General features: G+C 48.4%; 41 protein-coding genes (1 of these 41 running past the window's edge). 17 read left to right on the top strand and 24 right to left on the bottom strand.

Going from position 1 to position 57671, the window contains the following annotated elements:
- Both LZG72_RS18115 and LZG72_RS18120 read left to right on the top strand, forming a co-directional pair.
- Positions 1 to 403, top strand: partial view of an alpha/beta hydrolase gene (locus LZG72_RS18115; protein WP_233875686.1) — the 3' portion only. Its footprint begins 578 nt before the window's first position; only the last 403 of its 981 coding nucleotides appear in the window; its start codon lies beyond the left edge, outside the window; it ends in the stop codon at positions 401 to 403.
- Positions 404 to 678: 275 nt separating this feature from the next.
- Positions 679 to 1983 (top strand): Gfo/Idh/MocA family protein, encoded by a 1305-nt coding sequence (locus tag LZG72_RS18120; protein WP_233875688.1) that lies wholly within the window; start codon positions 679 to 681, stop codon positions 1981 to 1983.
- 98 nt (positions 1984 to 2081) lie between these two features.
- Here LZG72_RS18120 and LZG72_RS18125 read toward each other — a convergent pair whose 3' ends face one another.
- Together LZG72_RS18125 and LZG72_RS18130 are read right to left on the bottom strand one after the other, a co-directional pair.
- Positions 2082 to 2942: a phosphoenolpyruvate hydrolase family protein gene (locus tag LZG72_RS18125; RefSeq protein ID WP_233875690.1), complete on the bottom strand. Its 861-nt coding sequence runs from the start codon at positions 2940 to 2942 to the stop codon at positions 2082 to 2084.
- Between the two features lie 4 nt (positions 2943 to 2946).
- On the bottom strand, positions 2947 to 4188 hold the full coding sequence (locus LZG72_RS18130; protein WP_233875692.1) for a Tm-1-like ATP-binding domain-containing protein: 1242 nt from the start codon (positions 4186 to 4188) through the stop codon (positions 2947 to 2949).
- Between the two features lie 277 nt (positions 4189 to 4465).
- On the opposite strand from LZG72_RS18130, the gene LZG72_RS18135 reads away from it, so the two are divergent.
- Positions 4466 to 5005, top strand: coding sequence for a DUF2911 domain-containing protein (locus LZG72_RS18135; protein ID WP_233875694.1), 540 nt, complete (start codon positions 4466 to 4468; stop codon positions 5003 to 5005).
- Between the two features lie 323 nt (positions 5006 to 5328).
- On the opposite strand, the gene LZG72_RS18140 is transcribed toward LZG72_RS18135, so the two are convergent.
- Positions 5329 to 5505 carry a DUF3606 domain-containing protein gene (locus LZG72_RS18140; RefSeq protein ID WP_233875696.1) on the bottom strand — a complete coding sequence of 59 codons (177 nt, stop codon included), beginning with the start codon at positions 5503 to 5505 and terminating at the stop codon, positions 5329 to 5331.
- A gap of 97 nt (positions 5506 to 5602) precedes the next feature.
- Positions 5603 to 5842 (bottom strand): hypothetical protein, encoded by a 240-nt coding sequence (locus LZG72_RS18145; protein WP_233875699.1) that lies wholly within the window; start codon positions 5840 to 5842, stop codon positions 5603 to 5605.
- A 279-nt stretch (positions 5843 to 6121) separates the two neighbouring features.
- Between LZG72_RS18145 and LZG72_RS18150 the strand changes: the two genes are divergently transcribed.
- The 4 genes from LZG72_RS18150 (at position 6122) to LZG72_RS18165 (ending at position 11191) form a co-directional block, all read left to right on the top strand.
- The gene (locus LZG72_RS18150) at positions 6122 to 8572 is read left to right on the top strand and encodes an ABC transporter permease (protein WP_233875701.1); all 2451 of its coding nucleotides are present in this window, start codon (positions 6122 to 6124) and stop codon (positions 8570 to 8572) included.
- Positions 8573 to 8772: 200 nt separating this feature from the next.
- Positions 8773 to 10017, top strand: a complete 1245-nt coding sequence (locus LZG72_RS18155; protein WP_233875703.1) for a PQQ-dependent sugar dehydrogenase — start codon at positions 8773 to 8775, stop codon at positions 10015 to 10017.
- A gap of 119 nt (positions 10018 to 10136) precedes the next feature.
- Complete coding sequence (locus tag LZG72_RS18160) at positions 10137 to 10808, top strand: DUF3575 domain-containing protein (protein ID WP_233875705.1); 672 nt, start codon at positions 10137 to 10139, stop codon at positions 10806 to 10808.
- A gap of 20 nt (positions 10809 to 10828) precedes the next feature.
- On the top strand, positions 10829 to 11191 hold the full coding sequence (locus LZG72_RS18165; protein WP_233875707.1) for a glyoxalase: 363 nt from the start codon (positions 10829 to 10831) through the stop codon (positions 11189 to 11191).
- 133 nt (positions 11192 to 11324) lie between these two features.
- Here the strand turns inward: LZG72_RS18165 and LZG72_RS18170 are convergent, their stop codons facing one another.
- Complete coding sequence (locus tag LZG72_RS18170; RefSeq protein ID WP_233875709.1) at positions 11325 to 12413, bottom strand: Gfo/Idh/MocA family protein; 1089 nt, start codon at positions 12411 to 12413, stop codon at positions 11325 to 11327.
- Positions 12414 to 12622: 209 nt separating this feature from the next.
- Between LZG72_RS18170 and LZG72_RS29290 the strand changes: the two genes are divergently transcribed.
- Complete coding sequence (locus LZG72_RS29290) at positions 12623 to 13276, top strand: response regulator transcription factor (protein WP_304488638.1); 654 nt, start codon at positions 12623 to 12625, stop codon at positions 13274 to 13276.
- Here the strand turns inward: LZG72_RS29290 and LZG72_RS18180 are convergent.
- The 6 genes from LZG72_RS18180 to LZG72_RS18205 form a co-directional block, all read right to left on the bottom strand.
- On the bottom strand, positions 13273 to 13794 hold the full coding sequence (locus LZG72_RS18180) for a TlpA disulfide reductase family protein (protein WP_233875711.1): 522 nt from the start codon (positions 13792 to 13794) through the stop codon (positions 13273 to 13275). The genes LZG72_RS29290 and LZG72_RS18180 overlap by 4 nt on opposite strands.
- Positions 13795 to 13805: 11 nt before the next feature.
- The gene (locus LZG72_RS18185; protein WP_233875714.1) at positions 13806 to 14243 is read right to left on the bottom strand and encodes a rhodanese-like domain-containing protein; all 438 of its coding nucleotides are present in this window, start codon (positions 14241 to 14243) and stop codon (positions 13806 to 13808) included.
- Between the two features lie 46 nt (positions 14244 to 14289).
- Positions 14290 to 14997 carry a DUF1345 domain-containing protein gene (locus LZG72_RS18190; protein ID WP_233875716.1) on the bottom strand — a complete coding sequence of 236 codons (708 nt, stop codon included), beginning with the start codon at positions 14995 to 14997 and terminating at the stop codon, positions 14290 to 14292.
- 64 nt (positions 14998 to 15061) lie between these two features.
- Entirely contained in the window at positions 15062 to 16243 is a 1182-nt protein-coding gene (locus tag LZG72_RS18195) for an efflux RND transporter periplasmic adaptor subunit (RefSeq protein WP_233875718.1), read from the bottom strand.
- A gap of 48 nt (positions 16244 to 16291) precedes the next feature.
- Complete coding sequence (locus LZG72_RS18200; protein WP_233875720.1) at positions 16292 to 20677, bottom strand: CusA/CzcA family heavy metal efflux RND transporter; 4386 nt, start codon at positions 20675 to 20677, stop codon at positions 16292 to 16294.
- 91 nt (positions 20678 to 20768) lie between these two features.
- The gene (locus tag LZG72_RS18205) at positions 20769 to 21089 is read right to left on the bottom strand and encodes a DUF6660 family protein (RefSeq protein WP_233875722.1); all 321 of its coding nucleotides are present in this window, start codon (positions 21087 to 21089) and stop codon (positions 20769 to 20771) included.
- Between the two features lie 151 nt (positions 21090 to 21240).
- Between LZG72_RS18205 and LZG72_RS18210 the strand changes: the two genes are divergently transcribed.
- The 3 genes from LZG72_RS18210 (at position 21241) to msrA (ending at position 25446) form a co-directional block, all read left to right on the top strand.
- A complete protein-coding gene (locus LZG72_RS18210) occupies positions 21241 to 23640 on the top strand; it encodes an ABC transporter permease (RefSeq protein WP_233875724.1) in 2400 nt (799 codons plus the stop codon).
- Positions 23641 to 23711: 71 nt separating this feature from the next.
- On the top strand, positions 23712 to 24902 hold the full coding sequence (nhaA, locus tag LZG72_RS18215; RefSeq protein ID WP_233875726.1) for a Na+/H+ antiporter NhaA: 1191 nt from the start codon (positions 23712 to 23714) through the stop codon (positions 24900 to 24902).
- 52 nt (positions 24903 to 24954) lie between these two features.
- The gene (gene msrA / locus LZG72_RS18220; RefSeq protein ID WP_233875728.1) at positions 24955 to 25446 is read left to right on the top strand and encodes a peptide-methionine (S)-S-oxide reductase MsrA; all 492 of its coding nucleotides are present in this window, start codon (positions 24955 to 24957) and stop codon (positions 25444 to 25446) included.
- Between the two features lie 7 nt (positions 25447 to 25453).
- Here msrA and LZG72_RS18225 read toward each other — a convergent pair whose 3' ends face one another.
- On the bottom strand, positions 25454 to 27592 hold the full coding sequence (locus tag LZG72_RS18225; RefSeq protein WP_233875731.1) for a tetratricopeptide repeat protein: 2139 nt from the start codon (positions 27590 to 27592) through the stop codon (positions 25454 to 25456).
- A gap of 207 nt (positions 27593 to 27799) precedes the next feature.
- On the opposite strand from LZG72_RS18225, the gene LZG72_RS18230 reads away from it, so the two are divergent.
- Together LZG72_RS18230 and LZG72_RS18235 are read left to right on the top strand one after the other, a co-directional pair.
- Positions 27800 to 27952 carry a hypothetical protein gene (locus LZG72_RS18230; RefSeq protein WP_233875733.1) on the top strand — a complete coding sequence of 51 codons (153 nt, stop codon included), beginning with the start codon at positions 27800 to 27802 and terminating at the stop codon, positions 27950 to 27952.
- A 2-nt stretch (positions 27953 to 27954) separates the two neighbouring features.
- Positions 27955 to 29343 (top strand): caspase family protein, encoded by a 1389-nt coding sequence (locus LZG72_RS18235; protein WP_233875735.1) that lies wholly within the window; start codon positions 27955 to 27957, stop codon positions 29341 to 29343.
- Positions 29344 to 29348: 5 nt separating this feature from the next.
- On the opposite strand, the gene LZG72_RS18240 is transcribed toward LZG72_RS18235, so the two are convergent.
- Positions 29349 to 33179, bottom strand: coding sequence for a caspase family protein (locus LZG72_RS18240; protein WP_233875737.1), 3831 nt, complete (start codon positions 33177 to 33179; stop codon positions 29349 to 29351).
- 93 nt (positions 33180 to 33272) lie between these two features.
- On the opposite strand from LZG72_RS18240, the gene LZG72_RS18245 reads away from it, so the two are divergent.
- Positions 33273 to 33674: a hypothetical protein gene (locus LZG72_RS18245; protein ID WP_233875739.1), complete on the top strand. Its 402-nt coding sequence runs from the start codon at positions 33273 to 33275 to the stop codon at positions 33672 to 33674.
- Between the two features lie 71 nt (positions 33675 to 33745).
- Entirely contained in the window at positions 33746 to 35422 is a 1677-nt protein-coding gene (locus LZG72_RS18250; RefSeq protein WP_233875741.1) for an amidohydrolase family protein, read from the top strand.
- Positions 35423 to 35514: 92 nt separating this feature from the next.
- Here the strand turns inward: LZG72_RS18250 and LZG72_RS18255 are convergent, their stop codons facing one another.
- Together LZG72_RS18255 and LZG72_RS18260 are read right to left on the bottom strand one after the other, a co-directional pair.
- The gene (locus LZG72_RS18255) at positions 35515 to 35910 is read right to left on the bottom strand and encodes a response regulator (protein WP_233875743.1); all 396 of its coding nucleotides are present in this window, start codon (positions 35908 to 35910) and stop codon (positions 35515 to 35517) included.
- Entirely contained in the window at positions 35897 to 37816 is a 1920-nt protein-coding gene (locus tag LZG72_RS18260) for a PAS domain S-box protein (RefSeq protein WP_233875745.1), read from the bottom strand. The genes LZG72_RS18255 and LZG72_RS18260 overlap by 14 nt, the downstream gene beginning before the upstream one ends.
- Before the next feature lie 684 nt (positions 37817 to 38500).
- Between LZG72_RS18260 and LZG72_RS18265 the strand changes: the two genes are divergently transcribed.
- Both LZG72_RS18265 and LZG72_RS18270 read left to right on the top strand, forming a co-directional pair.
- A complete protein-coding gene (locus tag LZG72_RS18265) occupies positions 38501 to 41968 on the top strand; it encodes a SusC/RagA family TonB-linked outer membrane protein (protein WP_233875747.1) in 3468 nt (1155 codons plus the stop codon).
- Between the two features lie 22 nt (positions 41969 to 41990).
- On the top strand, positions 41991 to 43592 hold the full coding sequence (locus tag LZG72_RS18270) for a RagB/SusD family nutrient uptake outer membrane protein (protein ID WP_233875749.1): 1602 nt from the start codon (positions 41991 to 41993) through the stop codon (positions 43590 to 43592).
- Positions 43593 to 43691: 99 nt separating this feature from the next.
- Here the strand turns inward: LZG72_RS18270 and LZG72_RS18275 are convergent, their stop codons facing one another.
- The 9 genes from LZG72_RS18275 to LZG72_RS18315 all read right to left on the bottom strand — a co-directional run bounded on the left by LZG72_RS18275 (position 43692) and on the right by LZG72_RS18315 (position 57354).
- Complete coding sequence (locus tag LZG72_RS18275; RefSeq protein ID WP_233875751.1) at positions 43692 to 44588, bottom strand: SMP-30/gluconolactonase/LRE family protein; 897 nt, start codon at positions 44586 to 44588, stop codon at positions 43692 to 43694.
- Between the two features lie 38 nt (positions 44589 to 44626).
- A complete protein-coding gene (locus tag LZG72_RS18280) occupies positions 44627 to 46198 on the bottom strand; it encodes an SLC5 family protein (protein ID WP_233875753.1) in 1572 nt (523 codons plus the stop codon).
- The gene (locus LZG72_RS18285) at positions 46195 to 47586 is read right to left on the bottom strand and encodes a hypothetical protein (protein ID WP_233875755.1); all 1392 of its coding nucleotides are present in this window, start codon (positions 47584 to 47586) and stop codon (positions 46195 to 46197) included. Before LZG72_RS18285 ends, LZG72_RS18280 begins: the two co-directional genes overlap by 4 nt.
- Positions 47587 to 47605: 19 nt before the next feature.
- On the bottom strand, positions 47606 to 48373 hold the full coding sequence (locus tag LZG72_RS18290; RefSeq protein WP_233875756.1) for an SDR family NAD(P)-dependent oxidoreductase: 768 nt from the start codon (positions 48371 to 48373) through the stop codon (positions 47606 to 47608).
- Between the two features lie 43 nt (positions 48374 to 48416).
- Positions 48417 to 49595 carry a galactonate dehydratase gene (gene dgoD, locus LZG72_RS18295; protein WP_233875758.1) on the bottom strand — a complete coding sequence of 393 codons (1179 nt, stop codon included), beginning with the start codon at positions 49593 to 49595 and terminating at the stop codon, positions 48417 to 48419.
- A 29-nt stretch (positions 49596 to 49624) separates the two neighbouring features.
- Positions 49625 to 50971, bottom strand: coding sequence for an aspartate aminotransferase family protein (locus LZG72_RS18300; RefSeq protein WP_233875761.1), 1347 nt, complete (start codon positions 50969 to 50971; stop codon positions 49625 to 49627).
- Between the two features lie 63 nt (positions 50972 to 51034).
- The gene (locus LZG72_RS18305; protein ID WP_233875763.1) at positions 51035 to 52318 is read right to left on the bottom strand and encodes a Gfo/Idh/MocA family protein; all 1284 of its coding nucleotides are present in this window, start codon (positions 52316 to 52318) and stop codon (positions 51035 to 51037) included.
- A gap of 48 nt (positions 52319 to 52366) precedes the next feature.
- Positions 52367 to 54148 carry a RagB/SusD family nutrient uptake outer membrane protein gene (locus tag LZG72_RS18310; protein WP_233875765.1) on the bottom strand — a complete coding sequence of 594 codons (1782 nt, stop codon included), beginning with the start codon at positions 54146 to 54148 and terminating at the stop codon, positions 52367 to 52369.
- Between the two features lie 23 nt (positions 54149 to 54171).
- On the bottom strand, positions 54172 to 57354 hold the full coding sequence (locus LZG72_RS18315; RefSeq protein WP_233875767.1) for a TonB-dependent receptor: 3183 nt from the start codon (positions 57352 to 57354) through the stop codon (positions 54172 to 54174).
- Positions 57355 to 57671 lie beyond the last annotated feature (317 nt).

The following is a 57671-nucleotide window of genomic DNA, read 5'->3' on the forward strand; positions in this document are numbered from 1 at the left end:
AATCAAACTGCAGATCCTGAACTGCCCATCGACCGATAATCCGCGCAACGCAGACCAATATCCGTCTTACCAGCGATATGCGTCCGGATACTTTTTAACAAAAAAGTTTTGTCAGTATTACATGCAGCTTTATGCTCCAGACGTCGACATCCGGAACCCTGATGTGGCGCCGATACAGCGGGAGGATCTCCATGGACTGCCGCCGGCGGTGATCATTACTGCGGAGTTCGACCCGCTCCGGGACGAAGGTTTTGCGTATTCCAACCGTTTACAAAAAGCAGGGGTAACGGTTCATTACAGGTGTTTTCCGGGTCAAATCCATAACCTGCTAGGTCTGCTTCCGGAGGCTGATGAGCTCCAACAAGCCGACAATATTGTGATCGGAGCAATGAAAAAGATTTGATAAATCATTTAACCATACGCCATTTCCGGCTTTCCGAAGTTTCGCGTTTGCAACCCATCACGAAAAATGCCACTATCAGGATAACAATGAAGACATTTGAATTCAGTAAAAAATGTGGATAGATTTGGTTTAGGGGCGACATAAAGGCTCAGGGGATTTGGAATGCACAATTTAATGCTTTTATGGGTGAGACCGTGCAAGTAAACAGGTAGCATTAAATGCCTTTTTATTTATAATATTCCACAATCCAACCGGCCACCTTTTCGCTTATCCTCATGACCACTTCCAGGAGAAAATTCATTAGCTCGGCTTCGGCGATTGTTGCAGGTGCGAGCCTTTCGTCGGCTTTACCAAATCCTTTATCTGCATTTCCAAAGCTCTTTTCACCTGCTGACAAAATACGCGTAGCCGGTATCGGGATCAACGGAATGGGCTGGGCCGACCTGAATGCCGTTCTCAAAAATCCGGGTGTGGAATGCGTGGCCTTATGCGATGCGGACAAGAATGTGCTCGACAAACGCGCGGCAGAACTGGCAGCAAAAGGTACCAAAGTAAAAACTTATGGTGATTACCGTAAGCTACTGGAAGACAAAGACATTGATGCGGTAGTAATCGGCTCTCCCGATCACTGGCATTGCCTGATGATGGTCGAGGCATGCCAGGCTGGGAAGGATGTATATGTGGAAAAACCGATCGGAAACTCCATTGCCGAATGCCGCGCGATGGTCGCTGCACAGGAGAAATACAACCGTGTGGTGCAGGTAGGTCAATGGCAGCGCAGCCAGAAACATTTCCGGGACGCAGTCGAATTTGTGCATTCGGGGAAGCTTGGGAAGATTGGTATGGTCAAGGTTTGGGGGTATTTCAATTACGGCACGCCGCTCACCAACCTGCCCGACACTGCTGCGCCTGCTGGCGTCGACTATGGAATGTGGCTCGGCCCAGCGCCAAAACGACCGTTTAATGCAAACCGTTTTCACGGTAAGTTCCGCTGGTATTGGGACTATGCCGGTGGTATCATGACCGACTGGGGCGTGCATTTGCTCGATTATGCATTACTCGGCATGAAGGCAGGCGCACCAAAAAGTGTGATGGCAACCGGAACGCAGGCATTTAATTTTGGCGTCGACGCGCCGGATACCATGACCACTGTTTTTGATTTTGGCAATTACAATATTCAGTGGGAACACGTGATCGGGTACGGTGCGGGAGTATATGGACGTGAACACGGCATTGCATTTCTGGGCGAAAACGGAACGCTCCTGCTCGACCGGAAAAGCTGGGAAGTAGTGCCACAAGGCAAGAAAATGGAGGCTGTCGCGGTGCAAAACGCATCCGATAATGGTCTGGACCTGCATGCTAAAAACTTCATTGAAGTAATCCGTTCGAGAAAACTGGAAGATCTGAATGCGCCGATCCAGGCAGGTGCAACAGTGGCTATATTGTCTCAAATGGGCAACATCGCTTACCGTACCGGGAAAAAGATCAACTGGAATCCCGAAAAAGGAAAATTCGACGACGCTGGCGCAAACAAACTGATCGAAAAAGAATACCACAACGGTTACAAAATGCCGACCTGATGATTTTAAAAAAGAAGGCTTGCCAGGTTTTATAAACCTGGCAAGTCTCTCACATCTCACATCTCACACCTCACATCTCACATCTCACATATCACATATCACCGCAAAGTCAACGCCTTAAAATCCCTCGTCAGATTGGTGAGCGACTCTTCTACTCCCATTCTTTCCAGCGACGATGCCCCTACAAAACCGTGCACATTTGTTTTTTCAAGTATAACCCGCACATCCTCAGGTGTATTTACCGGGCCTCCGTGAGCAAGGAAGAAAATGTCGGGGTTCACTTCTTTGCCCGCATCCATAATTTTCTGTGTCGTTTCAACGGCGTGATCCATGGTTACCGAGGCATTAACAACTCCTATTGAACCGCCCACCGTAGTTCCCACGTGCGCAATGATCGCATCGGCGCCTGCTTCCGCCATTTGCCTCGCTTCGTCGGGTGTTGCCACGTAAACGATGGAGAAAAGATCCATTTTACTTGCCAGCCGGATCATTTCCACTTCTTTTGCAAAACCCATCCCAGTTTCTTCCAGTACCTGCCTGAAATGTCCGTCGACAATGGAATGCGTCGGGAAATTATTCACTCCGGAAAAACCCATTTCTTTTACTTTCAGCAAATGGTGCCACATTCTGCGACGCGGGTCCGAACCATGAACCCCACAGATGACGGGTACCTCTTCCACCACCGGCAACACTTCAAACTCCCCGATCTCCATTGCCACCGCATTGGCATCCCCATACGCCATCAGTCCCGCCGTGGATCCATGCCCCGCCATTCTGAACCTGCCGGAGTTGTAAATGATGATCAGATCGGCACCGCCTTTCTCGATGAATTTGGCACTGATCCCGGTACCGGCACCGGCTGCGATAATGGCCTTTTTCTGGTCAACAGTTGCACGAAGACGCGCGCGCACTTCCTCTTTCGTATAAGGATTTCCCTTACCTGTCCACGGATTTGGCATTGTTTTAAGATTTATGAGTATTGATAATCAATTCAAGTAACTTATTCACCAGTAAATCTGCAAAAGCCGCATCGTTGATGTGCATTTCACATTCCATAACCGTCACATGTTCGCCTGCATGTTTTTTTATTGATTCAAAAAGAGCATCATCGCTTTCCGGGTCATAAAATATACTTCCGACCTGATCCACCTGCGAAATGCCATTTTTGGGCAAAATAATGGAAACCGGGCCGCCGGATGCATTTACTTTTTCGGCCAGCTCCTTTCCAAGGATTTCATTTTCTACGGCATTGGTCCGCATTAATGTCACATCCGGCGCCCAGCTGTATAATTTTCTGTTTTTATAATGCTGCGGAACAGTATCGAGATGCCCGAAATTCACCATATCCAGGCAACCGGGAACGATAACCTGTGGAATACCTTTTTCCGAGGCGGCGGTAAGCCTGTCCGGCCCCGCGCTGCAAATGCCATCACAAAGATGATCCGCGAGTTCCGTGGTCGTAATGTCCAGTACCGCTTCAAAACAGCCTTCTGAAATGAGGGCTTCCATGGCTTTTCCACCGACGCCGTTCGCATGAAATGCGAGTACTTCATACCCGCGTTTTTTCAACAATTCCGTGCATTGGTCGACGCAGGGAGTGGTGTTCCCAAACATACTGATCGCGATATTTCCCCGTGGCGACAATCCGGAAAGTGCTGCGGAACCCGCCATCGCGCCGATAGCACCGGCAGCCTGTTTGATCAAAACCTTCAAAATACTGTTCAATCCCGCCACATCCACGACCGAGGGCATCAAAGTAATGTCTTTGTGGCCAATCTGCCTCGTCAGATCTTTGGTAGCAAGTGTAGAAAGACAAAGTTTTGGAATGCCGAGCGGGATTTCCTGCATGGCAGACAATGCGATGTAGGTCCCGCCGCCGCCGCCCATCCCGATCGCTCCTTTGACAAGACCATCGTTCACCAGCTTTCCCACGATTTTCGCCGCGCCGACGCCCATCACATCCATCGCATGTCCACGGTCCCTTTTCTCTCTCAGATCTGTAATGCGGTATCCGACTTCCTGCGCCACCTGGTCAGATTCGAAATCCACCGGAAAATCTTCTGTGGTGCCTAAAACGCCGGTATTAATAGTGATTACCTCTTCCCCCAGTGCCAAAATACAGCTTCGGAGGTAAGCAAATGCTTCACTTTTGGTATCAAAACAACCCATAACCAGGATGGATTTCTTATCGGGACCGTAACTCATTTTCCGACCGCTTTGATCCTGTACAAAACACCAGTTGATTTTTCGAGATATGCCGCATCGGAGAACCATTCGTTTTGCATATCACTCATTAAAAGAGCTTTACCGGTCATGATGAAGTTGAGTTTTTTCAGCGACTATATCCGGTTGTGAAGATCGCTTTTTTTCTTTAACCTGCTGCAACCTGATCCGTATAAGTAACTAATCCAGAGACCTGATGGGTATCCGGATCGGGTTGTAGGCTTTTGCATTTGATTGATTCAGTTAACTAAATAATCACATGAAAAAGAAAGTAATTTTTAACGGACTAATGCTCACACTCGTGGGTCTGTTCATGACCACATTCGCTTTCGCCCAGGCTGACAAGGCCAGCCGCCCAAGTCCTCCGCAAACCGCTTCCGGAAAAGTGGGAGGTGCAACGGTAACGATCAATTATTCAAGCCCTTCTGTAAAAGGAAGAAAGATTTTTGGCGACCTGGTACCTTATGACAAAGTATGGAGAGCAGGCGCAAACGAAGCGACGATATTCGAGACCGACAAGGATATTACGGTGGGCGGCAAGAAATTACCCGCTGGCAAATACAGCCTTTACGCCATTCCGGGTGCCAACGAATGGTCTTTTGTTTTCAATTCCGAGACCGGCCAGTGGGGTATAAAACGTGGTGGCGACACCTCGAAAGACGCGTCGAAAGATGTTCTTACCGTAACCGCAAAACCGGCTAAAAGTGCATCGTTAAATGAAAAGCTGGCCTACGAAGTAACATCAACCGGTTTTGTGCTGCGTTGGGAAAACACCGAGGTGCCCGTTTCCATCAAATAATCGCGATCTCATTTTTATTTAAAACAACAGAAGCTGCCTCGAACGGGCAGCTTCTGTTGTTTTACACTCACATTCTGGCAATTACTCTACCCGGAGCACGTGTGGAATGTCGTGCATGTGTACGGTTTTTGTAATTCCCAAATAGTGCCGCTCCTCGCGGTATTCGGTTTTCGGAGTTGAAAGCATGCCGGATGAATGGTTTGTTCATCACAAAGCTAATGCCTCAAAAAAGTACTCCCGGGGTGTGATTGCGACAAAAGAGGTGGGAAATCGGGCCAGTGGCCGCCAGACCAAACTGCACCCGATCTCTCACCCGGTATTTCCTACTTCTTCAAATGTTTTTTAACAGCTTCCACCGAAGGTCCGGCGGCTTTTACCGCCTCTTCCAGCTCTTGCCTGGTAACACCCAGCGTATCAGTCCAGTAAGATACTTCATAGTCTTCGCTCAGGTTGATCCGGCTGCTATCTGCCGGCCCTTTTTTGGTTTTGTCGTCAGCCATGATTGCAATGTTTGATTGTATCGCATAACTATAAAAAACCGTACCGGTTTGCGTATTTCGAATGATTGGGTTCCCGATTACACAACGCACCGGGCGTTCATCTACCGAACCACCCTGCCTCTTTTGCCAGGAACACAAGTTCGGCGATGACAACCACGGAGGTCACCGCAATCACCGCGATTTTAATCTTGCTTTTCTTTGTGACGGGTTCTTTCTTCTGAACTTCCGTTTTCGTCTCAACGACCACAGGTCTCCGCATCAACGGGGCGTCTGTGCCGATTTTGGCCTTATGAAGTTCAAATAGCTCCCTACGCTTCTGCTCCAGATTCGAATCCATAAAATCAATATTATTTTAGTCCTGAAATAAATGACCAAACTTCCTGAAAAACGTCAATAGTTTACTCAAAATTTTGGTCCGATCCCACAAGCACATCATTTATTTTTTCCTGTCCGGGCTGCGGCATTTCCAAAAACAGAACGGTCACCACTATGCGTAATGGCCATTTTTGGTCGTTTGTCGATGAACGAGGTTGTATGCCGACAGCATTTATTTTTCGAGAATTATCGGCGCATTATTGTACTGACAAAGGATTGGTAAACCGCAACTCTGACCACCATGTTCAGGAACTATTTCAAAATCGCTCAGAGGAACTTGCTGCGACACAAAAGTTTCTCTTTTATCAACATCCTGGGGCTGACCGTCGGGTTGACCTGCTGTTTTCTGATCCTGGTTTTTGTTCGCCATGAGCTGAGTTACGATACTTTTCATGCCAAATACGATCGGATTTACCGGCTCAATTACATGCCCAAATTCGCCGGGTACTCTCAGTTTATCGGCTTGACCCCGGCAGTCGCGTCGCCATTGCTGCCTGATTATTTCTCAGAGATCGAAACGTCGGCCAGGGTTTACCGGAGCAATGCGACCATCGAAGTCCCTACCGATTCCAATACGCGGCCGGTCAAGTTTGATGAAGACCATTTTTACTTCGCCGATTCCAGTCTGATGGATATTTTCTCGTTTCAGTTTTTAGAAGGCAATGTGCGGACTGCATTGAAAGACAAATATTCAGTAGTGATCACAGAGAAGATCTCGGGCAAATATTTCGGGGGACAAAACGCCCTGGGCCGGACTTTGATTTATGAGGGAAAACATCCGTTGAAAGTCACGGGCGTAATCAAAGAACTGCCCGACAACTCCCACATCCGCATCGATTTACTCTCGGACTACCAAACCATGTTTGCGACAGAAAGTGAGCTCGTGCGTACCAATCTGCCGCAAAACTGGGTGATCACGCATTCTTCGACCTATGTACTGCTGCGTCCGGGCAGATCCCCGGCGACGGTTAACGCACGATTGCCGAAGTTTTTGGCGACACACGCCGACAAGGAACTGGCAAAGGATATCGAATACACGTTACAGCCGCTGACCGACATTCACCTGAATGCAGAAGTGGAATCCAATCAGGAAGTTTCGGGAAGCATGACGTACATTTATGTTTTCCTGGGCATCGGGTTTATGACGTTACTGATCGCCTGCATCAACTTCGTAAACCTGTCCACGGCGCGTTCCCTGAAACGGGCGCGGGAAGTAGGCATTCGCAAAGCATTAGGTAGCGAAAAAAGTCAGATCGTCGCACAGTTTTTGGGAGAATCTTTGCTGCTGAGCGGCATTGCATTGTTTTTTGCCTTGGTGTTAATCAGCCTGTTACTTCCGGCACTAAATCATCTCACCGACAAGAATCTCACATTTACGTACCTGTTTTCCAGTCCATTATTCCTCTTTGCATTTGTCGGGATCGCGGTTGTCGCCGGGCTTCTTTCGGGAAGTTATCCTGCATTTTTCGTTTCGCGTTTCCAGCCGATCGCCACTTTGAAAGGAAGCTTTGTGAGTGGAAAAGCAAAAGGCGGCACGCTCAGACATGTTTTGTTGGGTTTTCAGTTTGTCACATCCATTGTGCTGATTATCGGCGCATTCGTCGCATTCCGACAGTTGAACTACCTCATGGAGCAACCTATGGGTTTTGACAAAGACTTCATGATTACTGCGAATGCGCGGAACGAGAAGATTACGAATGTTTTTGCGCCGAGAAACGACAGTGCCTATTTCCGTTTAAAGACATTTAAAGAAACCATACTTCAAAATCCCTCGGTTACGGAAGTGACGTTCTCCACAGAAAGAATGGGCGCGGGGCTTGTTCAGCGAAATGTGGTACCGGAGGGAAAAACGCAGGAAAGCAATCTTTTCATAGGTACGCTCGGGACTGATTTCAATTTTGTTAAAACCTATAACCTGAAACTCGCTGCCGGCCGCGACCTTTCCGACCGTTTTTCAACGGATAAAAATGCCGGTTTTCTGATCAACGAAACAGGTGTAAAACAACTGGGCTGGAAATCGGCCGGGGAAGCCATTAATAAGTCACTGGTGATGGAAGGAAAACAAGGCCGGATCGTGGGCGTATTAAAGGATTTCCACAATCAATCGCTTCAGAACCCGATCCAGGGAATGCTCATGCACATCGACCAGCCGCTGCTGACACAGATCTCCATTAAACTCTCGCCCCGGAACATGGAAAAAACATTATCCTATGTCGGCGGAGAATGGGACAAACAGTTTCCGGAAAAAGGATTTGACTATGCATTTCTGGATCAGAGCATCGCGAATGCATACGAAAGGGAACAGCGGCTTAGTAAACTCATCGGCTACTTCGCCGGATTGGCAATCCTGATCTCCTGTCTGGGATTATACGGCCTCGTATCCATCGTGACCCAGCACCGGATCAAGGAAATCGGCATCCGGAAAGTGCTGGGCGCCACCGTACCGAATATCGTGCAGCTGCTGGCGCGGGACTTTGTGATTTTGGTGATCATCGCATTCATTATCGCCAGCCCCGTTTCCTGGTACGTCCTGAATAAGTGGCTGGAAAACTTTGCATTTAAAACCAACATTGCGTGGTGGATCTTTGGAGTCGCGGGGATACTTACGATTGTGATTACGTTCGCGACGGTGAGTTTTCAGAGTATCAAGGCTGCATTAACCAATCCTGTGAAGTCTCTGCATTCAGAGTAATGTCCGGAGCAAGCGGCAGGAAACGTGGCCGAACAGAACTTATGTGATTAACTTTTTAGAGGTGACCTGGCTTCCGGGTTACCTCTTTTTACAAATAACCCGCCAAGAACAAGTAACACACTATCTTTGCCGTTATCAAAACTGTACAGAAACGCTCATCGCGGATCTGGCTTATTATACACCTCTTAACTTAGAAACCAATGACAAAAAGTATTCTGTTAATTCTTGCCGGCGCTATTTTTGCCTTCTCATCCTGCCAACAAAAAACAGCGGATAATGCCGAAGGTTCAGACAAGGACAGCACTGCCGCCGCCGCCGGCGCACCCGTTGAAACTCAAAAAGCCAATTCCGCTTACAAACCTGCATTTGAGGGCCAGACGAGGATCAGTGGCATTAAATCTACTACAGCATATGAGGGTAAGGTTTTATCCAGCGAATTGAAAAACCCGTGGGGAATCACCAGCTTGCCCGATGGCCGCCTGATCATCACTGAAAAAGCAGGTACCATGCGCATTGCGACTACCGCCGGCGTTTTGAGCGCACCGATTACCGGCATTCCGGCCGTGAATGCGGAGGGACAAGGTGGTTTACTGGGAATACGCGTCGATCCTGATTTTGAGAATAACAGAATGGTATACTGGGTTTTTGCGGAAGCCCGCCCGGGCGGTAACCTCACTGCAGTAGCCAAAGGAAAACTTTCGGCCGACGAAAAGAAAATCGAAGGCGCGACGGTCATTTACCGCGCTACCCCTGCGTTCCCGAGCAATTTGCATTACGGCGGACGCATACTTTTTGACAAAAAAGGTGACCTGGTCATCAGTACCGGCGAACGTTCGGATACCGTTTCAAGACCGCAGGCACAGCATTTAAATTCCAGCCTCGGAAAAGTGATCCGCATTACCAAAGATGGAAAACCGGTTTCGGGCAATCCATTTGAAGGAAAAGCAGGTGCCAAGCCGGAACTGTATTCGTACGGACACCGCAATGTGCAGGGCCTTGCATTTCACCCGGTTACGGGCGATTTGTGGGAAGTGGAATTTGGCCCGAGAGGCGGCGACGAGCTGAACCGCATTGAGGCAGGCAAAAACTACGGCTGGCCTACCATCACGTATGGGATCGAATACAGCGGCAAAAAAATCGGAGACTCCATCCAGGTAAAAGAAGGAATGGAGCAACCTGTATACTATTGGGACCCGGTAGTTTCTCCGAGCGGCATAACCTTTTACAGCAGCGACAGCATCCCTGAATGGAAAAATAACTTGTTCATCGGTGGATTGAGCAGCATGCACATCGCCAGACTTGTCATCGAAAACAACAAAGTCGTGGGCGAAGAAAGACTTCTTTCCGGTGAAGGTCAGCGTTTCCGTGACGTAACCGAAGGCAAAGACGGCGCACTCTATGCAGTAACAGACCAGGGTCGGTTATATCGGGTTTATAAAAAGTAGTGGCAAGCGTGTGGCTTGGGTCGAAATGGTTCGAAGGTTGCATTAAGATATTGTAACCGATTGCCGACAGTTTGGTACATGTGAATTTCTTTTACTAAATTTCCCATCTAAACTACGCTATGAAAACCATTTCGATCCTGTTGTCCGCACTTGCATTTCTGGCATCCGTCAACGGTTTTGCGCAGGGACGAAAATATCTTAACGATGCCAATCTGGACGTGCATATCATGCCGATCGCACTGGTATTCCCCGATCCGTCGCTGCGGATTGGTGCTGAGTACATGACGAGTGGAAGGTGGAGTTTCGGGCTGAGCCTGGGCGCCGGCACGAGCGCATTATCGTACAATACGCCATTTAGCCCCGGAAACTCTAAAAGATACAACATGATGGAGATCCGTCCCGAGGTTAAATTCTATTGGTTGAAAAGGAACGAAATGGGGTGGTATGCTGCGGCGGAAGGATTTGTTTCCAATGCAAACCGGCAGCTCGGAAAAAACTCTCATTATCTTTCGGACAGCACGCAGATGCATTTCGAAAGTGCCCATTTCAGCAAAAAGAAAACGGGTATGGTGGGAAAAATAGGAGTGAAATTTTTGATACCAAAACGCCTGACGATCGATATGTATACCGGCTTAGGACTGGCCAGGACAAACGTGACGTATTCAAAAATTGAAAACCCGACGGAGGAATTTTACGATCCGTTTTTTGAAGTCGAGAATTTCTACCCCGGCAAAAAATTCACACCGGTCGTTTCACTTGGAATAAAGTTTGGCATGCTGGTTTGGCAATAACACATCAACATCACTATCAAATGGAACATAAAGCTGCATCGATCCGACCTTTTATCGGATCTAAAGATTTTGAGGTATCGAGACGTTTCTACCGCGATCTCGGTTTCGAGGAAACAATACTTGACCCAAAATTATCTGTATTCAAAATCAGGCAGCTAGCATTCTACTTGCAGGATTATTATGCAAAAGAATGGATCGAAAATACCATGATCTTCCTGGAAGTGGACGATGCGGACCGCTACTATAATGAGCTGCTGGCTTTAAACCTGGCTGAAAAATACGAAGGCGTAAAACTCACACCCACGCGCACCGATTCCTGGGGCAAAGAATGTTTCCTGCACGACCCAGCCGGGATCCTCTGGCATTTCGGCGCGTTTTCTTAAGAGATCCCCACCAGCGAATGATTCGCTTTCCTGAAACTCGCGGGCGACGTTCCTACCTTTAAGGTAATAAATAAAAAGCCCCCGTTAAACCAGACGCTTATTGGGGGCAAATGCATTCGACGCTTTTTGCTTATCAGATCTTAACACTCTTACCGGAAGCGACCGACTTATAGATCGCCTCCACGACCCGGATGTCGCGAAGTCCTTCTTCTCCCGGCGCGATCAGGTCTGTATTATTCATGATAGCGAGGCAATCTTCGTCCATTTGCTTCGCCTGCTGGCTTTTGATCGGGAAGTTGATTACCGTACCATCCGACATGCTGCCTTTGTTCCCATTGTAACCCGACTGCGGCTCCATTTTCACCCAGCCTTTTTCATAATTGATCTGCAGATAATTCATGTTGATGCCAAAACTTGTTTGACATGCCGCTCGCGCGCCACTCGGGAAATCGAGCATAAACATCATCGTCTCTTCCACTTCCTTATAAATTTCCGGACGAGTAGTGGAAGCCTGTGCAATGACGCTGACCGGCTCCTCGCCGGTTGCCAGCCGCGCACCCTGCAATGCGTACACGCCCATATCTCCCATTACGCCGCCGCCAAGTTTCTTATTTTGTTTCCAATGCGTAGTCCGGTTATCCACATATCCGGCGGCGCTGTTTACCATTTTCACTTTCCCGAACTTCTGTTCTTTCGCCACTTTCATATATGCCTGAATATTCGGATCGTGCTGGCAGCGGTAGCCGATCGCCAGTTTCACTTTATTGCTTTTGCAGGCGCTGATCATCGCCTCACAATCCGCAACTGAAGGAGCCATCGGCTTTTCACAAAATACATGTTTCCCGGCTTTGGCGGCACGCACAACAAACTCGCGGTGCATGGAGGGCGGCAGTACCACGTACACAATGTCGATATCCGGATTGTTGGCGATCTGGTCGAAATTCTGGTAGTTGTATATATTCTTGTCCGGAATATTGTACTTGGCTTTCCAGGTTTGCGCCTTTTCCGGCGTGCCTGTGACAATGCCCGCCAGGTAACATTTCTCGGTTAACTGCAATGCGGGTGCCAGCAGATCGGTACTGTAATAGCCCAGACCAACGAGTGCAATGCCCAGTTTGTCTTTTTTCGGCGCCAGCGACGCCAGCAACGGGTTACCGGAAAACAAGGTGGCCGCACCGGCCAGGGTCAATGTGGATAAGAAATCGCGCCTTTCTAGTAACATAGCCTGATTAGATGATGATGGATGATATGATCTTAAATTTCATTGAAGTCATAACCTAGGAAAGGTGTCAGACCTGGTTTTCTATCGGTTGTTACATTTTCAAATGCATTTGCAACAAAACCAAATGCCATTGCATATCCGATCGGCTTGCTTTGTAACCATCGAACAAACGACACCTACGCCTAAAACCAGCACACAAGCCTTTCATTATGAAACAATCCGTGATTACCACACTCTTAGTCCATCCGCATCCATTGGAATGCGAAGCAGTTGCAGAATGGCTGCAAAAGCGCGCTGCCATCCGTCTGATCGGTAAATGCAGCTGCCTCGAAAAGATCCTGCAACTATCCTATTTCACGGAAATTGACCTGGTGATCGCATTTACTTACAGATCCGAGGGGATTGCAGCTCAGATCATGGCTCTCCGGAAAATGCGCCCAAACCTCAGATTTTTGCTTCTTGCCCCAAGTTCATCATTGAAACTGGCGAGAGAAGTGATCCGGTCGGGGGTGAGCGGGTATATCGGGATCGGCGCTGAGCCCGACGAGCTGGAATATGCGATAAAAACAGTCTCCGACGGGAAAGTGTGGTACGGACAGGAGGTCATGATGCGACTGTCCGAAGAAGCCGCGGCCGGGAGTGCAGAATGCGCCCCTGCCCCGACGACCAAAGATTTTCTGAGTAAAAGGGAAACTGAAATTTTGAAACTGGTAGCAAGCGAATATTCGACAAACCGCATTGCCAGCGAACTCTTTATCAGCGGCAAAACGGTGGAAACGCACCGGAGAAACCTTTTTCAAAAGTTGGGGGTCAAAAATTCAGTCGGCCTCACGAAGATCGCGGTCCGGCTTGGCGTGGTTTAAATCTCTTTGCTCAGGTATTCACCGATGAAATTTTCCAATTTTTCCCCGTGTAAATTCACAGCGACGACAAATCCTTTTTCATCGATAAGTACATTAAAAGGAAGCGCATCAATGTGATAATCCTGCGCGATGGGCGACGTCCAGAATTTCAGGTCACTCACCTGCGTCCAGGGAATGTTATACTTTCGGATTATTTTTTGCCATCCTTCTTTTTTGCTGTCGAGCGATACGCCAAAAATCTGAAACTTCCGGTATAATCCATTTTGTTTCGCATATTTCGTGTACAGCTTTTTCAACTCCGGCTGCTCCTCGACACAGGGCGCACACCAGCTCGCCCAAAAATCAATTAAAACCAGTCTGCCGCGCATCGAGGAAAGACGCGCCGTATCGCCTTTCGGTGTCGGCAGACTAATTTCAGGAGCCACATCCCCCACTTTCAACTCACGATCCTGCGCAAATGCCACAGTCCCAATCAGGAAAGCAGCCAGCGCCAGAAATACAACACTCCGTTTTTTCATTCGAATCAAGGCTACTTAGCTACCGGATACCCTTTGTCGATCCAGTCTGTTTTAATGTTTTTCGGGATATTCAATAATCGGGCTTTTGTAAATCCCTGCTCTTTTAAAGCGGTAAATGCAGGCCTGACATTGGGACATCTTTCAAACGGGCAGCATCCGCAATACAGAATTACTTCCTGATTTTTGTCCGCCTTCGCGAGTATCTTTTCCATTTTTTTAACATTGGCTTTTTCACTGCCCGGCCCCACATCCACGGAACCTTTAATGACCGCCTGCGGACCAATGTTGATGATCAGCTGCTTCGTTTTGCCCGCATTGATTTCGTCCGCCAGTTCCTGGGTCGGCTTCAATTGCGCTTCCGTCCAGGGTTCCGTTTTTGTTTGCGCCTGAATGCTCATTGAAAACAGCACCAGGAAGATACAGCTCACCATTTGGGTCATCCGTTTCATGTTCGTCTATTTATTTTTTGTACAAATTTTGTGATAAATGTTCCGGTTAACCCGCATTCTGCACCAGACCGGAGACAATATTAATACTCAGCGCTACAATTACCGTGTTAAATGCAAAGGAAAGTATACCATGCACGAGAGCCAGCCTTCTGATCCTTTTCGAGGTAATCTGCACGTCGGATACCTGAAATGTCATTCCCAGCACAAACGAAAAATAGGTGAAATCCAGGTAATCCGGCTGGTCTTCATCCGGAAATTCCATGCCGCCCGGCTTCTGACTTTTATGCACCTGACCTTTTGCCACATCACTGTAAAACAAATGCGCATACCGCAGTGTGAAAATGGTATGCACCAGCCACCATGAGCAGATTACGCTCGCCAGCGAAAGCAAAATGTGGCCGGTCAGATCCGCCTGGGACACAGAATCTCCGGTGTTTTTCAGGAGTAGTAAAATGGCGAAAAGGCTCACAAACGCCGCGGTGACTGCAAACAAAAAGATGAGCGTTCTGCTGGAATCCTGGGCATATACCTCTTTTTTGACGTCGGCCGGATGTGAACTCAAAATGGTGATCCATGAAAGTGTCAGACTGGTCAGACAATATCCCAGCCAGGTAACCAAAATATGGACCGGCTGCGAAAATTTCCCATAAGCGCTCACGGAAACGACGCATGCCACTGCCATGGAAATGTAAAGTTTATGGTGCGCATCAAGTCGGTTTACAAATGTCAGGTCCGGGATTAAACTGAGGAGCATTGCAAAGTGTTGTTTTGTAAAACAGAAAGATAAGCATTACCTCTCCAATCTCACATTCCGGCGACTACTCCTCTTCCTGCTCATTCTTCATCGAAGACAACAATGCATATGCTCCTTTCACAACGATCTTCGCATTCCCGCCATTAAATCCATCCTGGAATTTGACTTCCGAAAACCCGTTTTCTGATACACCCCGAGATACTTCCTTCATCTCAAATGCCAGCCCGGAGTCTTTGTCTTCCTGATCTTTTGTGTTTTGAATAAAAATATAGGACTTACCATCAAAATCAACAATAGCCTGATCGGGCAATGCGTCGACCGGGTTTGCACCGGTTTCAATAATGGCTTTTACAAAGTTTTCGGGCAGGAAACCGGCGTCGTCATGCGCCAGGTGACAGTGGACGCGGACGGTGCGGTCTTCATTGATTTTTTGGTTGATCAGATACACTTTGGCCAGGTGTTCTTTTCCCGGGTTGTTGCTAACCGTAAAACGCACGAGCTGCCCCAGCTTTACCTTCGGAATATCCTGCTCAAATACCGAAAGTTCGACATGCAGGTGATCGGTATCCACGATCTCAAACATCACATCCGTCGGATTTACGTACTTGCCCAGGTTCACATTCACGGTCGTAACCGATCCGCTGATCGGCGAGATAATGACGGTGTTATTCACGATGGTACCTTTCTCTAACACCGATAAATTAATGCCCGCTGTTTTTAAACGCTCTCTCAGGCCCGACAAACGCGCTTTTTGTGTTTTTACCTCGGTTGCGGCTTGCTGTAAAACTTTCTGCGCATTGACATTTTCCTTGCTCAACTGGGTTTGACGCGCCAGTTCCAGCTGCGCATATTCCAGCTTGCTATCCGTTTCGAGGTAATCCTGCTGGATCTGGATGAAGTCCGGGTTTTCGATCGTCGCCAGCACTTGTCCCTTCTTCACTTTCATACCTTGCAGCAGCTCCGTTTTCCGCACAAACCCACCCATTGGTGCCGAAATGCTGACAAGATTTTGCGGGGGAATGTCAATGCTTCCATTGGCATTCACCACGTCGCTGAGATTGCGCGTGCTGATCGTCCCGGTTTCGATCCCGGCGGTTTCATACTGTGCTCTTGTCAAATGGACCATACCGGATTCCGGTTCATTCTCCGTTGCTGGCTGCGAAACGGTGGCTTGCGGTTTCTCTTCATTCTTCGTGCAGCAGGCTAATCCCGCCAGAAGAAATATAATGAGTGCTATATTTTTCATTTTGATATGTCTTTAAATAAAGATTTGTCCCGTTCGTGAAATGCGCGGTCAGGGTTTGTTCAGCAAAAATTCAATTTCGATCACCGACTGGTTGTAACTGTCCAGCAGATCCAGATAAGTCGATTTGATACCTAATGCACGGTTCAATGACTGGGCAAATTCTACATACCCGATCTCGCCAGCCTCGTAGGCTTTTACCGCATTAACCCGGATCACATCGGCCAGTACCAATGTCTTTTTTTCGTAAATATCAAGGCTTTGACTGGCGCTTTGATACGTTTGCAGCGCTTGTTCCAGAGAACTGTTTAATTGCACCCGGGTCAGCTCCAACTGATTTTGTGCGATTTGCTCATTCAGTTCGGATGCTCTGACGCGGGCCTTGTTGACTCCATTAAAAATCGGTATCCCGATCCCCAGCTGAAACCCCTGAAAACGCTTTCCCGAGCCGTAATACACCTCATTTCCATTGATATTCTGATTACCAATAAGAGACTGATTGAAATAACCAATACTAAAACCCGGCAGATTGCCCGTTCGCTGTACGTCCGTAGACTTTCTATCGATGATAACCTGCTGACTCAGGAATTGCAGGTAAGGATTGGACGCGATACCGGCAGAATCCACGGTAATGGCCGCCAGGCTGCGCTTTGTAAGCGTATCCACATCCGGCTCCACCGGTTCCGCACTGAAAATCAAGGTCTGTAATTGTTTCTGCAGGTTGAGCCTATCGCCATTGTTTCGAATCATTCGGGCCTGGATATCACCTTGCTCACTCTGCGCCACGGCATATTCCAGCTGATTGGCCTCACCCGTTTTAAACCGCAGTTCCGCTGCTTTTACGAAACGCTCCGCACGGACATTCTCCTGAAATAGCAGATCCCGTTTTCTGTCGGCGAGGACCCATGTATAATAAGTACTTTTGATCTGCCTGATCAGCTCGGCTTTTGTCACTTCCATCCTGGCCTGCGCCCCATTCACTTGTTCCGACAAAAGTTCTTTTCTTTTAGCAGTAACCTTTGGATGGGTAAAAGTTTGGGATACATTAAATTGATTGTCAAACTTCTTGCTGTTATACTGCCCTCCCATCCACGAAAATTCGGTTTTGCCCAAATCCAGCGCAGTACCCTGCAACGCCTTTTGAAAATCGACCTGATACACACCCGATTTGATCTGTCTGTTTTTGGAAATTGCCTCCTCAATGGCTTGTGAAAGGTTTATTTTTCGAATATTCGTCGCATCCTGAGCTTTGGAATTCGAAGCCAGCAAACTGCCGCCCGAAATCAACAATAGCAATCCGAAAGGTTTGACATTTAACTTGCTACCAAACCGTTTTTCGACGATTAAATACAAAACAGGCAAAACCAGCAGTGTCAAAAGTGTCGCCGATACCAGCCCGCCGATCACGACGGTGGCGAGTGGCCGCTGCACTTCTGCACCTGCGCTGGACGATAATGCCATGGGTAAAAATCCGAGCGATGCCACGAGCGCGGTCATGAGTACCGGCCTCAATCTCGTCTCCGTTCCCTGAAAAATGACTTTTGATAGGTTTGTTTCTCCATCTTTTCGCAGGAAATTAAATTCCGCAATCAGCACAATCCCATTCAATACCGCCACGCCGAAAAGAGCGATGAAGCCGATTCCTGCTGAAATGCTGAAAGGCATCCCGCGGAGCCATAATGCAAGAATCCCGCCGATCGCCGATAGTGGGATCGCCGTCAAAATCAGGAGACTTTGCCGGAGTGAATGGAATGTAAAATACAGCAGTACGAAAATCAAAAGCAGCGCAATGGGCACCGCAATGCTCAAACGGCTGCTGGCTTCCTGCAGATTCTGAAATTGTCCGCCATACGTAGCATAGTAGCCCGTCGGAAGTTTGATCTGAGTGTCTATTTTCCCTTGAATTTCCTCCACGACACTTTCCACATCCCTACCCCGCACATTGAATGCGACGGTAATCCGGCGTTTCGCGTCCTCGCGCTGGATCTGGTTTGCGCCTACTTTCATTTCGATGGTGGCGATCTGATCCAGCGGGATTTGCTGACCCGAGGGACTTGTGATAAACAATGCACGCACATCTTCTTTGGCGCGGCGGTTTGCCCCGGCGAGCCTGACAACCAGATCAAATCTTTTTTCACCTTCATAAACCAGCCCGGCGCTGCTGCCGGCAAATGCGGTGTTGATCGTCCGGTTGGCATCTTCAATGCTGATCCCAAACCGCGACAAACGGTCCCTGTCGAAATGAACGACGATCTGAGGAAGCCCGCTCACTTCTTCCACATACATATCCTGCGCACCTTCCACCGACCTTACCAGCTTTCCGACTTTGGCAGCCTGTGCCGCTAGCACGTCCAGATCTTCCCCAAAGATCTTGATCGCCACATCCTGCTTCACGCCCGTCATAAGCTCATTGAAACGCATCTGGATCGGCTGCTGAAAACCAAAGGTGACCCCGGCGATCGATTCAGTAAGCGTTGCCTGCATTTTTTCCGCGAGTTCTTCCCGGCCCGATGCCTTTGTCCAGGTGGATTTATCTTTTAAAATAATCATCAGATCCGCCGCCTCCACCGGCATCGGGTCCGTGGGTATTTCGGATGAGCCAATTTTCCCGACCACTTCCACGATTTCATCCGGGTAGTTTTTTTGCAGCAAAGCAGCCGCTTTCTGCGCTGCTTCGATGGTTTCAGATAAAGAACTTCCAGTTAATACGCGCATTTCAACGGCAAAATCTCCCTCGTCGAGCTGGGGGATAAATTCACCGCCCATATTCAGAAAGATCCAGAGACTAACGCCAAAAAGCAACATCGCGCTGGCTACCACGATAATCCGCTGCCTGAGTGCAAATGCCAATGCGGGCAGGTATAACCTGTGAAAGAAGCCGATAATTTTGTCCGAAACATTGGCTTTGTGTTCGTTTTGTTTGCTCAGAAACAAAGCAGAAACCATGGGAACATAGGTAATGGAAAGGATAAATGCACCGAGAATTGCAAAACTCACGGTTTGCGCCATCGGTCTGAACATTTTACCCTCAATGCCCACCAGCGCCAGAATGGGCAGGTAAACGATCAGGATAATGATCTCCCCGAATGCAGCCGAATTCCGGATCTTCGACGCCGATTCATATACTTCGGCATCCATTTCCCGCTGAGAAAGCCGGTGCGTGTATTTTTTCCCAAGAATGTGATAAAGCGTGGCTTCGACGATGATCACCGCACCGTCGACGATTAATCCAAAATCAATGGCACCCAGGCTCATGAGGTTACCCGAAACGCCAAACAGGTTCATCATACTCACCGCAAAAAGCATCGCCAGCGGAATTACCGAGGCAACCACCAGGCCCGCCCGCAGGTTTCCCAGCAGTAGTATCAATACAAAAATGACGATCAGCGCGCCTTCGATCAGGTTTTTTGAAACGGTATGGATCGCATTGTTAACCAGTTTGGTACGGTCCAGAAACGGCTCGATGAGCACACCTTCCGGCAGCGATTTCCGGATCTGCCCGATCCGTGCTTTTACATTCCCGATCACCTTGGAAGAATTGGCGCCTTTCAGCATCAGTACCAGCCCGCCCACCACCTCTCCCTCCGCATTCCGGGTCATGGCGCCGTAACGTACCGCGCTGCCAAACTGCACGGTGGCAATGTCACGGACAAGTACCGGAAGTCCGTTTGGATTGGTTTTCACCTGGATCTTTTCAATGTCTTTCAGACTGCCGATCAGGCCTTCGCTTCGGATAAAATAGGCATTCGGTTTTTTGTCGATGTAGGCTCCTCCGGTATTCTGGTTATTTTTTTCGAGTGCTGTAAAAATATCCGACATCGAAATTCCGGCGCTCCGCAGCTTGAATGGATCAATGGAAATCTCGTATTGTTTAAGAAATCCGCCGAAGCTGCTGACATCCGCAACGCCCTCGGTACCAAGCAACTGCCGACGTACGATCCAGTCCTGTATACTTCTCAGTTCCATCGGCGGATATCTCTTCTCGAAACCTTCTTTGGTATGCAACACATATTGGTATATCTCCCCCAAACCGGTCGTAACCGGTGCAAGATCGGGCGAGCCGATACCCGGAGGAATTTGCTCGACGGCGCTTTTCAGACGCTCCGAAACTTGCTGCCGCGCCCAGTAAACGTCGGTATGATCTTTAAAAACAATGGTAACTACCGAAAGTCCGAACCTGGAAATCGAACGGATCTCCACGATATTCGGAATGGTCGCCATTTCCGTTTCGACCGGAAAAGTAACGAGCCGCTCCACTTCCTGGGCAGCCAGTGAGGGGCTGGAAGTAATCACCTGTACCTGGTTGTTGGTGATGTCGGGAACGGCGTCAATGGGCAGCTGGGTCAGCGAATATATCCCCCACACCGTTAATGCAAGGGTGAAAATCCCCACCACCAGCTTGTTGTGAATGGAGAAATAGATGATTTTATCTAACATCAGATTTAAACTTACATGTATCAATGAGCTTATAACCAGGCCCAAATGAGTGGACTCAGTGATAAACCAAACTTTAAAAAATACAGGTAAACTACACCCTGGGCGGCTGCCAGATCGACGTCAGATCGTCGCGATTGGTGGCGGAAAGGTAGGCAAAGCTGATTTCCTTAAATGTGGTGAAAGAAGCTTTCAGAGGTAAGAAAGCAATTTGGTGCTGCAAAGAAACGCTGGCACAACATGCGCAGGTGCAAAATGGCGAGCAAAGATCCATTTCGAAGTGACCCTGCTGATCTGTATCCGGTTTAATCACAACGATCTGGTTTTCCGGCGCAGCTTCCTCCTGATCCTGGCAGGGAATGCAGGAAAGCGCAATGGAGTAGAAAGCCAATAGTACTAAAACAAATCGCTTCATGCCGCAAATCTAAATCAAATTGACATGCAACAGGTAGGCAAAAACCGGAACCGGCGTGAAAACGTTAAATCATGTTAAAACAAACTTACACAGTCATTTAAAAACCCATAATGGATAAATTGCAGGGGACATTTGAACGAAAAGATTTGGTATGTTAAGAAATTACATAAAAATCGCGGCGCGAAACCTTCGGCTGAACAAAACTTACGCCATTCTTAACATCACCGGCCTCAGCCTGGGAATTTCCGGCGCTATTCTCATCTTTATTTTTCTGCATTACCACCTGAGTTTCGACCGCCATCAGGCCGATCAGGAGCGGATCTACCGGGTGGTGCTGGAACTTCATCTGGATGAAGGCATCGAGCACGAACCGGGATCATCGGTTCCACTGGGGACAACCCTTTTACGCGATTTTCCGCAGGTTGAAGCTGCCGGGCTCGTTGCAAAAATGCCCGATGTGACCTTATCCGCAACGAACCGGCGGGAGACGAAACGGTTTCTGGAAAAGACGAGTGTTGCATTGGCGGATCAGGGTTTTACCCAAATGTTCTCTTTTGAATGGCTGACCAAGTTCAATCCGGAGCAAATGAAAGAACCCTCCACGGTGGTGATCAGTGATAAAATAGCCCTGAAATATTTCGGAAAAACGGATGTAACCGGCAAAACGCTAAAAATGAACAATGCGAACGAGCTGCGTATCGCCGGCGTTTTTAAAAGCCAGACGAAGCCGACCGATCTGGATTTCGACGTGTTTATTTCATTGCCTACCATCAAAGTCATTGATCCCGCCTACGACCTGCAGGATTTCGGCTGGATCAGCAGTCGAAATCTCACATTCGTAAAACTAACTGTCGGCAGCGATCCGAGGAAGGTTGAAACCCTTTTGTCCCGCAATGGAGGGAAATATTACGGAGAGGTGGCCAAATATTACCACCACAAGCTGCAGGAGTTGAGTGAAATACATTTTGACCCAAACTATGACGGAAAAATAAGAAAGTCGATTTTATGGATACTGGGCGGCGTGGGTGCTTTTCTGATGCTGATCGCTTGTATCAACTTCATCAATCTGGCGACTGCACAGGCATTGAAACGATCAAAAGAAATTGGCGTTAGAAAGGTTTTGGGAAGTACGCAGCGGCAGCTTTTCTGGCAATTTATGAGCGAGACCGCGGTTATAACAATCACCGCATCACTTTTTTCTTTGCTTCTGACCGCCATATTCGTCCCATTCATGAATAATCTGACGCAAACGAAAGCCTACTCTTTCGCGGGGATATTTAGACCGGAATTACTGTTATTCTGGCTTTTTTCCATGATCCTGATCGTACTGCTTGCCGGATTTTATCCGTCAGTGATCATTTCCGGTTTTAATCCGATCACCGCATTAAAAGGAAAACTTGGGAACAGGCAGGTGGGCGGTTTGAACCTGAGACGCTCACTCGTTACCGTTCAGCTGGTGATTGCGCAGATCCTGGTAACCGGCACATTGGTTTTACTTCTCCAACTGAAATTTTTCAAAAACGCCGACCTCGGTTTCGATCAGCATGCGGTGGTTTCTGTTACCTTGCCAAAACAGCATGCAGCTCGTAAAGTAAGTCAGTCCCTCAAAAATGAATTGTTGCAAAACCCTGATATACAATCGGTCAGCTATCAATATGAAGCTCCGACGTCGTCCATGGGCCACGGCGGCTCACTCCGGTTTGACAACCGCGCCGAGTGGGAAAAGTTCATGATCCGGGACCGGTTTGCCGACAAGGATTATCTGCAGACTTACAAAATGCCACTTCTCGCAGGCCGGAGTTTTATGGATAAAGATTCAGTCAACGAGTTTGTGGTCAATGAAGAACTTATGCACCGCCTCGGAATTCGTGACCCTGAAAAAATGCTCGGCAAGCAAATGGAAGATGGCAACTCCGGTTTCAAAGGTGAGATTGTCGGCGTCGTGAAAAGCTTTCATTTAAAATCTCTGCAGGAAGCTGTCGAACCCTGCGCCATTTTTGCAAATCCGAAATTGTATAAAGAAGTCGCCATCAAGCTGAATACAAATGACCTGTCGGCGACGCTGCAAAAAGTCCGGAATGCCTGGTCGAAAACGTACCCGAACGAAGTTTTCGAATACCAGTTTGTAGACGAAAAAATTGCCCGTTTTTACGAAAAAGAACAACTGTTAACGACGCTGATCCAGTCTTTCGCGGCGATCGCCATTTTCATTTGCTGCCTCGGTTTGTATGGAATGGTATCGTTTATGGTTTCGCAGCGGATCAAGGAAATCGGTGTCCGGAAAGTATTGGGCGCGGGTGTCGAAAGCATCGTCATGCTGTTTGGAAAAGAGTTTCTGATACTCGCTTTTATTGCTACGCTCCTTTCCGCGCCCATTGCCTGGTACCTCATGAATACCTGGCTGAGCAATTTTGCATACCGCATTGATCTTAAATGGTGGATACCCGCATCCGGTGGACTGATTATTCTATCAATCGCTTTACTTACAGTGGGTTATAAAGTAGTTACTGCCGCATGTATGAATCCGGTGAAAAGCTTAAAAACGGACTAGTAGTCGGTTCATGGGCCATTTCACCCGAATTTGAACTTGGACTTTGAAAAGGAGTTGCTAGTTTTACGAATATGGTAAAATGGATCAACCCTCATTCGTTCAAGGCGTTTTTTAAGTCCGGCTCCATCGGCGGGATCATTCTGATAGTCTGTGTTTTTATTTCACTGATCGTCGCTAATACTTCCCTCGGGCCTGGTTTCGAAGCATTGCTTGCGCAGGAAATCGGCGGAGATATCGCAGGCATTCAGCTGCGTTACCCGGTACTTTTATGGATCAATGACGGGCTGATGGCGATCTTTTTCCTGCTCGTGGGATTAGAGATCAAACGGGAATTGGTGGAAGGCGAACTTTCGTCATTCAAGAAAGCGTCACTGCCGATCCTGGCGGCATTGGGCGGAGTAATAGCCCCGGCGGCAATCTATTTTGCGCTCAATAAAGGCACTGAAACAGCGGGTGGCTGGGGTATTCCCATGGCGACCGACATTGCATTTGCGATTGCGGTCATATCCATGCTCGGGAAACGGGCTCCTTCTTCACTAAAAATATTTCTTTCAGCCCTCGCGATCGTCGACGACCTCATGGCGATCCTGGTTATTGCATTGTTTTACTCCACGGATATTCATTTTATGTACCTGTTGTATGCAGCAGGCATTTTTATTTTTTTATTGATTTTAAACAAACTGAGAGTAAAAAATCTGGCCGCCTACCTCGTGCCCGGACTTTTCATCTGGTATTTCATTCACCATTCCGGCGTGCATGCCACCATTGCAGGCGTACTCACTGCTTTTGCAATCTCGACCACCCCGGATGCGACGGAATCCCCGCTGGAAAAACTGGAACATATTCTCGTCAATCCGGTCAACTTCGTGATCATGCCCATTTTTGCACTGGCGAATACCAACATTGCATTTGAACCTGGCATGCTTGCAGGACTGGGCACGGTGCTCGGCCTCGGGATTATCACTGGTTTGGTCATCGGGAAGCCACTCGGAATTACACTTTTTTCCTGGCTTGCGGTAAAGATGGGGATCGCCAAAATGCCGGGTAATGCTTCCTGGATGCACATTATCGGAGCAGGAATGCTCGGAGGTATCGGGTTCACGATGTCCATTTTTATTGCGGTACTGTCTTTTTCAGAAAAACAGCATGTACTTTCCGAAGCGAAATTTTCCATTTTGACGGCTTCCATTATCTCGGGAGTATTGGGATATCTGTGGCTGAGCCGGCTGGAAAAAAGCCCCACGACAACCTCAGCTGACTAGCCTGCCGGGCATGGAAATTGCTCCATGGTTATACACATTAAAAGTAAATGATATGAATACTGAAAAAGCCATTTTGGCAGGAGGTTGCTTTTGGGGCGTGGAAGAACTTTTCAGGCACCAGCCAGGCGTGACTTCAACCGTGGTGGGATACACCGGCGGCGATGTGCCCAATGCGACCTACCGGAACCACGGAACGCATGCCGAAGGAATTGAGATCGAATTTGATCCCCAACAATTGACATACCGGGGACTACTTGAATATTTCTTCCAGATCCACGACCCTACCACGCGAAACCGGCAGGGAAACGACATCGGAACTTCTTATCGCTCCGCAATATTTTATTTAAATGAAAACCAGCGTGACGTAGCCAATGCACTGATCGCTGAAATGGAAGCATCCGGCATCTGGCCCGGCAAAATTGTGACGGAAGTAGTCCCCGCCGGAGATTTCTGGAATGCGGAAGTGGAGCATCAGGACTACTTGCAAAAACATCCGGGCGGATATACCTGCCACTTTGAAAGACCCGGCTGGAAACTGAGCTGAATTTAATTCAGCCTACTAAAATAACGGTAAACTCCGCGCCTTCGCCTTCTTTTGATTCGACTGTCATTGAGCCGCCATATGCCTTGGTTATAATGTCGTAGCTCAATGACAGACCGAGCCCCGTGCCCTGGCCGGTAGGTTTGGTGGTAAAAAATGGCTGGAATATTTTGCCCTGGATTTGGTCCGGTATCCCGGTGCCGTTATCGGTGACACGGATCATCACTTTGTTGTCCGATTTCTGCGTGCTCAAAGTAACAATCGGCTGATAATCGTGGTCGCCCCTGTTTTTATGTTTTTCCCGAACGGCGTAAAAAGCATTGTTCAGCAAGTTCAGGATAACCCTTCCCATGTCCTGGGGCACGAGCATCATTTTCTCTAAATCCGGATCGAAATTCCTGTTAATTGCGACATCGAAAGACTTGTCTTTGGCACGGAATCCATGGTAACTCAGCCGGATGTATTCCTCAATGAGCGCATTGATATCCGTCGGTTCCTTTTTCCCGGTGCTGGTGCGGCTGTGCTGCAACATCCCTTTTACGATGGAATCGGCGCGTTTGCCGTGCTCGTGAATCCTTGCCAGGTTCTCAATGACGTCGGACACGATTTCTCTGGCCTCGTCCGCATTTCCTTTATTCAGCTCGTCTTTCACCTCATCCAGCAGTTCGATACTCGTTTCCGAAAAATTATTCACGAAGTTCAGGGGATTCTGGATCTCATGCGCGATCCCGGATGTGAGCTCGCCCAGACTGGCCATTTTCTCCGACTGGATCAGCTGCGCCTGCGCGGCTTTCAATTCATCCAGCGTTTCCTCGGCTACTTTTCGCTGCGATTCAATGACGGTATTTTTCTGCTGCAACTCTTTAAACGTATTGTCAAGTCGCTGCCGGTTCCGGTTTACGATCAGCAAAATCACCCCCAATAACAGCAATGCAGCCACCGCAGAGAATGTCAGCCATTGTTGCTGCAGATTCTCCCGTTTCAGATCTTCCTCCTTTTTTGAAAATTCCAGCTTAGCGTCATACACATTCGCAATGCGCTGGGCTTCCAGGTTTCGCAGACTGTCTGAATACACCTTGAATTGTTTGAAATAGGCAAGACTGTTTGTCCCGTCCCCCATTTGTTGATAAATGGCAGACACGATTTCGCTGGCATCGCGCTGCAATTGGGTGTGCCCCATGTTTTTTGCCTGGCGCAGGCTTTCCAATCCATTCTTTAATGCTTCATTTGAAGAACCCTGCCGCGCATATACCCGCGCCAACCCGATCAGGGCTTTGCAACCGGAGGTACTGTAATGATGCTGCGTCGCTAGTTTTGAAGCCGTTTCAAAATAGGCCGCGGCTTTGTCCAAACTGTCCATCCGAAAATAGGTATTACCCAGCGAATGCGATACGATTGTCCGCATTTCCGGGTTATCTTTTTGCAAAGCCAGCGCATTGGCAAGATTCAAATTCGTTAATGCGAGAAGTAATTGGTTTTGCTCAATATTTACTTCCGCAATGTTATTATATGCGAGGATTACGCCGATTGTATCTGACATTTCTTTCGCGATAAGCAGTGTTTTTTTATAGGTACTATCTGCCTCCTTCATTTTACCCTGATAAAAATGAATGATCGCAATGTTGTTGAGCGTACTGGCTAATACAAACTTGTTGTGAATATCCTCCGCTGATTTTAATGCGGCGTAAAATTCATTCAATGCAGCCGAGTAATTCCCCTGACTCATATACACCAGTCCGATGTTGTTACGAATGCCGGGAAAAGCCGTTTTGTAACCACTCTTTTCAGCTGCCTCGTAGCTTTTTTTATACCATATCAATGCATTAATATAGTCCCCTTTTGTTAAATAAGAAGTGCCGGTAATTTTATAACTGTCGGCTACACCATCCTTATAATCAACACGTTCACAATCGAGTGTATTTTCTTTCAATATTTTGAGTGCGCTGTCGGGATAACTGTCCGCATATAAAAACGCAATTTGATTCACGACATTCAGATACGCAGTATCGCTACGGAAATCCTTTGTCATTTCCAACCGCTTTTTCTTGTCTTTTAATAAAGAAATATTGCGTGTTTGCGCATGGGTTAATGACAAAAAAGTCACCCCGATAATGGCGGTCAAAAAGGTCGTTTTCAGGAATCGCTTCATGGATCAGATGTCAGTAAAAATGATATGATCCATATAAACAACACGGATTTCATTTTGCAAAAACAGCGTTTTCAACATTGACATTGTTTATTTAAAAATTTGATAGCAAATTCTTATATTAGCTAAACTAAATCTAACGTTATGCCACAAATTACGAACAAATTCAAATTATCCGGCTTGTTTGCAACGGCTTTAATTGCTTCATGTATGTTTATATCATGCGGCAAAGAAAAAACCTCTGACGAAGCAGACACAACCGCTCCGGCGGACACCACGCAAGTCGCTCCGATGGAGGGGGACAGTGTACCTATTATCGTTGATTCAACTGCATCAAAACGTCCGGAACCGCGTACCACCTGATCATGACGATGTGCAATAGGCCCTGCTGCTTCCCGTTTGAACATTTTTTATTCAAATCCGTCGTTGCGGGGCTTTTTGCCGTCATTTTAATTTCCAGTGGCCCAAAGTCCTGCGGCCAGTCTTATTTTTATTTCGCGAACAAACTGACTCTTCCGGGAGACCCGGCGCTCAACTACCATACCCTTTTAACGGTGCACGACAACGGTTCCGCCGTCGCACGTATAAGGTATATCGAACCAACTTCACAAGAAGACAGAACGGTCGAGATACAAATGCTGGATTCGACGTCTGCGGACAGTAACGGCGATCAAACGCATTACCTTATACGGGACGGAGTTCCGTTTCCCATTCAAGGCATCGGGATTTCGGGTTTTCTATCACCGCGATTCGCATTCATAAAACAAACGGAGGGAAATGACATTTTTTTTGTGCCCCAATCAGTCACCTATCAACTTCCCGACGGAAGTTGGTACTTGTCAGAAATGATCGTAAATCAGCAAAAAACCAACGTTCAGCTGAGAGAGGAAACGGACCTGGTCAGCCTGTTTTTCAAGCCTTCGGATGAATTTTATCAATATTTATTTGAAATACAACCCTCCTACCGCGCCCCCGCAAAAAGAAAGGAAAAGCTCTATCTGATCACCGTTGCCAACACGCTGGACGCAATTGTCGGCACCAGTACCCGGATCGATATGACGAATGTGGTGAATACATTTACCCAGCTGGCGCAGGACCTGAATATGGACATGGTGGTTCAAAAAATAATAGATAACGATCTGAACAAACAGTCTGTCGAGCTTGCGCTGGCAAATTTGCGTCCTGCTTCCATTGATATCGTGGTATTTTATTACAGCGGTCACGGTTTCCGGAAAACCAAAGACCGGAGTGAATATCCAAGAATGTCGTTACGCATTAACGGAAAGGGGGATCTGGAGAAAAACAATCTTGTGCTGGAAGATGTCTACAAGATTTTGTTCCGAAAAAAAGCGCGGGTAACACTGGTCCTGAGCGATTGCTGCAACGAGGCCATCGACGCCCCTCCACGTACTGGGCCTGCTCCCATTCGAACCAGAGGGTTGCCCGGCGCATTGAAACCTCCATTGAACATGCCGCTTTGCGATCAGCTGCTTTTCCCCGCAAGGCCCACGGCGATATTAATTGGTTCCGCGGATAAAAATCAGCTCGCTGTCGGAAATCCTGTTTTGGGCGGGTACTTCACAAACACGTTCACGGTAGAACTTCGGAAAACCCTGTATGGTGCCGGAAAAAGCACTTCCTGGAATGGAATACTGGCAAGTACCAAAAAACAAGCGAGCTGGCTGTCGCTCGGTGCCGAGTGCGCACCGAAAGTTCGTTGTGTGCAAACGGCCAGAGTGAGAGTGATTCCGTAATCTTCCTAGTCCGCGATCAGGATTTCTCGCGGGTCGAACGAATCTGAATTCTCATTCAGCACACGATCACGGGGTTGCAATTGAACGGAGTACTTCTGTACCAATGCTTTCCACCGGGCAGATTGGCGCAACCGCTTCCAGGACGAATCAGTATTCAATACATGACCATAATTAAATCCATTTTCCAGCGCCAGGTTTAATGCAGAAAAAGCCGGGTCCTTTTTTTTCAGCGAGGCATTGAGCCTGGCTATCGAGTAATACCGGTTTGCTGTGACTTTATCCATGCCGGCCGGGTCCGTTGTCCGGGTGTTTATAAATGCATTCAAATACCCGAGTGCATCTGAGTGCCGGCCGGCCAGCCAGTTCGTTTTTGCATATACCATTCCGACGCGCGCCCGCTCGGTATCATTTGTTGCTTTTACATTTTTCAATAATACCAATGCACGATCTGTCGAACCGCTGCGTGCGTAACAGTCGGCCAGCTCAATTTCCTGTGCAGGCGTAGCCTCACCAAGCCGGTGCAGGATTTCCAGCTGGTTCATCGCAAACGTTGATTCATTGATCTCGAAACAATAACCGATGATTCTGCTGCGAAGTGCGGCATCCGGCTCCTGCACGCTGATGAACTCTTTGTACATCAGAAAAGCCTCCTGGTCGTTTCCCATCCAACTATTCAGATCGGCGATAGCCAGCAGGATCTGAGGTTTCGTTTGCAGTTCCCCCGACAGCCTGACGGCCAGTTTCAGACTCGCCAGCGATACTTTCAGCGGATCGTATTTGGGGGTAGGAATCGCTATTTTCTCTCCCGTTCCCGGCAAAATGATCTCTGCATCCATTGTTTTTTGCTCGTCCCCAGGTTCGCGGGCTACCGGATATGTGGCTAAAAATGGATATGCAAAAGCATTAATGACTTCGTAGGCCGCCTGATAGTTACGAACCGGTATTTTATGAAAAGATAAACGGAGCCGGTTATACAAAAACATACCCGCTTTTTCCTGCCATTCCGTGTCACGCGGAAACAATTTCAGCATTCTCCGATAAAAATCGAATGTAGCGGCTTCGGCTGACCGGTTCACTGCGATCCGGTAATAGGTATTTGCTGAATCTCCGAGGTGCAATGGCCCGCGGTCGGGCTGTGCGACGCGGATGTCACCCACTTCCTGGTTAAGCTTTATTTGTTGCAGGTAGATCTTTTCGGCCGCAGGATAATCCGCAGACTTCTCGTAGATAGTAGCCAGCTTGATGTATCCGCCCATTCTGGGTGGCATTTCATACCTGGCCCGCAGCCAATTCTGGCTGGATTTTATTTTCAGCCAAAAAGCAAAAAGCGGGCGGCTTCTTTCCGGCAACACATAATCCCCCCGAAATGCAGCCTGATCTTTCAGTCCCGCGTTTTCAATGGCCGTGATCATCGCATACTGTTCAAGTGCTTTGTCGGCTCGCTTCTGATGCTCGTAAATGGATGCCAGCAGGTAATGGTCTTCGAGTATGTTGTAATGATGATCCATTAATCTTACCACCAAACAGGTATCGGCATCACTGGCTGGCCGCAGGTTTTGTTCTAGAAAAACCAAAAAAGCAGAATCGGATTTATAGGAATGAATGGCATCTAAAAGCAGCGGCTCAGCTTCCTCCCATCTTTTTTCGGCAAAAAGCATTTTACCCATATAATGGTTTAACAAAGGCATGTTACCTGATTTCGCAGCGATTGCTTTTAAACTTATGAACGCAGAATCGGGGTTCGAATGCGGTGATAACGCATTGACCAGTTGCACATAGTGCTTCGCCGCAGGCAATTCAACACTCCCGAACAAATCACATTCGCGCCACTTCGACGGCCTGGGCGCACTGGAAGTCCCGTACGGAAGTTTTAAAAATTCGCTGTTAATAGCAAAACCCTCCATGCGCATGGATGCCAGGGTTAAAAACCGGTCTGCCTTCTCATAATCGCCCGTGCTGATGTACAGGTTGCCCAGCTTTCCGTAAGAAAAAAAATGCCTTCTGTTTACCCGGACGGATTTCAGGAGGTAACTTTCGGCCGCGAGCAAATCTCCCTGTTTTTCCATCATCACTCCCGCATTCGTAAAGTTGTAGGGTAGGTTGTGTTGCAAAGAATCCGTCATTCTGACGGCCTCCACGCCCATTCTCAGATTTTGCGTGGCCAATCCCACCCTTACTTTGTTACTCCACGGAATGGCCCATGTAGGTGCAATTTCAGTGGCCTTGTCAAAGTGTTGGTCGGCTAGCTTGTATTTTTTTCGATGCATGTACAGGTTGCCGAGCTCGTTGTGCACATAAGCCGCGTCGGGCGCCAGTTCCAAAGCTTTTTTCTGATACATAAAGGCCCTTTTAAGCGGTACCGACAGATTTTTGGCCGTTACCATTTCCAGGCGGGCGGTTAAGCCGCTGATGTATGCCTCCTGCACAGCCAGCAAGGAATGCAGATAATGATCCTTGGGGGCAATGTGTAAAACCACGCGGAGCATGTCGATAAAATCCGTGTACCGTTTGTTACCGGAGTAGTAATATTCCCGTTTTTCAAGCTCTTCCAAATCGCCTTCCAGGTATGCATTGATCCTGTCCTGCGCCTGACCGTGAACCATTTGGATAAATCGCTCATTGAAATCGTTTACCACCGGTTTACTTTTCAAAAGCTGATTTTTTGCCAGCAACAAGGTATCTACGTTTGCAAAGAAATAGCTGCTGTCAGCTTCCTGGCCAAGCCGTTTCAGAGAATCGATCTGGTTGTTCAAATGCTGCTGGTACGCAATGCACTCCTTCACCAGCATTAATGGCAGACTATCTTTCGGAATCCGCATATAGTCAGAAAACCGCAGCTTGCTTTCAATGGCTCCGGTTTTCGTTAACCCGAATAAATAATCCACCGGCTGCCGACCGAGCGGCTTGAACATACTCAAAACGGATCTTAACCGGTCCCTCGATTTTTGATCTGACGCGCTGCTGGTTACAGTTTTCAATGCAGCATGGTCCACGATGGCCAGGGTTTGATCCGGATTTCCGTCCAGGGCGGGATGTTGTTTGCGCGAAGTGCGGAGCAACACTTTGTCGGCTGCAAAAGCGGAATCGAGATACGTATTCAATTCCCTCAGCTGGACGGTATCGTCCCGGTCCAGGTCCGCCATCCCATCCAGACCTTTTAATAAATAATACGAAAACACCCCGCGCCCGCCGCCCCAGTCTTCACTCTCATTTGCCTTTTCATTCACGGCACAGGCGGCAAGTCTAATCTCATTATTCAATATCAACCTTAACTGATTCGCTACCAGCTCTTTTCCTTTGTAATAATCGCCCGCTAGTTTCCCTGAATGGCAGGCGTCGGTAACAAGGATTACCGTAGAATTGCTTTTTGCGGAAAGATGGTTGGCGACTTTATTCAGATCTCTGATCGTGATCGCATTGTTTCGGTAGTTGTTCGGCGGCGAGTTATATGCCAGCAGGTATCCCAGGCTCGAATCCTTCTCCGTCTCCACATCCCCGTGGCCAGAGAAGTAAAAATAAGCCTTGTCATTGGCGGTGCATCTTTCCTGCAGCCAGTTTAGAGCATCGTAAATGCCCGCGATGGTCGAATTTTCATTGAGCAATAGTTTAATATTACCCACAGGAACACTTCCTCCCGATTTTGATTGCAGGTGTGCGGCAAACAGCGCGGCATCCTTATCCGCAAACTGGAGGGGCGGCATGTCCGCGTCTTTGTAATTTGTAATGCCAATTACGACCGCATACGATTTGGTTTGGGTCGTATCCTGGGCAAAAATGGGATGATGAAACTCCGGGCAGAAGATCAACAGCAGAAAAAGTCGTTGCCACGGAGCCATAACTTACTTTATCTTAGAACCTGAAAACACGGAGAAGGGTATCTGACTAATGTCCGATGTAGGGTGAAATATACAAAAACACGAATCAATTCCATGGTCCTTAAAAACAAAAAAGTCCTTTTTCTGATCCTCATCGTAGTGACGATCGGATACATTATTTACGACTCGACTTCCCAGCCAACCGTCGACGACCTGAAAGGCAATTTCAGGGAGCTGGCCGTTTACCGGAATGAAAACAATACCGGCCCGATTGTGCGGGTTTATGCGGTGTCGGTGGAAGGTGAGGTTTGGGATGAAATGAGAAAATATGGCGATCTGATGCCTTATACCAAATATGGCACTACAACCGTGTATTTTTTTGACGCTTCAAAACCGGCACCTGAGAGGGTAGCTGCAACGGAGCCGCATTTTAATCCAACTTTCAATCCCGGCTGTCTGGCTGTTTATTCCAAAGACCAGAATGGCGGCATTTCATTCAAAAAGAATCCGTTTTAATAAAGTTCCGGCTTCGAAACAGGCTTATCTCATTGATTTTAGCCATATTCACTTCCCTCAACCCAACTTCTATGAAACACGTTTTAATCCTGCTCCTGATTTTCATTGTCACGCTTTCCTGCAACAAAAAACCTGAATACGACACGATCATCCGCAATGGAATGATCTATGATGGCAATGGTAAAAAACCGTATCCGGCCGATATCGCCATTCATGCAGATACCATCGCTTTTATCGGAGATTTGAAAAACGCCAAAGCGAAAAATGAGATCGATGCGCAGGGAAAAGCGGTTTCGCCCGGATTTATCAATATGCTTAGCTGGGCAGTAGAGTCGCTGATACAGGATGGTCGCAGCCAGAGCGATATCCGGCAGGGCGTGACGCTGGAAGTAATGGGCGAAGGTACCAGCGCGGGGCCATTTAATGCCAAAATAAAAAAGCAATGGCAGGCCGACCAGGGAGATATTAAGTACAAAGTGGAATGGAACACGCTGGGGGAATATCTCAATTACCTTGAAAAAAAAGGCATAAGCTGCAATGTGGCATCATTTATCGGCGCCGGGACCGTGCGCACGTATGTGATTGGCGAGGATAATAAAAAAGCCACTTCCGCGCAACTGGACAGTATGCAGTTACTGGTAAAACAGGCGATGGAGGAAGGTGCGCTGGGCGTCGGATCCTCTTTGATTTACCCTCCGCATTTTTTCGCAGATACGGACGAATTGATCGCATTGTGCACGGAAGCGGCAAAGCATGGCGGCATGTACATTTCGCACATGCGGAGCGAGGGAAACAAACTGGACGAAGCGGTGGAAGAGTTGATTACCATTTCCCGGAAAGCCAACATTCCGGCGGAAATCTACCATATTAAGGCTGTTGGAAAAGACAACTGGCATAAAATGGATGGGGTGATCAAACGAATTGAAAAGGCCCGGTCCGAAGGGTTGCACATTACCGCCGACATGTACACCTACGAGGCGGGTGCAACGGGGATGACATCCGCGTTTCCGCCTTCCTTGCAGGATGGTGGTTTTGGGAAGTTGTGGCAGCGTTTGCAGGATCCTGCAATCCGCGAGCAAATGAAAAAGGTCATGAATTCCAATCCCAAAGAATGGGAAAACCTCTATTATGGCGCCGGATCTCCCGAAAACGTTTTGTTACTGGGCTTTAAACAGGATTCATTGAAGAAGTATACGGGCAAATCGCTGGCGGCATTGGCAAAAATACGGGGCAAGTCTCCGGAGGAAACCGCCATGGACCTGATCGTGCAGGATAGTACGCGGATTGATGTCGCCTATTTTTTCATGACAGAAAGTAACCTGAAAAAGGAAATCGCATTACCCTGGGTCAGTTTTGGTTCGGATGCCGGAAGTTATAGCCCGGAAGGCGTTTTCCTCAAATCACAGCCACACCCGAGAGCCTACGGAAATTTTGCCCGGGTCATCGGCCATTATGTGAGGGATGAAAAAATATTACCACTTGAAAAAGCGGTTTACAAACTAGCCAAACTGCCCGCAACCAACCTGAAACTTAAAAAACGCGGCGAACTGAAAGTCGGTAACTACGCCGACGTGGTCGTTTTCGACCCGGCTAAAGTGCAGGATCACGCTACTTACGATAAACCGCAGCAATTCGCTACGGGTATCTCGGATGTTTTTGTGAATGGTGTGGCCGTTTTAAAAGATGGTGAGCATACCAATGCAAGGCCAGGCAGGTTCGTTAAAGGCCCCGGGTTTACGGGGAAATGACCCGAAATTAGCACCGCAACAGAGGAAGCGTTACCCGATGCAGGTCGGGACGCTTCTTCACAACTCATAACGCTTGCAAGTATACGTACAATTCAGCTGTCAATTTTTCGGTATAGCTCTTTCACATATTGGCCATAATCCACAAAAATCTCCGGTTTGATCAGGTATTCACTGGCACCCATGGACAGGCATTTTTCTCTGATTGATATGACCGGTGATGTCGAGGTAATGATCACTTTGACGTCTGTATAAGCCGGATTGGATTTAATCTGTGAGATGATATCGTAGCCGTTTTTGCCCGGCATGTTCAGATCAGACAAAATGATGTCGGGCAGGTCTGATGGATTTTGTGCGAGCCATTCGAATAAGGTATCGCCGTTTACAAACTCGCCAAGTACATCAAATGCCTCAAATGCCTCAAATTCTTCCCTCATAAAAAAGCGTTCATCTTCGTCGTTTTCGACGATCACCAGTTTATATTGCTTCATAGGATGTGGATGGTTTTTGCCCTGTTTCCCAAAGCGTAAAATAAAATGTACTTCCATTTCCGGGCTGTGATTCTACCCAGATCCTCCCCTGGTGCCGTTCCACAACCTTCTTACATATTGCAAGGCCCATTCCGGCGCCGGGATAATTACGTGCTTCGTGCAACCTCCTGAACGGGTCAAAGATCTTTGAAGTACTGTCGGCATCCATCCCGATACCGTTGTCGGATACGGAATAAAGCGTTGTTCCGTCTTTTACAGTGCACGCCAATCTGATGATGGGCTGCCTGCCGTTGGTGAACTTGATCGCATTGCTGATCAGGTTTTGAAACAGCTGTGTCAGCTGGACTTTGTCCCCGACGACCGCATCTCTATCCAGTCTTTCAACCGAAATGATAGCCTGGGTCGTGTCTAAGGTGCCTTTCAGGTTCAGTAAAACATGGTCGAAAAGCTCGTTCAGCGTAAGATTACTGGTCTTAAGCTGACCCTTACTGACTTGCGAGTAGTTGAGCACGTTCTCAATGAGCTCCTTCATCCTGTTGGCGGCCAGAATGGATTTATTGACATATGTGCCAATGTCGCCAATCCTGCCCTTTTCAATCCTGTCATTAATTAAATATAAAAAGCTTTTGACCGTCCGCAGCGGCTCCTGTAAATCGTGCGAAACAATGGAAGTGAATTGTTCCAGGTCATTGTTTGTACGGGACAATTCAGTATTGATTACCTCCATTTCGCGGGCGATCTGACGATATTTTTCCGAATTCTCCCGGGCGATCTGTTCCGCTTTTTTGCGCTCCGTCAAATCCCTGGTCACCTTTGAAAAACCCACCAGGACCCGGTCCGGGTTATAAACGGCTGTGATCACCACATTGGCCCAAAACCTGCTGCCGTCTTTTCTGATACGCCACCCTTCTTCTTCATACTTCCCTACCTGCCGGGCGATCTTCAGTTCGTAGGCTGGTTTGCCGTTAAAGATCTCTTCCTCAGGATAAAATATCGAGAAATACTTGCCTGTAACTTCCTGCAGTTCATATCCTTTGATTCTTTTTGCACCTTCATTCCAGCTGATTATCCTTCCTTTCTCGTCCAGCATGAAGATGGCGTAATCCGTGACCTGTTCCACCAGCATCCGGAATCTCTCTTCATTCTGCCGTATCGTGGCCGCCTCGATACTTTGTTCCGTCAGGTCCTTGGTTACTTTCGAAAAACCGATCAGCTTATTCTCGTCGTTAAACAGGGCTGTCAGAACAACACTTGCCCAAAACAGCGACCCGTTTTTCTTCATTCTCCATCCCTCCTCTTCGTATTTCCCCACCGTTCTGGCCGTATCCAGCTCAATCGCAGGTTTGTTGTTCGAAAGGTCATTGGAATTATAAAAGACAGAAAAGTGCTTACCGATGATCTCGTCGGCGGTATAACCCGTGAGCTTCTGGCCTCCCTCGTTCCACGTTACGATATTCCCATCCACATCCAGCATGTAGATCGAGTAGTCCTGAACCCCTTCAACCATCAGGCGAAAGCGTTCTTCACTTTCCAGAAGCGCATTTTCTTCAAGCTTCCGCTCTGTAATATCCCGGATAATACATGCGAAACCGGTATGTTGTTCTCCGTTTTCATACAGAGGTGTCAGAACCATTTCGGCCCAATACCTGGCGCCATCCGACCGGCGGTTCCACCCTTGTACCACCAGCTTTCCTTTCGAAACAGCTGCATTCAGTTCATAGGTACTTTTAATCGTATCCGTGTTGTCAAAAGCCAGATAGTGGATCGGTTTGCCAAAAAGCGCGGAACGTTCATAGTTTGTGACAATCTGAGTTGCTTGGTTGCAGTACAGAATGTTCCCAAAAGTATCCAGCTTCAATACTGCCTCGCCCAATCCTTCAAGTACTGAATCTGCTCCGATATCCATTTAATATTAAGTGATTTTTAAGAAGGTACTATATTACAGAGCCCAGCGACAGACCAATTTACTTGCTCTGCCGTGTAAAATGCACGCTGCAAATTTAAAACCAGATTCGGAATAATTCCAAAGCTGACATAGAAAGCAGGCATTTCTATTTTACAGCCGGCAGGCTTTGATCAACCGGGCACATGTATGCCTGTCATGAGCGGCATATACATCCCGCCGACCGCCCAGGCTCCCTTTTATACCACTTACGAAACGGATACTTACAAATAAGTAGATTTTTGCCGAAATATGTTTAAAAAGTCATGCAGTGGTTACATCTGTAAGTTTTTAGCATTGGCTCGACAGATTTCTACTCAGAAATGTGATTTAAACGAACAAACCCTTTAACGTATGAAGAACTACTCAACCACCACCGCATTCCCGTTTGTGAGCGCAGCATCTGAGCTTCAAATTACACCCGCGCGCCCTCATCCGGTCCCTCGCCGGTAACACTACCGGTCCCCCATTTTTCGCCAACATCCGACATAGGTTTAAAATCTATTGTCTGTCCGTACTTAGCCAAAAAAAATAATTCACCAAACCTGATCATCCAACTATGTAGAAAACCAAAAACCCTTTGAATTCCGGACCACATGTCCGCACAACTACTCATCCAATCATTTTTACTCATCTAAATCAATCAAAATGAAGAGAAGATTACCATTACTCCTCATGCTTTGTATGTTCACATGCTTTGGAGCATTTGCGCAACTGCAAGTTTCAGGGAAGGTTACCGATGCAGCAGGCGGAGAGCTGCCTGGCGTAAGCATCGCTATAAAAGGAACCACCACCGGAACCACCACCAACCAGGACGGTACGTTTACAATTTCCGACGTACCGGGTCAAAATTCAGTCATGATATTCTCTTTTGTCGGCTACACGTCACAAGAAGTTAGTATCGGCAATAAAAAAGTGTTCAATATCACTTTGGAGGATGAAAACAAGCAACTTAACGAAGTAGTCGTAGTGGCTTACGGGACCAGCAAGAAAAAGGACCTTACCGGCGCGGTTACGTCGCTTGATTCCAGGACAATTGCGGTACAGTCCAACTCTACCGTAACGCGCGCGCTGGAAGGTGTCGTGCCCGGATTGCAGGTTTCTTCCGTCGACGGGCAACCTGGTCTTGATATGGGTATACGTCTCAGAGGTGCGGGTTCTACCAGCCAAAACAGTTCTAATGCACTCATAGTCATCGATGGTGTACCCGCCGAGCATGAAAATGCCCTGGCGTCGATCAGCCCTAAAGACATAGCAAGCATCAGCGTTCTGAAAGATGCGGCATCTACGGCCGTGTATGGTTCGAGAGGAGCCAATGGCGTGGTGATGGTTACCACCAAAAGAGGAACAAAAGGAAAAACGAGGATCGGGTTTGAAGGTCGCTGGGGTGTAAACTATGCGGGGGCACTCAAATACGACAAGATCACCGACTCGAAAGACATATATGAATATGCGTGGCAGGCGATCTACAATTCGGTTCGCTATGGCGTTGCCGGTAATCCTTCCACAAACGGGACATCTTCCACCAACCTGAAAAACCCGAACATGTCACACGAAGATGCAGCACAATTTGCAAGTGCGCATTTGTTCGATTACGCGGGTTCTACCACAAACTTCCAGTCCAACCTGCTGGGAAACTGGATGCTGTACGACGTGCCGGGTGCAGTATATACCCCAACCGGTAGCGGAACATCCGGCAGCTCAACGATGTCCGGCGCGTATCTGGTAAACCCGGACGGGAAATTGAATCCTAATGCAAGAGAACTTTATCCGGCGGGAAGTTATGACGACTTCTTTCTGGAAAAGAAACTGCGTCAGGAATACAACTTGTCGGCCAGCGGCGGAACAGATAAAATTGACTACTTCACTTCGCTGGGATACCTGGAAGATCCCTCCTACATCCGCGGATCGAAATTCGCGCGTTACAATGTGCGTTCCAATGTAAATGCACAATTATACAACTGGGTGAAGGTGGGTGCCAACATTGGATATACCAACCGAAACACACAATCTCCGGCGACGCGTTTCGGACGTAATGCAGGATCGGCGACTGCCAATGTGTTTCGCTGGATCAATGGACAGAGCCCGCTGATCTCTCTGTATGCCAGGGATAAAGACGGGAACATCAAGAAAAATGCGGACGGCTCCGATATGGTTAATGTAAAACTGGGTGACTCTTATTCTCCGCTCGGACCGACCAAAACGCCGACCTCGGAAGCAAACCTCATCAAATTACTGGATGACGATATCGACACCCGCGCGTCGAATGACCTCAATTTAAAAGGGTATGCGACTTTCAGCTTTCTGAAAGATTTCAGTCTGACTACAAACATTTCATACGATCGTTTCTCGGAAACCAGGACCCGTTACGGCAACAGCGGGACCGGCCCGTACGTGGGCGTGGGTGCATTTGGAAAAACATATCAGAACGTTTCCGTGCTGGATGCTCAGCAGCTGCTCAACTGGGGACATACATATGGAAAACATGCCATTACCGGAATGGCAGGCCACGAGTACTACGAATACAATCTGGACAATTTGAACTATAATTCCGCGTATGGCCTGATCGACGGCTTTCCTGCCTATGCCAACTTTGTGGGACGTTACACCGGCGGTACTTTTTCCGCTCCGGGAGGAAACATCATCAAAACAGCTATGGAAAGTTACTTTGGCCGTTTGAGTTATATTTATGATGAAAAATACTACCTGGAAGCGTCTGTGCGTCGCGACGGTTCGTCCAAATTCAAATATAAGCATAACCGCTGGGGGACATTCTGGTCTGTTGGTGCCGGCTGGAGAATCAGTGCGGAGGAATTCATGAAAGGCACAAATTCGTGGCTGGACGATATGAAGGTACGTTCCAGCTACGGTTTGATCGGGAATCAAAGCGGTATCGGTAATTACTCCGGGTACCAGCTGTGGTCATATGGGGCCGTTTTCACTTCGGGCACGGCCGGTACAGGTATACCAGCTTCCTACACGTTAAGCCAGGGGGCATTTGTAAACGACGGGTTGACCTGGGAAAATACAAGAACATTCGACGCGGGTATCGACTTCACGATGTTCAAACGTGTGCACGGTTCGGTGGACTGGTACAACAAACACACCATCAACTCGGTTTACAACCAGCCTATCGCGATCTCTCTGGGACAGAGCACTCTGACCAAAAACTCGGCAGGCCTGCGTAACCGCGGGATTGAGGTGGATGTAAATATTGATATCATCAAAAGCAAAGATATCAACTGGACCATCGGAGTTAACGGGACACATTATACCACCGTTCTCACCAAAGTTCCGGCGGGTATCGGATCCAAAGAGCTCAACGGAAACTGGACCGCCGGCGTCGACGGATGGGCAGCAAACGGAGGCGGCTCAACGGGTGAGACTGCCTATCTTCGCGGGGTTGGGAAAGATTTTTACAACCTGTATTTTTTCAAATATGGCGGGGTTGATACAAACACCGGATTGCCGTTGTTCCATCACCGTGTTACCGAGGCCGATCACACATCGGGCAAATTCGGAGATACGCCGGTTGGCTCGGATATCAAAACCACCGACTACTCACTGGCGAGCCGCTACGAAATGGGAAGTGCGCTTCCAAAATGGATCGGCGGATTTACGACCTCATTCCGTTACAAGCAATTCGATTTCTCGGCCATTCTTGCTTATCAGCTCGGAGGAAAATACCTGAGTGTTGAATACGCCAACGGTCTTTACGTGAACGGGAACATCGGAAGTGCATTGTCGTCGGAACTGATCGGAAACACCTGGACACCGGAAAACCCGGGTGCAAAATTCCCGATGGCATTTTACGGCAGCACGTATTACACCAATGGAGCTACAATAGGAAGCTGGATGTATTCCGATCTGGGTTTATTTAGTGCATCCTACCTGAATGTGAAAAACCTTTCGATCGGGTATAACCTGCCTGCGTCATTGCTCACGAAAATCAAGGCAAGTAATTTCCGCGTGTTTGCATCTGCCGATAACGTTGCGATGATCACCGGCCATTCCGGTTATGATCCGCGGATGTCCCTGGTAGGCGGACTTGAAGTGGGCGCCTATGGTTATCCTTATATGAGTACGGTGTCAATGGGTGTTAACCTTACTTTCTAAGAACTTTAAAAGCATATTCGAAATGAAAAAATATATTTTAGCGCTCGTAGCAACAGCCATATTCAGCTCCTGTGCTGACAAGCTGGAAATAACTCCTCCAAACAACATTACCGACGAGCAGATACAGCAGCTGCTGGCATCCGGTAATGCCGAGTCCATCAAACTGGTAATGGGTAGTATGGCCAACGGTATGCCGCAACTGTTCAATTTCGCGGGAATTTCCGGTGTCGGTAATGCAGACATGTATTACAGCAACCAGGGACTGGACATGATGCGCAATCTGGAAGGAAATGACATTGTGTTAGGTGACGTTTCGGGTTTGTCGGCATTGGTGGGCGCTCCCGAATATGGGCTGGACAACTTCATAGCGACCTCCTCCAACAAAAACGCAGTGTACTGGAACTATGCATGGAACTGTATCAATCAGGCCAACAAAATGCTCAATTTCCTGACCGATGAAATCGTTGGGACGAATGCATTTCTGATGAATTACAAAGCTCGTGGTCTTGTGGTCCGGGCTTATGGCTACAATTATCTGATGGAGAATTATCAGGATGCCTACCTGCTGGGTGGAAAAGACAAGCTTGGCGTGATGCTGTACGAAAAGTTTTCTCCAACGCAGGCAAACAAGCCGCGTGCCACTTCGGTCGAAACGTATGCATTTATTAAAAACGACCTTACCACCGCGATCAAATTGCTGACGGATGCCGGTACCGGGTACACGACCGACCTTACGGACATTGATCTTGGGGTAGCCAACTTTTTGCTGGCCAGGGTTGCATTGTGGACCGGAGACTGGAATGTAGTCGTAACTGCATGTGACGCCGTCCTTGACAAATATCCTACATTAATGAACCAGGCCCAGTATGGCGGGAAAAATACGGGAACTGCCACAGATCCGGTCTTTTTGCCCGAGTCAAATGGTTTTCTGAACAATGCATCCAATCCCGAGGTGATTTTAGGTTTCCCGGTGGGACAGTCTAAAACGTATCACAATGCCTACACGAATCCTTTCGGGGAAGGAAACGGAGGCGTTTCCCGCGTTTATAAGAGAATTGACAACAGACTCTATGAACAAATGGCACCAAATGATTATCGCAAGGATAATTTCATGGCGGAAGATTTTGGAAACTACACTTACCCCAGTAACAAGACGATCGCTTTCATACCGAAATACACCAATACCAAATTCGCAGCGACGCACGGGATTGGCAGTGCCAACAAAATCGAGGTAGGCACGGTGACCTGTTATTACATGCGCACTTCGGAAGTACTGTTGATGAAGGCGGAAGCGCAGGCACAGCTGGCTAACGAAGCCGGCGCAAAAGCGACATTGAACAAGTTGCTGGCAGCCCGCACCAAAACCGGGGCTACGCCGCTAACCGTGGATACATACCCGTCTATGGCTGGTCTTACCGCGCTCCAGATGGTTTACCTTCAAACCCGTATCGAGCTTTGGGGAGAAGGCGGTCGCGAATATTACAACAACAAGCGCTGGAATATTCCGGTTGACCGCACCAGTTCCAAAAATCACCTGTCGAAAGTAACTTACCCGGTTGCAAAAATGACTCTGGAGATTCCGGAAGGAGAAATTTTGTACAACCCATTGGCTGTGCAGAACTAACGGCTAGCATTGAATTGACATAAAAAAGAGGTGGGACCCAGCGATTCCACCTCTTTTTTACGGGTAAATTTTCCAGTGTACTCCATGGGTGCACGTCGGTTATGACCCTTTCAGGCTTCTTAAAAAGTAATTGGCTTCACAACCGCGGTAACCGCTTTGCCGCACTACGAACAGGGATCCCGCGAGTGGCTGCGCACGGAGGTCCGGTTCCGAAAGATCTTTTCTGGCAGTGGTAATGTACAGATCTTCCAGATTTTCGCCTCCGAATGTGCACGAGGTGACTAGTGATACGGGTAAATGGATTTCGTCGAGCAGCTGTCCATGGCCTGGATCGTACCTTTGGACTTTCCAGCCTCCCCAGATTGCTACCCACAACATCCCCTCATGGTCGACGGTCATCCCGTCGGGGAAGCCTTCCTCCGGCGCTATTTTGATCACGCTCCGTTTATTGGTAATGTCCGCATTTTCGATGTTGTAATCGTATGCAACCACTTCCTGAGCACCGGTATCAATGTAATAGAATGTTTTATGGTCCGGGCTCCACGCCATTCCATTTGAGCAGGTAACATCTTCTATCTTTACCGAAACAGATCCGTTTGTATCCAGTACATATAATTTCCCGGCTTTTTCTTCATCATGTACGGACATTGTGCCTGCCCAAAATCTTCCTGCAGGGTCACATTTTCCATCATTAAACCGGTTTCCGGGAAGGTTTGCCTCGGGGTCGGCGATTGCCCGCATCCGCTGGGTTTCCAGGTTAATGCTGAAAAATCCGTGCTGTAATGCGGCGATCAGTTCGCCGCCGCCGGTGAATGCAATCGCTCCGACCATTTGTCCTGCACTGAAAACTTTGTGTTTTTTTTCTTTTGTAAAAAACTGATGAATCTTCCCCTCCGTGATATCAACCCATAAAATACGCTGGTCGGCCGGGTCCCAGACAGGCCCTTCACCCAAATGGCAGCAATGATCCAGTACAACTTCGGCTTTTTTCATCATTCCAAAAACACAGACTAAACACCGCAACCGGCAGAGAATCAGGCATATTTAATATAAAAGAACAAAACGATCGCCGTAATGAGCAGCCACCAGTAGAAAGGATTACGCAGACCTTGCTGCTGTTCCCGCTCGGCGGGTGGCAACGATAAACTTGCTTTATTCCAGATCAATCCTTCCAGCTCCGCCTCGGGCTTGGGTTTTGTAACCAGGCTTACCAGGATACACGCTGCCATGCACGTCCAGAAAACAATGCCCGTACGGTTGAGGAACGGCATTTGGGGAAAGATAAATTCGATGATCAGGGACAAAGGAATGGTCATGATCCCGGCGGTAAGTGCGCCGGCATGGGTGGTTCTTTTCCATAAAATCCCCAGCAGGAACATCGCCGCTATACCCGGCGTGAAAAGTCCGTACGCATTTAACAAATAGAGAAAAACGGGTTTGTCGGAATGCGCGAGAAACAACCCTGTGCACAGTATCCCGATCACGATAATAATGGCTCCCGAAATCCTGCCAAATCTCACCGCCTGCTTTTCAGAAGCTTTTTTACTGAAATATGGTAAGTAAATGTCCATCGTCAGGATCGTCGTGCAGGAATTAATAGCCCCCGAAAGATGCGACATTACCGCCGCGATCAGCCCAGCCATAACTAATCCGACCAATCCCGACGGAAGCAGATTTTGTACCAGTGTTGGAAAAAGCAGATCCGGTTTTTCCAGATTTGGAAACAATTTCGGCGCTACCAATGCAGGCACTGTGATGATCAACGGAATGAGAAATTTAAGATAATCGGCAAAGATAACGCCCATACGCGCGTGCCACTCGTTTTTCGCCGCCAGTACCCGTTGCACGATAAACTGGTTGGTGGCGCAGTAAAAAACACTGATACAAAGCGAGCCGCCCAGATACATCGTCCAGGGAAAATCGGGATCGCTGGCAGGAAGGATCAGCTCCCAGTCTTTGGAAGTAGCGATGACAGCATCCACCCCGCCCGCAGCATCCACGGTAGCGACGGTAAGGATTATCCCGCCAAGCACCAGTACGCCCAGTTGCAGCATTTCAGTCCAGATCACCGCCCTCAATCCTCCGATAATGGTGTACACGCCGGTCAGTACGGCTAATACCACCACACTCGTCACTACCGGAATGTCCAGTAAAGAATGCAGTGAAAGTGCCCCCAGGTACAGTACCGCGCTGATTTCTACCAAAATATAAGTAAGCAAAATGAGCACTGCGTAAGTTGTTCTGGCGGCACCGCCGAATCTTTTGTGCAAAAATTCAGGGACAGTGTAAAATCCGTTGCGAATGTAAAAAGGCAGAAAAATCCAAAGCAATGCATTGAATCCCATGAAGATAGCTCCCCATTCCATGGCCACGGCTATAAATCCGCGACTGTAAGCCACTCCCATTGCACCAACGAGGTGATGGCTGCTGATGTTGGAAGCGATGATACTCCCGCCGATCATCCACCAGGGAAGCTTGTCACCGGCAAGAAAGTAGTCCCGTTTTGTTTGCTCGCCTTTTCGGGACGCATAAATGCCCAGACCGATTACTCCAAGAATGTAGATTCCAAATATGGTCGCGTCGAGCGCGGTGAGATTGATGTTCATAATTTTTCAGAAATCATGAGTCGGGCCTGGGCGGTTACCTTCTCGGTGAGCAGTTCAAGAGAACCTTTGTCAAATGGAGTTTGCCACACGGCATACATATCCTCTGCATAGAGTTCGGCGGGGGGCAGGTAACCAATGCTCCCGTTGACTACATTCATCACTGCGATGGCATGTGACGGAAAAGCTGCACGCATATCCACCTGAAACTGAGAATAAGCCTCATTGCATTGCCCGATTAAAAGGCTGTCACCAAGCTGCCACATCCACACCGGCATACTGGCCGTAGTCCCGTCGCCGACCACTTTCCGGATGCAGCGTTTTCGCCAAAGGCGTTCTTTCAAAACCCGGTCGTTGCATTCCGCCCATTCGGTTTCAAGTTCAGAAAGAGACGGCATCGGTTTCAATGGATATTCTATCTCAATCATGCTGACATGGAGTTCCTGAGAAGCATTACCCGCTTTTTCGCGCCAGAGTGCGAGCGGCGCGCCGGATTCGACCGCGCGCTCGAAAGTAAAGTCCGATTTTGGGCCGAACATGCTTTCCAGCGTCGCAAGTACTGCATAACCCAGCTGCCTTCCGTACCGGTCTGCCAATGCAGTATCACCGGAATACTGTTCGGCGGGAGAAAGATCGCCCGATGCACCTTGCAGAAACAGCATAGGCGCCCCCGTTTCCGTCTCCACCAGCTCGCGCATGCCGCCTATAAAATCCGGGGAAATCAACCGGTTATCCCACGCCAGGGTTGTAGGGTGGCAGGCATAATTGGCAAGTGTTGCCATGATTTTCCCCTGATCGTCCGTCACGCGGCCAACGAGCAACGTATCGTCTGCCGGGAGTTCAGCATTAAATCCCACGAGGAACCGGTTTTTCTCCGGCTGTGGCAGGTCGCGGTTTTTGGCCAGATTGCATTTACCATACTCCCAGGTCAGTACTGCATTTTTGGGCGAGGATAGTGCTTCATTAACCGCATTAACGGTTATTTCTATCACACGTTCAAGATAGGGCGCGATCAATTCTCCGCCTTGCCTGGCTGCATCGTCCGTACACAGGCTCGGCCCGGCGTGGGTATGCGACAAGCAGAACATGAGCCGCTCCGCATCCAGCGATAATGCATTCAAAATTTCCCTGCGCACGAATCTTTCATCCTCCGCATTTTTCCACCAACCCAGATCCGCAGCGACGATCACCACCGGTTTTTCATCGGGGGCCGATTGAATGGTAAGACAAGTCAGCATTAACGGGCGATGAACACCTTCTGCGACATCATATTGAGAAGCTCCCCAGTTGCGGGAGTAAATCCCTGTCGGCGGCGTGACCTCCTTTTGAGCTACACCGATCAATCCTGAGAAAGACGCATTTTTTATAGTGGGGTACTGTTGGTGATCCATTCAAATAATCTTTAAAAAATCAGGTTAGCAGAGATAAACCTCCATCCATCAGCACCGTACTGCCGGTCGCGTGTTCGTTTTGAGGATGACACAGCTGCACAATTTGCCAGGCCACCGCCTGCGGACTTATTATTTTTTTGATAGGTACTTTTTCGCGGGACACCTCTTTCAAACCCGGATTATTATGCCAGATACCCGCACTTAATCCCGCCTCCACATAACCCGGAGCCACCTCATTGACGAGGATCTGATGCGGTGCAAGTTCCAGCGCCATACACTGGCACAGCATTCGCAACCCCGCTTTGGAAACCGAGTAAGCCGGAATATGAACGTGCACGGAACCTGCGGCCCAGCTTCCGACAAAAACGACCCTGCCCGGATGATGATGGTGAAGCAAACGTGCCGTCGCAGCCTGTGTCAGGTAAAAAGCCCCATCCAGGTTTACCCGGAGTTCCTTTGCCCATTGCTCCGGGGTGATCGCATGAATGCCGCCGATGGTTACAGTGGCTGCATTCGCAATGATGAGACTCGCCACTCCCAGACGGCTTTCTACGTCCAGGACCCAATCGTTAACGGCAGCCGGATCGGTCACATCCACCCGGTTGTACTGACATGAAACGCCGAAGCTTTTCATTTCTTCCAAAAAAGCAGCTGCGTCGGATTCGGGCAAAATATCACCGATGCCGATACTGGCACCCTGCCTGGCAAATTCAGTAGCGACCGAACGCCCGATATCCCCTATCCCGCCACTGAGTATGACCGTTTTACCTTCAAATAGTTTTTCCATTCAAATGTCAAGATTCTGGTATCCTCTTTTTTTAATCAATAAATCACCAGTCGCCCACGCTTCCGTCGCTGTAAAATGAGCGCTGCAACACTTCCTGTTCAAAGGGATGCTTCCTGACTTCTTCCTCATTGATTTCTATCCCAAGGCCCGGTTTTTCATTCGGACGAACGATCCGGCCTTCTTTCTCGACCGTAAAACCTTCACTCACAACCTCGTCCCGCCAGGGAACATCGGAATGCACACTTTCACAAATGATATAGGAAGGAGTGGCAAACCCGAACTCAATGGAGGCCGCGGTGCTCACCGGCCCCTGCGGATTGTGCGGCGCGACGGCAACACGATAAGCTTCCGCCAATGCAGCAATCTTGCGCACTTCACTCAACCCGCCACAATGGGTAATATCCGGCTGAATGACACTCACGGCCCGCTTTTCCAGCAACTCGCGGAATGCGTGCACCCCAATGAGGCGCTCGCCGGTAGCGATTGGTGTTTTTACGGCACGTTGAATTAGAGCGATGTCTTCCAGTGTTTCGGGCCAGCATGGTTCTTCAAAAAAGTAGAGACCATACGGTTCCAGCGCTTTGGCAAACTGCATGCCCATTCTCGGGCTGGGACGTGCGTGGCAATCCACCATAATATCAATATTATCCCCCACTGCCTCCCGCATCGACGCCACGCAGGCTTCCGCATAATGCACCGGTTTCAAACCTTCAAGCGGCATCGTTTCGGGTACGGCCATGGATTTGAATGCAGTAAAACCATCCTCAACCGCCCGCTGCGCCAGCTCGCCGAAACGATTGGCGTCATCGGGACGGGTTTGGTAGAAATCCTCCATTTTACCACCACCCAAATGACAATACAATCGGATATGGTCCCGGACGCGACCGCCCCACAAATGATGCGTGGGAACGCCGTGGATTTTTCCTGCAATATCCCAAAGTGCAATGTCGATTCCGCTGATCGCGGTTCCGCGCACAATTCCGTTTCCATGCCAGAAATGCTGACGGTACATCATTTGCCACAAATGTTCGATGCGCCGGGGATCCTCGCCGACCAGCAGCTGCGATATGTCTTCAATCGCCCCAACCACCGACCGCGTATGCCATTCCAGCGTAGCCTCTCCCCAGCCCCATAATCCCGGCTGGTCCGTTACTACTTTGACAAAGATCCAGTTACGCATCCGCGCATGACAAACCAGTGTTTCAATGGAAGTTATTTTCATAAAATAATGATTGCAATCTGATTGATGAACTACAAAACCGGGCTTCGCTGTACCAAACTCTGAACGACGTCTTCGGTTTTTTCAAGCGTTTCTTCAATGTCCTGCAAACTGTGGGCGAATGAGATGCTGCCTTGTTTAATGGGAAGAGGAAAGTTAAAAATGCCTTTGTCAATCAATTTTAAACGGTATGATTTATCAAAACCAAAATCGTGGTTTTTAAGAATATCATGGAAATCAACCGGCGCGTGATCCATGAAATAAACACAAAACGCGGATCCTTGCCGAGCTACATGAAATGGTCTGCCCATTGAACCAAAAATCGAATTGAGCCCGTCTTCCAGCACCTGGCCCAGCTGATTGACATGCTCGTATACCTTATGAACCGGAGAAGCCAGTTTTTCCAGCGTCGCGATCGCGGCAGCGGTTGTCAGCGGAAATGCATTGAACGTCCCGGCGATCAGCACGCGTCTTGATTTTTCAGGATGAACAAAATAATCCATGTACTTCTTTTTCCCTCCGATCACTCCCAGCGGATATCCATTGGCTACTGCTTTACCAAATGTGCTGAGGTCGGGTTGTACGCCGCAAATACTCTGATAACCGCCTAATGCATGCCGGAAACCCGTTTTTACTTCGTCAAAGATCAATAGAAAACCATCTTCATTAGCCAGCTTTCTTAATTCCTCCAGATACCCGGGTAATGGCTTTACAATGCCGATATTCTGCAAGATAGGTTCAAGTAAAATACAGGCTACCGGAAAATGCCTGATGACATAGCGAACCGAATCAAGGTCGTTGTAATTAATGACGTGGACCAGCGCTTTGTGCTCGTCGGGAATACCCGCTGAAAGTGAATCAAACGGATATTCGCCCGGACTTATCCGCTCGCCCACATCCGCCAATGCGCTGATCACATTGCAGGCAACATCGTTATGCCAGCCATTGTAGCCACCCTGCATCACGATAATGTGGTTGCGACCGGTAACTCCCCGGGCTATACGTATCGCGTGATAGGTTGCTTCCGAGCCGGTTGTGGTAATTTGTATGCTCTCAACAGTCGGTACGGATTTGCAGAATAACTCTGCAAATCTGCCTTCCAGGTCGGTTGGCCCCGCGCCCATCAGCACACTGTCACTCTGAAGAGTCCGGAGCACCGCCTCATTAATGTCCGGATCATTATGCCCTAAAAAAGAAGCTGCAAACCCAGCCTGATAATCGATGTATTTATTTCCTTCCAGATCCCATACATGGCTTCCTGTACCTTTGGAAAAGCAAATATTCGGATCCGATTTCCGGTTCAGGGACACCACACCGCCGGGGATCCATTGCTCATTATTTTTTAGTAGTTCCGACGACTTCGGCCATGTTAAATTCATAATCTGATTATTTAAAACAATACTTAGTAATTAAGTGTGGTGCGTTTTTCACGCAGAGTTTTCTTAGATCTTGTATTGAGGTATCTTAAGTGTTTCTCCGCCTTTCATCGCTGAATTATGTGCTACAATGCCTGCTACCGTGAGGTTCAGGGCCACCGCGATGTTGACGAGTGGAAGACGGTCCTGAAGAACAGCTGAAATAAACTCATCCGTAAGCCTGCCGTGCGACCCGCCATGGCCACCCTCGTCCACACCCGGAGGAAGCGGCGGTCTTACCAGGTCTGGCAGCTTGGTCTCGTGACCTTCGTATTTACCGTAAAAAGAACCTTTCTGACCTCTGATCCGACCTTTTTCGCCATGGTCACCCGGTGAATCCCAGCTTACTGCCATCCGCGACATACCTCCCTCACTGGTGCGGAAAAGTGCGATTTCAGTTCCGAATGGGTTTTTGTAGCGGTTATTCGCAGGTTGAAGCTGTTTTACAATGCTCGGGATACCCAGGCAGGAAACTTCCGTGAAACTTCCGCCGGTAACGCCCACATAATAGGCATTGGAGTGGGTAGGATAATACTGCGGCGGAAGGCCCACGCGCCACTCTTTGTAAGAAGCCAGAGGCTCGTCCATATAGTGGTAGTACTCTCCTTCGGAATACACCAGCTTGCCAAATCCTCCCTGATCGTAGATCTGTTTCATCGCATACAGATCTTCGTGAAAGCATGAAGTTTCGAACATCATGTATTTTTTGCCGCTCTTTTTCACCGCCTCATAAAGCCTGTCGGCGTCTTCAAGCGAGCCAAAAACAGCCGGAACTGCTACTGCTACGTGTTTTCCATGACTCAGTGCTTCAATGGCGTGCTTTGCATGGCTCGGCGCGTCGGTTGCGATGAATACGGCTTCAATGCTGTCGTCTTTAACAAGCTCTTCCAGCGACGGATAGGTTTTGGAGCATTTGCATGCTTTGGCAAGTTCCGCGCAGCGGTCCGGGAAAAGATCACTGACTGCCACGATCTCCACATTGGGGTGATTTTGAAATTCAAATGCGGCGCCAAACTTGCAAAGTCCGTAACCGACAATGCCTACGCGCACTTTTTTATCCGAAACAGCAACCCATTTTTTGGATGATTTTGCTTCTGCCTCCGTTTTTTCAAATCCCTGAATATCCGGATTCCCCTTGCTTCCCTCATCCGCTTTTTTGTCGGATGAACAGCCGGTAACGAACCCCAGCGCAGCCGAACCCAGCCCGATGGACTGTAAAAATGAGCGGCGGTTGAATGGATTGGCAGATGCTATTTGCTGAGCCTTTTCGTGATCATTGGCAGGAGCCTGGTGTTGATTAGGATTTTTCATACTATTTAATTGAAATGAATAAAAAAGTAACGGATTAGGAATAGTGAATTAATAGCCCGGATTCTGTTTTAAGGTAGGTTTCCCATCTTTCATACTCAGATCGATCTGCGCCTGGGGTATGGGATATACCTCGTTTTTTCCTTTTGTAAAGTTCGTATTGGGCATGTATGCCTTGTTGTCGTACTTCGGAACGTTCGTTTCATAGTTCAGGTAGGTGTTGAGCGTGGTCGCCATAAAGCCCGTCCCATTGTCGTACCGCTGAAGATCGAAAAACCGCTGATGTTCCAAAGCCAGTTCGAGCCTTCTTTCAAACCGCACCGCCTTCCGTGCATACTCTTTTCCCTGCTGCGAGAAATGTCCTTTGTACAGCCCTACCTTGTAATTAGCAGCGGGAACATCGGTAAATCCTTTAAGCGGATTTTTATCATCAATGTACTTTTTAACCCAACCCGCAGGATTTGCCGCACGGGCGCGCACCCGGTTTACGTATTCCTCGGCTTTCGCCAAACTCCCCACTTCCACCTCCGCCTCGGCAGCCCAAAGCAGCACATCGGCGAAACGGATCATATTATAGGGCGAGTTCATAGCCGCATTTTCCCTGTCCTGCGACACTCTTTCCTGGGTAGTGATATTTTTGATCACACTGTAAGGTCCGCCGGTAAGTTGCTGGCGGATCCATGCTTTTCCGGGATGCAGTCCCCAGTCCAGGTATGGAATGCCCCTCCTGCCCACAACCCAGTCCAAACGGGAATCCAACGTGCCGGTATGCGGCGTAAATGGTTGGGAAGATTCCAGTCCCTGGTCATTTTTAACTGGGTTCTGGTTGTAAGTATCGAATAGCGGCAAGCCCGTTGCAGCGTCTGTCTGGTAGGCATTTACAAGATCAAATGAAGGCTGTAACCACCCGTAGCAGCAGGACGGGGGACCTCCGAACGGTCCGTTGTACAAATCGGCACCATTCCCGTTTGCCCCGTTTGAACCATCATATACAGACATCTGTACCGCAAAAACTACTTCGGGACCATGCTTTTTGGCTGTCAGGAAATTATCGAAGTAAGCATCTGCCAGTGCGTACTTTTTGCCATTTACAGTAACCCCGTTTGCGATAATGTCGTCGAGCAGGGTCTTCGCTTCGGTAAATTTGTTTTGAAACATGTACACTTTGGCAAGAAACGACTTTGCCGCCCAGCTGTTTGCCCGGCCCACATCCGATTTCGTAGGGGTAAGATTAGCCACAGCGAACTGAAGATCTGCTTCGATTTTCGGCCAGACCGGCTCTGTATTGCTGACCGTGTAATTTCCCGCATCGTACGTAATGGTTTCGTCCACATAGGGAACATTGCGCCAGAGCTTCGCAAGTTCCAGGTGATACACGCCGCGCAGGAACATCGCTTCTGCTTTGATCTGCAATGCATCCGCTTCGGAAATATCGCTAACCTTGGGGAGTAAACGTAACACGTCATTCGATCGCTGGACCGCCGCATACAGAAAACGCCATTTCTCATCGGTCGCCGAAGTGGTCGGATCGTGGCTGTACCCCTCGTACGATGCAAGCAATCCGTTTGGCTCGGTCCCGGTATGTGCGTCGTCGGACGCGACACTCGCCATCACCGTAAGGCTTCCCCAAATGCCCCCGCCGACGGCACCGGCGCCATCCAACAGAGAATATGCACCGATCAGTACCCCATCGACACCCGATTTGGTGGCCAGAATGGACTCGTTCACCGATCCGATTGGATTCAGTTCTAGGTAATCCTTGTTACACGCCAGCAGCATTGTGAAGGAAAGTAACAGTACCTTTTGGAGTGATTTGGAATATCTTTTCATCATATTTTATGTTAATGCATTAAAAATCAGAAGGATAAATTAAGTCCAAGAAGAAAGTTCTGCTGATTGTTCGGATAATTCCCATAATCCACCCCGAAGCTCGAACTGCTTCCGCCCAGCTCAGGGTCAAGTCCGGTATATTTGGTGATCGTGAAAAGGTTTGCAGCCTGAGCGTAAACTCTCAGTTTCGACACTTTTATTTTCTGTAAAATACCCGGTTTGAGCGTGTAGCCCAGGATCAATGACCTGAGTCTCAGATAAGATCCATTTTCTACAAAATAGGAGTTTAATGCACCTGAGGTACTTAATGTAGCGCCCGTCTCAATTTTCGGAACGGTCGTATTCGTGTTTTCCGGAGTCCACGCATTCAACAACACATTGCTTTTGTTTCCAATGTAACCCGCATAAAAATGCGTGTATGAACGAATGGTATTCACGATCTCATTGCCCTGCGAACCGTAAAAGATAGCCGAGAAATCAAATCCTTTGTAATTCAATCCCAGATTCAGGCCGTAGGTAAAATCAGGGTTTGGACTGCCCAGCATGGTACGGTCGTCGGGAGTGATCGCACCGTCGCCATTTACATCCCTGTACCTGAACCGGCCGGGAGCTGCGCCTGTTTGCGCAGGAGCTTCGGCCACCTCCTTATCCGAATTGAACAGGCTGATCACATCATACCCAAAAAACGAACTCACCGCTTCCCCTTGCTTGTTCCGGACCAGCGTGCCCATTCCCTGCTGGCTCACGCCGTCGAAATAACCCGGGCTCGGGATGTCCATTACCAGATTTTTGTAGGCGGTAATGTTAGTACCAACGGAATATTGAAGGTCGTTTCCGACGCGTCCGCGGTAGGTCAATGCAATGTCAAATCCTTTGTTCTGAATATCGCCGATGTTCACGACCGGAGCCGCGGCACCTCCTACTGTCGCCGGAAGCGGCTGAGTGAACAAAAGCCCTTTGATCGATTTTTTGTAATACTCAAAGGAAAAATCGAGGCTGTTGTTCAGGATCGTCGCGTCGATCCCGATGTTGGAAACGATGTTTTCCTCCCAGCCTGCATTCGGGTTTCCGATCCTGGTCTGGATAAATCCTTGTTTTACACTGTTACTTGAACCTGTGATATCGTAGTATGCATCTCCATAACCGCCCCCAAACAATGTGTATGCATTTTCGGGTGATACATTATTCTGCGATCCCAGCACGCCGTAGCTGGCCCTCACTTTAAGATCGTTCAGCCAGTTCAGTGATTTCATGAATTCTTCGCCCGACAACCGCCATCCCAGGGAGACCGACGGAAAAACACCAAACCGTTTTTCAGAGCCAAAACGCGAAGATCCGTCTCTCCGGACCGTAGCCCCGATGAGGTATTTGTCCTGAAAAGAATAATCCACGCGGGAAAATATCGAGAACAGGCTGTTTTGATAGGCATTACTGAAATTGGTCACCCCGGAAGTACCGTTCCCCAGGATCAGGTAGTCAAATTCTGTTGAAAAGAACTTTTGAGAAGCCCCGCCAACACTCCGCCCCATACTTTTAATGGACTCCGAGCCCAGCAATACCTGCAGATTGTGTTTGCCTAACTGGTTGTTGTAGCCCAAAGTATTGGTCCAGGTGATCGTGTTATTGTAGCTCGCACTTTCCGAATAACTGTTCGGGCTGCTGTTTCCCTGCTTGTTATCGTATTGCGTGAAATTAAAGTTCTGACTGTACGGATTGTTAATATTTGCCCCAATGCTGGACCGCGCCGTCAGGTTTTTCAATATCTCCACTTCTGCGTATGCATTTCCGACGATATTCCACGAGCTGTTCCGGTTGTTGACCGTGCGTCTTTGCTGTGCCACGGGATTTTGATTACTCCCCAGGTCCGGCCCGGCAAATGTTCCTCCATAATTTCCGCGGATATCATACACCGGGACAATGGGCATCATTTTGTAAACTGCCGAAAGCGTTCCGAACTCCGACTGGTTCCCGAATCCGGGGTTATCAACATAAAAAATGTTTACATTCTCACCGATCCTGATGCGCTTGTTAACCCGGTACTCGGTGTTGATTCTCGCAGAATACCGTTTGAGATACGTTTCGATGAGCGTTCCTTTCTGGTGAATGTAGCCAAGTGAAAACAGGTAGCTCGCCTTTTCGTTTCCCCCGCTCACGGCCAGGTTATGGTTCGTCATCAAAGCAGGCTTGAAGAGTTCGTGAAACCAGTCAGTCCCGGTTTTATTTACCTTTTGGATCAGATAGTTATTGGCTGTGTTGATCGGATCCAGGAAATACCTCGATGGATCAACCGCCGGGTCACCTTCCTTGGCAGCGCCCGACACGCCAGGTCCTGCATACAGATAATCGGGCATTCCATTGCGGAAGAGTGCATTGTTCGGCGTGGCAATATTGGCTACTTTCATGAAATCCTCGGAATTCAAAAGGTTGAACGGATTTCCGGATAGCGGGCGCTGGATCCCATAGTACCCGTCGTAGGTAACCGTTGGCTGGCCGGATTTACCTTTTTTAGTAGTGACTACAATTACGCCGTTCGCGCCCCGCACACCATAAATCGCCGCGGCGCCCGCATCCTTCAGCACCTGCACGGATTCGATTTCTCCCGCGCTGATATTGTTGAGGTCAGCCTGGATACCGTCCACAATCACAAGAGGTTGTGTATTGCCAAAGGAAGTTACGCCCCGGATAAAAACATTACTGCTGGCACCCGGCACGCCCGAGCTGATCACATTTACCCCGGCCGCCTGCCCCTGAAGTGCCTGAACCGCCGATCCGGCCGGAACCGATTTCAACGCTTTCATATCCACAACCGAGACAGAACCGGTGATATCCTGTTTTCTCTGAGAAGAATAACCGGTTACCACGATCTCATTAAGTGACTGGGTGTCTGTTCGTAAACTAACATGAACAGCCGTTTTATTCCCGATCAGAATTTCCTGGCTCTGATATCCGACAAAGCTGAACACCAATGTTCCCGCTTCTCCGGGCAATGCCAGTGAATAAGCCCCGTTCGCATCCGTAGTCGTACCTACGCTTGTCGTTCCTTTTAATACAACACTCACCCCGGGCAGCGGAGTCTGGCTCAAACTATCCAGCACCACACCTTTAACGTCCCGGGTTGTCTGGGCTACCAATCTTTCCGACCAGCAAAAGCACAGTACGATCAGGAGCAAAACGGCGGCTTTAAACTGGTAAACTTTCTCTTGTTTCATAGTTATTACAGGTTTGGAAAGAGTTTAAGAGTAGATATACAGTACAAGATTGAATTGAACTAAAAGAGAGTGGAATGACGGCGCAAAGGAACTTGTCTATGGAAAAATGTTTACCAATAGTATTCGATATTAATAAAGCATTGTTGAAATATCGTTTACAAATATATATTCATTTTGTAAACAAAAAATAGTCGAGTAATATTTTTTTGAAAAATTCCTTTCAGAAATTTCACTTAATGCGGAAACCGGGAAAGTTTATAGCGTCATTGCGCCAAATGGCAGAATACCATTGGCTGAGAAACGAATGCAGGAGAGCA

Source organism: Dyadobacter sp. CY323, from assembly GCF_021390245.1.
GTDB lineage: Bacteria > Bacteroidota > Bacteroidia > Cytophagales > Spirosomataceae > Dyadobacter.

Excerpts from the sequence above, each read along its gene's own strand:
- LZG72_RS18245 (WP_233875739.1), top strand. The coding sequence starts at position 33,273 with ATGGTCCTTAAAAACAAAAAAGTCCTTTTTCTGATCCTCATCGTAGTG.
- LZG72_RS18140 (WP_233875696.1), bottom strand. The coding sequence starts at position 5,505 with ATGGCTGACGACAAAACCAAAAAAGGGCCGGCAGATAGCAGCCGGATC.
- nhaA (WP_233875726.1), top strand. The coding sequence starts at position 23,712 with ATGGTAAAATGGATCAACCCTCATTCGTTCAAGGCGTTTTTTAAGTCC.
- LZG72_RS18180 (WP_233875711.1), bottom strand. The coding sequence starts at position 13,794 with ATGAAAAAACGGAGTGTTGTATTTCTGGCGCTGGCTGCTTTCCTGATT.
- LZG72_RS18200 (WP_233875720.1), bottom strand. The coding sequence starts at position 20,677 with ATGTTAGATAAAATCATCTATTTCTCCATTCACAACAAGCTGGTGGTG.
- LZG72_RS18315 (WP_233875767.1), bottom strand. The coding sequence starts at position 57,354 with ATGAAACAAGAGAAAGTTTACCAGTTTAAAGCCGCCGTTTTGCTCCTG.
- LZG72_RS18210 (WP_233875724.1), top strand. The coding sequence starts at position 21,241 with ATGTTAAGAAATTACATAAAAATCGCGGCGCGAAACCTTCGGCTGAAC.
- LZG72_RS18265 (WP_233875747.1), top strand. The coding sequence starts at position 38,501 with ATGAAGAGAAGATTACCATTACTCCTCATGCTTTGTATGTTCACATGC.
- LZG72_RS29290 (WP_304488638.1), top strand. The coding sequence starts at position 12,623 with ATGAAACAATCCGTGATTACCACACTCTTAGTCCATCCGCATCCATTG.
- LZG72_RS18125 (WP_233875690.1), bottom strand. The coding sequence starts at position 2,942 with ATGCCAAATCCGTGGACAGGTAAGGGAAATCCTTATACGAAAGAGGAA.
- LZG72_RS18195 (WP_233875718.1), bottom strand. The coding sequence starts at position 16,243 with ATGAAAAATATAGCACTCATTATATTTCTTCTGGCGGGATTAGCCTGC.
- LZG72_RS18190 (WP_233875716.1), bottom strand. The coding sequence starts at position 14,997 with ATGCTCCTCAGTTTAATCCCGGACCTGACATTTGTAAACCGACTTGAT.
- LZG72_RS18120 (WP_233875688.1), top strand. The coding sequence starts at position 679 with ATGACCACTTCCAGGAGAAAATTCATTAGCTCGGCTTCGGCGATTGTT.
- dgoD (WP_233875758.1), bottom strand. The coding sequence starts at position 49,595 with ATGAAAATAACTTCCATTGAAACACTGGTTTGTCATGCGCGGATGCGT.
- LZG72_RS18145 (WP_233875699.1), bottom strand. The coding sequence starts at position 5,842 with ATGGATTCGAATCTGGAGCAGAAGCGTAGGGAGCTATTTGAACTTCAT.
- LZG72_RS18285 (WP_233875755.1), bottom strand. The coding sequence starts at position 47,586 with ATGGATCACCAACAGTACCCCACTATAAAAAATGCGTCTTTCTCAGGA.
- LZG72_RS18185 (WP_233875714.1), bottom strand. The coding sequence starts at position 14,243 with ATGAAACGGATGACCCAAATGGTGAGCTGTATCTTCCTGGTGCTGTTT.
- LZG72_RS18310 (WP_233875765.1), bottom strand. The coding sequence starts at position 54,148 with ATGATGAAAAGATATTCCAAATCACTCCAAAAGGTACTGTTACTTTCC.
- LZG72_RS18275 (WP_233875751.1), bottom strand. The coding sequence starts at position 44,588 with ATGATGAAAAAAGCCGAAGTTGTACTGGATCATTGCTGCCATTTGGGT.
- LZG72_RS18130 (WP_233875692.1), bottom strand. The coding sequence starts at position 4,188 with ATGAGTTACGGTCCCGATAAGAAATCCATCCTGGTTATGGGTTGTTTT.
- LZG72_RS18135 (WP_233875694.1), top strand. The coding sequence starts at position 4,466 with ATGAAAAAGAAAGTAATTTTTAACGGACTAATGCTCACACTCGTGGGT.
- LZG72_RS18270 (WP_233875749.1), top strand. The coding sequence starts at position 41,991 with ATGAAAAAATATATTTTAGCGCTCGTAGCAACAGCCATATTCAGCTCC.
- LZG72_RS18155 (WP_233875703.1), top strand. The coding sequence starts at position 8,773 with ATGACAAAAAGTATTCTGTTAATTCTTGCCGGCGCTATTTTTGCCTTC.
- LZG72_RS18205 (WP_233875722.1), bottom strand. The coding sequence starts at position 21,089 with ATGAAGCGATTTGTTTTAGTACTATTGGCTTTCTACTCCATTGCGCTT.
- msrA (WP_233875728.1), top strand. The coding sequence starts at position 24,955 with ATGAATACTGAAAAAGCCATTTTGGCAGGAGGTTGCTTTTGGGGCGTG.
- LZG72_RS18170 (WP_233875709.1), bottom strand. The coding sequence starts at position 12,413 with ATGTTACTAGAAAGGCGCGATTTCTTATCCACATTGACCCTGGCCGGT.
- LZG72_RS18300 (WP_233875761.1), bottom strand. The coding sequence starts at position 50,971 with ATGAATTTAACATGGCCGAAGTCGTCGGAACTACTAAAAAATAATGAG.
- LZG72_RS18255 (WP_233875743.1), bottom strand. The coding sequence starts at position 35,910 with ATGAAGCAATATAAACTGGTGATCGTCGAAAACGACGAAGATGAACGC.
- LZG72_RS18305 (WP_233875763.1), bottom strand. The coding sequence starts at position 52,318 with ATGAAAAATCCTAATCAACACCAGGCTCCTGCCAATGATCACGAAAAG.
- LZG72_RS18165 (WP_233875707.1), top strand. The coding sequence starts at position 10,829 with ATGGAACATAAAGCTGCATCGATCCGACCTTTTATCGGATCTAAAGAT.
- LZG72_RS18280 (WP_233875753.1), bottom strand. The coding sequence starts at position 46,198 with ATGAACATCAATCTCACCGCGCTCGACGCGACCATATTTGGAATCTAC.
- LZG72_RS18235 (WP_233875735.1), top strand. The coding sequence starts at position 27,955 with ATGACGATGTGCAATAGGCCCTGCTGCTTCCCGTTTGAACATTTTTTA.
- LZG72_RS18240 (WP_233875737.1), bottom strand. The coding sequence starts at position 33,179 with ATGGCTCCGTGGCAACGACTTTTTCTGCTGTTGATCTTCTGCCCGGAG.
- LZG72_RS18160 (WP_233875705.1), top strand. The coding sequence starts at position 10,137 with ATGAAAACCATTTCGATCCTGTTGTCCGCACTTGCATTTCTGGCATCC.
- LZG72_RS18290 (WP_233875756.1), bottom strand. The coding sequence starts at position 48,373 with ATGGAAAAACTATTTGAAGGTAAAACGGTCATACTCAGTGGCGGGATA.
- LZG72_RS18150 (WP_233875701.1), top strand. The coding sequence starts at position 6,122 with ATGTTCAGGAACTATTTCAAAATCGCTCAGAGGAACTTGCTGCGACAC.
- LZG72_RS18225 (WP_233875731.1), bottom strand. The coding sequence starts at position 27,592 with ATGAAGCGATTCCTGAAAACGACCTTTTTGACCGCCATTATCGGGGTG.
- LZG72_RS18250 (WP_233875741.1), top strand. The coding sequence starts at position 33,746 with ATGAAACACGTTTTAATCCTGCTCCTGATTTTCATTGTCACGCTTTCC.
- LZG72_RS18260 (WP_233875745.1), bottom strand. The coding sequence starts at position 37,816 with ATGGATATCGGAGCAGATTCAGTACTTGAAGGATTGGGCGAGGCAGTA.
- LZG72_RS18230 (WP_233875733.1), top strand. The coding sequence starts at position 27,800 with ATGTTTATATCATGCGGCAAAGAAAAAACCTCTGACGAAGCAGACACA.